Here is a 57,671-nt window from a genome sequence, read left to right as displayed (position 1 = left end):
ATTGTCGGGAACTTTGGCATCGTAGAGCCTAAAGACGGTTTCCTGCAGCAGGTGAATGACCTGACTCATGAAAAAGGGGCTCTAGTCATCTATGATGAAGTCATTACAGCTTTCCGCTTTATGTATGGTGGTGCACAGGACTTGCTTCAAGTAAAACCTGACCTCACTGCATTAGGTAAAATTATCGGCGGCGGTCTTCCAATCGGCGCTTACGGCGGCAAAAAAGAAATTATGGAGCAAGTCGCCCCGCTTGGACCAGCCTACCAAGCTGGTACGATGGCAGGTAATCCCGCCTCCATCCTTTCTGGTATTGCATGCTTGGAAGTGTTAAAACAAGACGGGGTGTACGAACGTCTTGATCAACTCGGGGCCATGTTAGAAGAGGGAATTTTAGCCCACGCAAAAAAACATCAAGTAGATATTACAGTGAATCGCTTAAAAGGTGCTCTCACCATTTATTTTACAAAAGAAACGATTGTGAACTACGAGCAGGCTGAAAATACGGATGGTGAAATGTTCGCCCGTTTCTTTAAATTCATGCTCGCACAAGGTATTAACCTCGCTCCTTCTAAATATGAAGCTTGGTTCTTAACCATTGCGCATACTGAAAATGATATTTCCGAAACGCTCAAAGCAGTAGATCATGCGTTTGAACAACTGAAACAATCATAATGAAGAGAAAAACAGACGTAAATTCATGCGTCTGTTTTTTTATTTACCAGCTCTTGATTGTCAAAAGCGAGTGAATCTGTTACATTTTTTCTCAATACCTTCTTTTGATGTTTTCATGAACTTTCAAAAATCACTTGAATATTTCGGAAGACCGCTGTATATTACTTAGTTGTTTCATCAAAATATTTATGATATATGACAAGTGGTCATCTATTATCGAAAAGAAAGGAATGCAGGGACAAAACCAATGAAACTTGGAGCCCGTATTTTAAAAACTGGTATTGCCATTGTACTCGCGCTTTACCTGGCAACATGGCTTGGATTGCCGACACCCGTCTTCGCGGGAATTGCAGCTGTATTTGCTATCCAGCCATCTATTTATCGATCATTTTTAACGATTGTTGATCAAGTGCAAGCCAATATTATTGGAGCAGCACTTGCCATTACGTTCGGTCTGCTTTTTGGCACAGGACCAGTCATCATCGGCTTAACTGCCGTCATGGTCATTGCGATTAATTTAAAGCTGAAGATTGAACACACGATTCCGATTGCACTCGTAACCGTCATCGCGATTTTAGAAAGTGCAGGGGATCATTTCCTTTCCTTTGCCTTAATTCGAACAGCAACTGTGGTGTTAGGCGTACTTTCTTCATTTTTAGTGAATTTGATTTTCCTGCCGCCAAAGTATGAAACAAAGCTTGTTCATCACATTATGGAAAATACGGAGGAGATTTTAAAATGGATCCGTCTGAGCTCCAGACAGTCTACTGATCATTCCACTTTAAAGGATGACATCGATCAAATAAAAGAACGCATGATCAAATTAGATCACATTTACTTGTTATACAAAGAAGAACGAAGCTATTTAAAGAAAACAACTTATGTCAAATCTAGAAAGCTTGTTTTATTCAGACAGGCAATCATGACGTCTAATCGAGCGCTGTACTTGCTGAAAAAGCTTCATAAGTTAGAAAATGAAATTCATTTGATGCCAGAGCATTTCAGAGAGAGCTTAACAGATGAGATTGATTATTTACTGTACTGGCATGAACGTACCTTGATGAAGTTTGTTGGAAAAATGAAACCGCAGGACGATGATTTTCAGAATGAATGCTCTCTTCGTCTTGAAGCATTAACGAAATCATTTATTCAGCACCAGCAAAATCAAGAAAACGACTTGCTGGATTACAATATGCTGAATGTGATGTCGAGCATTATTGAATACCGTGATGAATTGGAGCATCTAGATACTTTGATTACAAGCTTCCAAACGTATCACCCAAAAGATAGTGAGATTGAGACAGAAGAAAAAGAAGCTTAAATAGAAAAGACCGATTCTTAGAATCGGGCTTACATTTTTGACAAAGGGCTAAAATGATCTTTATTTTAGACATTTGTCTTCATTTCAGCGTAGTTGAAAACTCTTGCAGTCTAGGAAGGACGAGTACCGGAGCGGAGCGAATCTGACATTCGTGAGCACCGGCACGCAGGACTAACAACGAATGCGAGGGTTTGCCTACACGCTGAGACCGATTCTTAGAATCGGTCTTATTTTATTTTCTTCATTTTAGGATCAAGGGTGTCCCTTAATCCATCTCCCATCAAGTTAAAACCAAGAACCGTCAGCATGATCGCAATCCCCGGGAAAAATAAAGTCCACGGCGCTTGTACGAGATAAGGTCTCGCATCGGCAAGCATTTTCCCCCACTCTGGACTTGGCGCTTGTGCACCTAATCCTAAAAATCCTAAAGCCGCCGCTTCGATAATGGCTGTACCAATCGCAAGCGTCGCCTGAACGATCACCGGCACCATACTATTTGGCAGAATGTGACGAAGAACGATGCGGCGGTGTGACATCCCGACTGCCTTTGCTGCTAAAACATATTCTTCTTGCTTAATGCTCAGCACCTTTGAACGAACCAGCCGCCCAAAAGTCGGGACGTTAATAATCGCTATGGCAATAAGGGCATTTTGTAAGGAAGGGCCTAAGATGGAAACGATCGCAATCGCTAATAGAATGCTAGGAAAAGCGAGTAAAATATCAAATAGTCTTGAGATGACAGCATCCAGCAATCTGCCGCCGTAACCTGCCATCAATCCAAGCAATGTCCCTAAAATAACCGACCCGAGAACGGAGAAGAAACCCACCCATAATGAAATCCGAGCTCCATGCACGACTCTAGAAAATATGTCTCTCCCGAAATCATCCGTACCAAACCAATGTGCAGCCGAAGGGGCACTAAATCGTTCGCCTAGTGACTGCTCGTTGATTCCATAAGGAGCAATGAGCGGTGCAAAGATTGCTAGGATCAGAAATAAAAAGACAATCACAGTGCCAATGACCGCCAGCTTGTGCTGAAAGAACAGTTTCATCGATTCAAGAATCAGTGATTGAGAGCGTTCTTCCTTTTGTTCAGGTGCTTGAAGCTCTTTTTGCGCTTCCATGTCGTCACTCTCCCTTCTCTAGTATTTAATCCTCGGATCAATGACTGCATACAAGATATCCACAATGAAATTGATCAGCACAAATATGAGCGCAACAACAAGAATGCCAGTTTGAATGACAGGATAATCACGATAGCTAATGGCATCGTAAATATACCGCCCAATTCCCGGCCAAGCAAAGATCGTTTCTGTTAAAATGGCTCCGCCTAGCAAGAGACCTGTTTGAAGACCAATAATCGTTAAAATCGGAATGAGCGCATTTTTCAGCCCATGCTGGTAAATGATGAAAAATGAACGTACCCCTTTTGCTTTTGCTGTTCGTATAAAATCTGAATGAAGAACTTCCAGCATACTTGCCCTCGTAATCCTTGCAATAATCGCAGCAGGAATCGTTGCGAGAGCGGTACTTGGTAAAATTAAATGCTTGATGCTGTCAAAAAATTGATCAAATCGTCCTTGCAAAATCGTGTCCAGCGTATGGATATAGGTGATCGACTCTACCGGATTTCTGACGTTTTCTCGTCCTGTAGTCGGCAAAATACCTAATTCAATCGAGAATAGCCACTGTCCCATTAAGCCTAACCAGAAAATCGGCATGGACACCCCAATGAGCGCAATAAACATGGCCACATAATCAAAGAAAGAATGTTTAAACCACGCACTAATGATTCCGGCATTCACACCGACAATAATCGCCAGCAACATAGCGAAGAAAGTCAATTCTAATGTAGCGAATAAGTAAGGCTTCATTTCCTGGGCAATAGCCGCTCCTGTTCGTATGGAAGTCCCTAGATCACCTTTTAAAAGCCCCAGCATGTAGTGACCATATTGTACGTACCACGGCTGATCTAAACCAAGCTGAATCGTCAATTGCTCTACTGCTTCTTTCGTTGCCCGCTGTCCTAAGATGACCTGCGCCGGATTTCCAGGGATAAACCGAATAATAGAAAATACAACTAAGGTCATTCCGATCAGTACTGGAATGAGCATTCCTGCTCGCTTCATACAATAAGCAAACAAACAGCTTTCACCGCCTTTTCATTGTTTGGATAAGGGAGATCGAACGATCTCCCTTATTTGCTTATTCGAAATATACGTCAGTCAATGCTTCGGAACCAGTCGGATGCGGCTGGTAGCCTTTTAAATCTTTAGATGCGGCGAGCATTGGAATTGAATGGACTAATGGGATCCAAGGCGCTTCATCATGAATGATTTCTTGAGCTTCTTGATATAATTCATTTCGCTTCTTTTGATCCGTATTGGTCTGCGCTTCAATGAGGATGTCATGCATTTTATCGTTTTGGAAGAATGTATAGTTGTTACCGCCAATACTGTCTTTATCTAATAATGTGTAGATGAAATTATCAGGATCGCCATTGTCCCCTGTCCATCCTAATAAGAACACATCTGCTTCGCCTTTACTTGCTTTATCTAAATAAGTCGCCCAATCATATGTGACGATTTCGGCTTTGACACCAACTTTTTCAAAGTTTGACTGAATGACTTCAGCTACCTTCATCCCGTCTGGCATATATGGACGCGGCACAGGCATTGCCCAAAGCTTGATGCGAAAACCGTCAGGGAAGCCTGCCTCTTTCAATAGTTCTTTTGCTTTTTCCGGATCATATGGATATGGCTCAATCTCGTCATTGTAGCCTTCTAATGACGGAGGAAGTGGATTTTTTGCTGGTTCAGCAAGCCCTCCATAAAACGACTCGATGATTGATTCTTTATCAACTGCATAATTGAGTGCCTGACGAACCAACTTGTTATCAAGCGGCTTTCTAGTCACTGTCAGCCCGATATAACCTACGTTCATGGATGGTCTTTCAATCAGCTGGAGCGCTTTGTCTGTTTTAATGCCATCTAAATCGGACGGATTGACGCCATCCATTAAGTCGATTTCGCCTGTTTTAAGCGCATTTAAACGAGCAGAGTTTTCAGGAATAGAGCGGAAGATGATTTGTTTCAGTTTTGGTTTATCTTTTTGCCAGTAATTTTCGTTCTTTTCTAAGACAATACGGTCGTTTTGCTTCCATTCTTTAAACTTAAATGGTCCTGTGCCAACTGGGTTTTCTCTAAATGAATCACCGCTTTTTTCAACTGCTGCAGGACTAGCGATACCAAATGGTGACATGGCGATGTTTTTCAGAAATGTTGCTTGCTGGCGTTTGAGTTGAAATTCAATTTCATGCTCTCCTTTGACGATGATGTCTTTAATGACATGCCCTTTATCTTTTTTATAGCCGCCAAACATGCCGTAGTAAGGAAATTTTTCGGCATCTCCATTCATCCAGCGGTCAAAGTTGAATTTCACTGCTTCTGCATTAAAATCTGTGCCATCGTGAAATTTCACACCTTCTCTTAAGTAGAACGTGTACGATTTTCCGTCCTTTGCAACATCCCATTCTGTTGCTAGGCCCGGATGGATGGTCGTGTCTTTTTCACCGTAATTCAAAAGCTTTTCAAACATATTCTCTGTGACCTTGAAGGTTTCGCCTTCTGTTGTTGTAATCGGATCAAGTGACGTAGAGTCTCCTCCTCTACCGAATACGAGAGTGTCTTTTGTGGCTTTTTCTTCTGATGTTGATGAAGATGAACAGCCCCCTAAAAATAACGCAAGTGCCAGCACAAAAATGAAACTACTGAATAACCATGTCTTCTTCATTGTGTTCCTCCTTTTGATATAAATAGCACGCAGCTGCATGGCCTGTTTCCTCCTCATACAAAGGCGGAACAGCTTGCAAGCATTGCGCCCACCTCTTTGGACATCTTTTATAGAAAGGACAGCCATCTTCTGACACCAGAGTGGATTCTTCCGCTGACACATCTTGCGTTTCCAGCACGTGATCCATATGTGGAATGGATGTCAGAAGAAGCGATGTATAAGGATGAAGCGGCTTGTGAAATACGGCCTCCGCAGGACCCATTTCTACAATACGGCCAGCGTACATCACTGCAATTCGGTCGCTCATATACTTGACAACGCCTAGATCGTGAGAAATAAACAAGTACGTCAGAGAAAGCGTCTTTTGCAATTCGAGCATTAAATTCAAAATTTGCGCTTGAACCGATACATCTAAAGCGGAAACTGGCTCATCGGCAATCACAAGACTTGGATGAGTAATTAGCGCCCTAGCAATTCCAATACGCTGCCTCTGACCGCCGCTGAATTGGTGCGCATAACGGTCTCCATAAGATGGGTCAAACCCAACAATGTGCAGCATCTCTTTTACCCGCTTTTGTCTTTCTGCTTTTGTTCCATGTTTATGAACAATGAGCGGCTCTTCTAAAATGTCTTTGATTTTCATTCGTGGATTTAAGGAAGCGTATGGATCTTGGAAGATCATTTGAATGTCTTTTCTGAAGGAACGCATGTCTCGTTCTTTCAGAAGCATCACTTCTTTTCCTTTCATTTGGATTGAACCAGAAGTCGGTTCAATTAATCTCATTAAGCTTTTGCCAAGGGTTGATTTCCCGCAGCCAGATTCGCCCACAATGCCGAGCGTCTCTCCTTCTTTCACGTGAAAGGACACTTGATTTAAAGCCAAAGTCGTCTGTTTGTGTTTAGAAAAAAATGCCGATGTGTCATAACGCTTCGTCAGTTGATTCACTTGCAAGAGTGGGTGATTCAGTGTCTTCTCCTCCTTCCATTAGAAAACATGCGACGCGGTGATTGTGTGAAATGGATTGTAAAGATGGGTCTTTTTCAAGACATTGCGTCATTTGATATGGACAGCGTGGTGCAAATTGACAGCCGGACCGAATAGCTCCTGGCTTAGGTACATGACCCGCAATAGACATGAGTTTTTCTTTTTTCTCTTTAAATGATGGAACAGAGGCGAAAAGACCTTTCGTGTAGGGATGGAGAGGTTTTTGGAAAATACGGTCAACGGTTCCTTCTTCTACGATTCGACCGGCATACATAATCATGACACGCTGGCATATTTGCCGCACGACGCCTAAATCATGAGTAATAAATAAAATAGCGGTGTCCATCTCTTCATTTAACTTTTTGAGCAAACGAAGAATTTGTGCTTGGATGGTGACATCAAGTGCAGTCGTTGGTTCATCTGCAATCATGAGCTTTGGGTGACACAGCATCGCCATCGCAATCATCACACGCTGACGCATGCCGCCCGATAGTTCATGTGGATATTTTTTGAGTAATGACGCTGCTTGTTTCAGGCCTACCGTTTGAAGCAAATCTACCGCCTTCACTTTTGCTTCTTTTTGGCTGATAGTCTGATGTGTGAAAAGGGCTTCTGTCATTTGCTTGCCGATGGTCATGAGTGGATTGAGAGAAGTCATGGGTTCCTGGAAAATCATTGAGATGTCATTCCCTCTGACCTCTCGCCATTGTTTCTCCGACAGTGACAGCAGGTTTTGACCTTCAAATTGTATGTGACCTGTTGTTTCTGTTTGGTGATTCAGCCCCATTAAAGACATCGATGTGATGCTTTTCCCGCAGCCAGATTCGCCCACAATACCTAAGGTTTCTCCTTTTTGAATAGAGAATGAGATGTCATGGACGATCGGTACTCTCTGCTTTTTTTGCTGAAAGGCAATGGACAGCTGTTTGACATCTAGCAATACTTCTTGTTCTTTCACATCTTCACCACCCCGTCATACTTTTTAAAATTGTATTGAGACAAGCTGGGAAATATGTCATGTTTTTGACAAGCATAAAAAAGCCTATCCGCTAGAATCGGATAGGCTTCTACTAATTTAATGTTTGAATGGTAAATAGATGGCGATAGTGGCTGTCTCGGTTCATTAATTCTTCATGTGTTCCTTTTTCCACAATCTCGCCTTGTTCCATGACCACAATGAGGTCCGCATGTGTGATCGTTGATAAACGGTGCGCAACAATAAAAGTTGTGCGATCTTTTGCCAGCTTTTGCATCGCTTCTTGAATGTAATGTTCACTTTCTAAATCAAGTGCAGACGTCGCTTCGTCTAATATAAGCAGCGGTGGATTTTTAAGAAATACCCTCGCAATTGAAATTCGTTGTTTTTGACCGCCTGATAGCTTTACGCCACGTTCTCCTACTTTCGTGTCATATCCTTCAGGAAGAGACATGATGAACTCATGGGCATTAGCCGCTTTGGCCGCCGACACAATTTTCTCAAAGGATGCTTCCGGGTCTCCCACAGCGATATTTTCTTTAATGGTGTCACTGAATAAGAATGTATCTTGGAGGACCATCCCGACTTGATTCCGGAGGCTTCTTGCCTTGTACTCTTTAATATCAATGCCGTCAATTTCGAGTGATCCGCTTGTGACATCATAAAATCTTGGAATTAAGCTGACGAGTGTCGACTTCCCTCCGCCGCTCATTCCTACAAGCGCAACGGTTTGACCTTTTTCTACTTTCAAGGAGATATTGTGTAAAATCTCTTCCTGTGTATGTTCGTAACGGAACGACACATCTTTAAATTCTACCTCACCTTTTAAGTGATTGGCTTCTTTTGCATTCGGCTTGTCTGTTACTTCATACGGTTCATCAATAAACTCAAAAATACGATCCATTGATGCTACTGACTGAGTTAACGTCGTCGATGAGTTAATGAGACGACGAATCGGGTTGTACATCCGGTCAATGTAGCCGACAAAGGCAATCATTGTCCCGATTGAAAGCGACCCGTTAATGACGGTATAGCCAGCAAAAGCAATGATGAGCAGCGGCGCAATGTCTGTGATCGTATTGACGACGGCGAATGTTTTGGCATTCCAATTCGTATGATTGATCGCTTTGTTTAAGAAATTTTTATTTTCATCGTGAAAATTCTCTTGTTCGTATTCTTCAATCGCAAAGCTGCGAATGACAGGCATTCCTTGTACTCGCTCATGCAGGTGCCCTTGCACCTCAGCCAGTGCCTGCGACCGCTCTTTTGTCAGCTTGCGAAGCCGTCCGTAAAAATACTTCACTGCTAACGCATACAGCGGAAAAATAATGACAGACACAATGGTGAGTTTAAGATCCAGTGTACACATAATGGCTATCACAATCAGGACGGTCATCAAATCAAGCCAAATGTTCATAAGCCCTGTGATGACAAATTCCTTTGTTTGCTCCACATCGTTGATGACCCTTGAAATAATTTCCCCTGTTCTCGTATTGGCGTAATAACGAAGGCTTAGCTTTTGAATGTGCGAGAACAGTTTTTCCCGAATATCAAATAATACTTTACTGCCTGTCCACTGCGCATAGTATTGTCTGTAGTACTCAACAGGCGGTCTCATCACTAAAAATAATACAAGCATGATTCCCATAATAATAAAGAGAGTGGATGTTTTTTCTTCAGCCGATCCAGAGCCTTGAATGACATCATCAATGACATACTTTAAAAGCAGAGGCAATGTTAAGGGAATCGAGAACTTAATCATTCCGATCACCATTGTCAATGCAATTTGTTTTTTATACGGTGTTACAAAAGCCATGTAACGTTTTATGACCCCCATGTAAATCTCCTTCCCAATCTATCAGTGCCTCTTATCCGTACGCAATCAAAAACCTGTTGGCTTTGAAAAGCCAAACAGGTTTTAGCTGCTGTTACTTATTTTGTATAACGCAAAAAACGTTCATACCACATATCCACAAATTCTGGAGCAAACGGTCCCTTCCGCTGGTGAATCCAATGCAGTAATGTATTTAGATGCTCTCGTAAGATACTATCGATTTCTTTTGGATAATTCATCTGCCTCTTATGATCTGCATATTCATCCTCATCCAAAATATTATACGTCATGTCCGGAAAGACTTTGACATCTAAGTCGTAATCAATATACTTAATCGCCTCTTCATCTGTCGCAAAAGGAGAGCTGATGTTGCAGTAATAATACACCCCATCATCTCGAAGCATCCCAATGACATTAAACCATTGTTTTGCATGAAAATAGCAAATAGCCGGTTCTCTTGTCATCCATGTTCGGCCATCGGATTCAGTCACCATTGTTCGATCGTTTGCACCAATGATACACAATTCCGTTGCTTTCAGAATGGTGGTTTCATTCCAAATCCTGTGGATCAAGCCATTATGTTTATAGCTTTGAATTTGGATGGTTTCTCCTTCCTTGGGATAGCCCATATTTTCTCCCCTACTTTCTATAACAAACAAACCTAACAGTCCAAAGACCTAATTTCCCAACTAAACATGTCTCTATTATATTATACCGTTACATCATTAAAAAATGAAATGAAAAAGCCATTCAACCCAATTGAACGGCACACTCTTTTACATCACGGTTGAGCTCTTCTCCATTTGTTTATACGAATTGATGACTTGTTCAGTCTGTTTTGTAAATAGTGTCTGGACTTTTTGCAGTTCCTCTCGTTTCTGTTTGATTTGATCATGAAGCTTATGCCGCTCTTCCTTTTTTTCACCTTGCAGCAATCGTTTTTCTGTCTCTAAGTACAGATCGAGTTCTCCTTGTACATCGAGCAGCTGATCCATAAGCTGCATTTGTTCTCTGACAAGCTGATCGAAATCAGACATCTAACTCCTCCCTTTCATTCGTATCGACTTTTTGTATCTATACCATTTCTTGAAAGAAGGAAGAAGTCCTTTGACTGTTTATGTAGAGGTTTTATAGGTTTTGTCGGATAGTGGTGACAGGCAAAAAGAAAAGCACTTCATTCGTAGATGAAGTGCTTCCCTTTGTTTCAGTGATTAGCTGTTTTGTTGTTTGTTTTGCTCAGCTTTTTGGTTGTATTTTTTTACGTGCTGTGCGTCAGTCTCGCTAGCAAATTCAGTGCCATATTGACCGCCTTGTGCAGCAGCTTGGTTTTGTTTTTTCACTTGTTGTGCGTTTGTTTTGTTTTGTTGTTTATCCATCATTATCACCTCCACGCACATTAATTTGTGCAGAAGGTGTACATCTTATTCATGATTTTTTTAAACAAGTAAAGAACGTCCGCCATCGACGATAATCGTCTGTCCTCTAATCATATCTGCTTTGCCTGATACAAGGAATTCTACACTGTCGACCATGTCTTTAATTTCCACCATGCGGCCTGCTGGTGTATTTTTCTTAGCGTCTTCTAATAGCTCTTCACGATTTGGGAAGTGCTTGAGTGCATCTGTATCGATGGCGCCGCCTGATACGGCATTTACGACGATATTTTTTTGTGACAGCTCAACGGATAAGTAGCGTGTCAAAGCTTCTAGTGCTGCTTTAGATACACCGACCACCGTGTAGTTTTCAAGGTAGCGGATGGAGCCTAGTGAGCTAATGCTGACGATATGTCCGCCGCCGTTTTTCTCCATTAATTTGGCTGCTTCTTGTCCGCAGAATAACAAGGCTTTCGCATTGATATTCATGGTCCAGTCCCAATGATTTTCTTCAAGATCCATGATTGGACGCTGAACGCCAGATGCCGCATTGTTCACAAATACGTCTAAACGGCCAAACGTTTCGTCAATTTGCTGGAACATGTCTTTGATTTTCTCTGGCTGACCAACGTTGGCTTTGACAACTAATGTTTTAACACCCATCGCTTCAATTTCTTCAGCTGTTTCAAGTGCTGCTTTTTTGCTTCTTGCATAGTTAATGACAATGTCATATCCTTTTTCAGCCAGGCGAAGGGCTACTTCTTTCCCGACACCTCTACTGCTGCCTGTAATTAGTGCACATTTACGCTTGTTCATTATGGTTCATCTCCTGATTTGAATAGTTTTCGTCCATTCGCTTCACACTAATAGGAAAGTTCCTATTAGGAGGTTACATTCATGTATGTCGGACGCGATTTAAGCCAGCTTGGCATGATGTCAAAGGATCAATGGAAAGATACTGAGCTTGCATTTTTTCATCATGCTTTCCAACAAATTTTACCTTATTTAAACGAAGAAGGGCAATCTAAGTATCGAGAAATCATTTCTGAAATTGAAAACCGCGGGGGTCTGCACAGAAATGAAGCCGATTATACCCATGGTACAACGGTTAAATATGACTAGGCTGTTCAAGTGCCATCTTCCATATTTTTTGATGTGAGACTGGCAAAGCATATGCCTCAAATTCTTCTGTTGTGACTTTTTTCAGCATCGTGTCATCAGATACAGAGGTCACACGTCCAAAGAAAACAGAAATATTCCAGATGAGGTGGGTAAATACATGTTGAATGGTGCCTTCTAAATCACCAAGTTCTGCTTGTACACCCGCTTCCCCTTTTAAGAAATCAATCAGCTGCTCTTTTTCCGTTTTTCTTCCCTTCATTGTTTCCATGTTTGGGAACTCCCATAAATTCGCAAGCAGACCTGTACTTGGACGCTTATGAATATAGAGGTGGCCTGCATCATCAAATAACACCACCGCTGCCATTGATTTCGCAGTCGGCTTTTTCTTTTTACTTTTCACCGGCAGCTCATGCTGAATGCCTTCCTCAAGTGCCGAGCAATGCATGTTTACAGGACAAATGAGGCAGGCTGGCGATGTTGGAGTGCAAATGAGCGCACCAAGCTCCATCAGCCCTTGATTGAATTCCGACGGCTTTTCCCGGGAAATGAGCTGATCAACCGCAAATTCGAAAATGTTTCTCGTTTTTGGTTTTGCAATATCATCCCATATGGACAAGATACGGGAAATGACCCTCATCACGTTGCCGTCTACCGCAGGGTATGGCTTGTTATAGGCGATACTAAGCACTGCGCCGCTCGTATACGGACCTACACCTTTCAGCTTTGAAAATTGTTCTTTCGTATCAGGGACAACGCCCCCGTAGGATTCATAGACTTCTTTCACAGCTGCCTGTAAATTACGCACTCGTGAGTAGTAGCCAAGACCTTCCCATGCTTTCATGACCTTTTCTTCATCAGCTAAAGCAAGATCTTTCACCGTCGGGAATTGCTCCATAAACCGATTGAAGTACGGAATGACCGTATCCACTCTCGTTTGCTGGAGCATCACTTCTGATACCCAGACGCGGTATGGATCTTGATTTTCACGCCATGGAAGTGTCCGTTGTTCTTTTTCATACCAATCGATTAAATCATGCTGAAAACCCGCAATATCTTTGCGGTCCAGCTTTTCTTGAATGTCTTTCATCTCTATACTCCTTCTTATCGAACCGAGAGCTAACGTTCTGAAAAGAACCTTATTTGTTGTATACTGTTTGTAGATACGTTAACATGTTACATTAAATCGGGATAAAGCAAAAGTGATTTTGCACATAGTCTTGATGAGAGACGTATACTTTGTATGATTGTTCCTAAGCATGACAACTAGGAGGTAATCAATTGGACACTGGTACTCATGTAGTAATGGGCATTTCTCTTGGGGGACTTGCGCTTTTAGATCCAGCCGTCAGCGCAGATCCACACATGGCACACGCCGTAATGATCGCGACCATCGCCGGCTCCCAAGCACCAGACATTGATACTGTGCTAAAACTAAAAAATAATGCAGTTTATATAAGAAATCACCGAGGATTTACTCATTCCATTCCGGCTGTACTGTTCTGGTCATTGCTGATTCCGGCTGTGATTTTCCCATTTGTGCCGGGGGCGGATTTACTCCATCTTTGGTTATGGACACTATTAGCCGTCGTGCTTCATGTGTTTGTCGATATTTTCAATGCTTACGGAACGCAGGCCATTCGTCCATTTTCAAAAAAATGGGTAGCGCTTGGGATCATTAATACGTTTGATCCGTTTATCTTTTTTACACATCTTGTCGCCATTGTCGGTTGGGCGATTGGCGGGCATCCCGGCTATACGTTTATTACGCTGTATGCCGTGATTTTCTGTTATTATATCGTCAGGGTCATCATGCAGCTTCAGATTAAACGCCAGCTGCGTGCACGATTCAATGAAATTGAGGACATTATTATTTCGCCTACGATGAAGTTCAGACAATGGCGCATTGCCGTGAAATGTAAATCCTCTTTCCATGTTGGACGCAGTATGAATGGTGAGATCATCATTTTAGACACCTTTAACCGTGTGCCGGTCCCTGATACAGAGATTATGAAAATTGCCAAGCAAGACGAAAACATTTCAGCCTTTCTCTCCTTCTCCCCTGTCTACCGGTGGGAAGTGGATAAATACAAGGACCATTATGAGGTACGGTTCATTGATTTGCGCTACCGCAGCAAAGGTCACTATCCTTTCGTCGCGATCTGCCATATCGACATGGACCACCAAATCAAAAATTCCTATACCGGCTGGATTTTCAGTGAAGAAAAACTGCAAAAAAAATTAAGACTCGGCTCTGTGTGAGCGAGTCTTTTTTTGTTGTATAGGGCTTGAATTATTCATATGTGTAGATTTTGAACTGGATAGTACTTGAATTTGTATAAAACGCAGAAACTGTGATCTATGCACTCATGGAGAGTGCGACTACTTCTGTTGATTCAGATACAATGGAATACGTTTGATTTCAATCCACACACTCATGTAGAGTGCGACCCAAGCGTGGCAGATTACACAGCATTTCTTGAAATTTCAATCCACGCACTCATATAGAGTGCGACTGCGATTTCTGCCCTAATTGTAACATTTTTTAGGAAATGATAGGTAAAATCCTCAACTTTCAATAAAGAATTTTGTTTTCTCCTTCATGAAATATACATTTTTACCCAATTTTGTCGAATAAAAAGGTGCGAATGTTCCAGGGATTTTATGTTCACCTGACATTCGCACCATCAGTTCCTCTTACAACTTCGTCATATATTCCACAATAAACTCCCAAAAGCCAGGTCCTTCTTGGTAAATCAGCCAGTCTACTTTTTCGATGAGTTTGATATAAAGTTCTTGTTCGAGGTCTTCTCTTTCTTGATATGCCGTGTTTTGTAGTTTCTTTTTGATCATGGGTGTGAAGGTTTCAATGAGTTCTTCCATTTCTCCATTGGTCATTTTGTCTTCGGGCACGGACATCTCCCCCTGTTTCTTCTTTTAGTTTGTTGAGCGCTTTTTTGTGAATGTTTGAGATGTTTTGTCTTGTTTCGCCTAACTGATCGGCTATTTCTTTCATCGTTAGGCCTTCGACATAGATTTGGGTTAAGACCATTTTTTGTTTGTCTGTGAGCTGCTGGTAGGCCTTGTACAATCTTTTGTCTTGCAGGTGCTCCCCTAAGTCTTGTTGGTTAAAGAGCACAGCTTCATACGTATCTGTTTGAACAGGGTCTTTCACTTCTTGCGTATCAGGATGATCGAGTATGAGCGGAAAACGCTGCTGCTTTTTTTTCACTCGTTTGTCAAAGTCGACTGAAAAGATGCGGATCATTGTGGAAATATACTTGATGATGCGGATTTTTTGATAAAACTGCTTGAACTCGGAATCTAGTTTTTTCGCATTTTCTTCGTTTGGCTCTTCCATGACTTGCCTAAGCAGCTGCTGGTTTTTAGGATTGCTTAAAAACTGCTGAATGAGCGGGTGGTCAACGATTTCCTTCCATTTTGCTTTCAATAACAGCCGATAATCCATGTGCATCCTCCCCTTTGTTCTCTCTACTTGCATTAAGTGGACAAAAGTTAAAAAAAGTAAACTTTGTGAAACGGGTCTAATGGTTCATTTTCTCCCCCTTTGATTTCCTATTTCTTCTTTCATACCACTTATAGAGAAGACGAGCATCCGCTGGGAGGTGAGACAAATGGAGACCTTTTTTTCGGAGGAATGGCTGAAGCAGCTCGGTCAGGCTGGCTTCCCTGCCATTTTGACGGTTTATTTGCTGACACGTTTTGAACGAAAGTTTGATGAATTAAGCAAACTCATCCAACGATTGGTCGCTGTTCAAAAAAATGATGAATCAGATTGACTTCTTCTTGATTCGTTTCACCTTATGAAAGCGAGGGCGAAATGAAAGGCCTTTTGTCACCTCACACAATACGATGTTGAAAGGGGATTTTATCATGAGTGAAAAGCAAAATGGTGTACCGCAGCCGATTCGAGGAGAAAAAGGAGCAACGGTCAAAATTCCACGTAATCTCGAGCGAGACAGACAAAACCCAGATATGCTCACGCCACCAGAAACCGATCATGGAACGGTTCCCAACATGAAATATTCTTTTTCTGATACGCACAACCGTTTAGAAAAAGGCGGCTATGCCCGCGAGGTAACGGTGCGTGAACTGCCAATCTCTAAAAGTCTTGCCTCTGTGAACATGCGGCTAAAGCCTGGTGCGATTCGCGAGCTTCACTGGCATAAGGAAGCGGAATGGGCGTACATGATTTATGGGGAAGCCCGAATTACATCGGTTGATGCAGAGGGGCGCAATTTTACAGAGGATGTGACTGAGGGAGATTTATGGTACTTCCCTTCTGGCTTGCCGCACTCTATTCAAGCACTTGAACCAGGAGCTGAATTCTTACTTGTGTTTGATGATGGTTCCTTCTCTGAAAATAGTACGTTCCAAGTGACTGATTGGCTTGCGCATACGCCAGAGGAAATCGTTCTCCAAAACTTTGGAATGACAAAAGAACAATTTAACAAGCTGCCAGAGAAAGAAAAGTATATTTTCCAAAAAGGAATTCCTGGTTCCCTTGAGTGTGACAAGGTGCAAACAGAGCAAGGAGAGGTCCCGAATTCCTTTAAATATGAGCTGTTAAAACAGGAGCCAATTACGTCAAGCGGCGGACAAGTGTGGATTGCGGACTCTACCAATTTTAAAGCGTCTAAAACGATTGCATCCGCTCTTGTGAAAGTTGATCCAGGTGCCATCCGTGAGCTGCACTGGCATCCAAATACGGATGAATGGCAATATTTCATTTCTGGAAAAGCTCGAATGACGGTATTTGCTTCTGATGGACATGCAAGAACCTTTAACTATCAGGCGGGAGATGTTGGCTATGTGCCATTTGCGATGGGGCATTATGTAGAAAATACAGGTGACGAACCGCTTTATTTCTTAGAAATCTTCAAGAGCGACCATTATGCAGATATCTCGCTCAATCAGTGGCTTGCGGTCACACCGAAACAGCTTGTTTTGGATCATTTAGATCAAGGCGAAGAATTCTTGAAATTGCTTGATACAGAAAAACACCCTGTCATCGCTGCACCTAAAAAAGAGGATTAATTCCACCTTCCTGCAAAAAGGCTGTCCTTTTTGCAGGTATCTTCATGTAAGGGAGTGTTGTTTATCCATGCAGCAATCTATTCACGCTTTATGGCAAGGGGTGAAATGCCTGATAGCGCTATCAGCTGTCTGTTACATATTTTTGTTGTTTTGTGTACTGTTCTTTCATTTGACGGGTGCTTTTTATCAATCGGTTTTATCGTTGCTTCTGTTTATGGGCATCTACGTTGTACTCGGGATCTCTTTTGAACATCTGGAACACGTGCTCATGTGTTTTGTTCGTAAGTGTCGGTCCAAAAAACGATCCATTGTTTTCTATACCGTTTTATTTCACCTTTTGTTTATTTGGGGTGCTGTCTACTTATCAGATGAATTAGTTGACGGCATTTTGCTGACTACTTCTGAAGAAATTCTCTTTGCGCTAAGTCTTTGGTTATTTCATTTTTTGTTTGATTATGCGACGTTTCCATTTGAGAAAGAAGCTTCGTGACGCTCTATCGTCTTTCTGTAGAGAGTACTTTTTTAATCTGCTCCATATGATGGAGATCATGTTTAATTAAACCTTGAAAATAACTTAATAACGTCAGCTCGGTTTGACCGATCAGAAAGGGTGTAGTCCAGCGAGATGTTTCGATTTTCTTCATTTCTTGAAGCAATTCTGTTCTAACAGCAATAAACCGCCCGATCGTCTCGCTTCTCTCTTCCTTTCTTGCTCTTTAGGCGATCGTGTAAAATAAATTCATCCCACGGAACGAAATGTGCGATGATCTCAGCAATGCTCCATTTTCCCTCAGCGATGGCGCTGCGCCACTCTTTGTCTGTTAATTCCGTTAGCGACTGTACCCATTCAATGGAGTGTTGATAGTGTTTTATCACGGTGTCTTTATTCATGTTTTATTATCCCCTTCATGTTTGTTTTATCAGAAATTGGTTTGTTTCATCCTTGCGAAATCATTTATAACATATTATCATATACTTTAATTTCCAAATGAAAAGGGGGAATTGTGATACGCTGTCCTATATGAAAAAGCTTATTTTTTTGCACTAAAATAAACCGACCGGTCTGTTTATAAAAGGGGAGGAAAAATGATGAAATCTCAAAATGTAATCATTATCGGCAGTGGTGTAGCAGGATTGGCTACTGCTTTATTTTTAAAAAAGGCTGGAATGGAAAGTACGATTTATGAAAGCAGGTCAGATGAAGAATTAGAAACAGGAGCAGGTTTTTTACTGTCTCCGAATGGGGTAAAGATTTTGGATGGAATCGGGTGTAAAAATGAAGTGATAGCAAATGCAACCGTGATAAAGAAGATCCAGCAAATAAACAGTGAAAATGAAGTAGAAGCGATCTTTCACAATTATAGTGAAAAATATTATGATGCTCCTTTACTGAACGTCATGAGAGACCAAATCATCAAATCACTTTTAAAAGAAGTTCACCGTCAAGGAATAGAAGTGAAATACAACAAAAAATTAATCTCAATCAAACAGCAGCCTCATTCCGTTCAGGTTCTTTTTGATGATGAAACTGTGATAACAGGTGATATTGTAATAGGAGCAGATGGAACCTTTTCGAAAACAAGAGAGGCTATTGCGTTTAATGCTAAATTAGACTATAGCGGTTTTTGGGGACTACAAGGAGTATCGTTTGTGAAGGATTTTGTATTGGATGAGGCAACAAGTTATTTTTACAATGACGGAAACTTTCAATTCATTTTTGGGAAAGCGCATCCAACAAATAAAATGAATATTTTATGGCAAGCTTTCTCTCAGTGTCCTGAGAAGTTACCTACAAAACATTTTGAGAAAGCCAATAAAGAAACCATCCGACAGTTATTATATAAACAAATGGAACATTGGAACATTCCTAAACACCTTTCTGACATCATCGATCATACTAACATGTTCTTTCCAAGAAGTATCTATGAAATAAAGGATTTTCCTGTGTGGTCAAAAGGACGTGTTGTTCTTGTAGGTGATGCGGTACATACGGCGAACCCTTTTGTTGGTCAAGGAGCATCGTATAGTCTAGAAGATGCCATGCTCATAGCAAAGATGCTAAGGGATCATGATTATCGAGATGCGTTCTATTATTATGAAAATGATCGAAGAAAGAGGACAGAAGAATTGAATGCGCTATTTCAGCACATGAGTATTCAAAACGATATTGATAAAAAAATGAACGAATACACGATTGAATGGGATGAAGAAACTTACGTATGAGATGAAAGATAAAAAAACACCACTTATGCTGAAAAGTGGTGTTTCTTGTGTTTTCTCCGTGCATAGAGGATCGCACCGATCAAACTGATCAATGAAATCAATGCGAGAATTCTGATATAAGGCGGATAGTAGGTTAGCACGATCTCGTTTTTTCCTTTTTCTATTGGAAAACCGATAAACGCATAATTGGCTTGTTCAATATCGGTTTGATGGCCGTTCACCGTGAGCTCCCAGCCTTTTTCATATGGAACAGGCAGAATCATATAATCATCGCCGCGCTTGTTCTCATAAGAAATCGTAAAGCGGTTATTTTTAAGCTTCACCTGCTGGCTGCCATCATCCTGTTTTTCTTTTTCATATGCCCGCGCAAGGGTGTGGTAAGGCTCATGATACAGCTTTAATTGACTCAGCTCATACGTCCCTTTTGGCACTCGTATGGAAAGAATTTTTTCCGCAGGGACTCGGATCGTCACGTCATTAACGCCTGTTTTGTAGATAGACGTATTGCTTTTGCGTGATGTGACGTAGTCATCCACAGATAACTGAAATCCCTCGTTACGGTCGGTCCGCTTCACATAAAAGCTCACATACACATCCCCCACGCGAGCGATATCATCTGGAAGGGTGATATTCAGCCCGCCCGTTTTCCCGTATACATCAAGCACGCCATTTTCGTATACAGCTTGTTCAGTATGAATGTTTGTATCCTTTATTCGATCAGGCGATTGGTCGATTTCAGCATTTCCTTTTTTGTTTAAGATCACACCTTGCAACATTGCGTGTTCTTTATCAAGTGCTGACGCATGCTCTAGTGACTTTTCTGAATAGACAGTACTCGTTGTTCTTGCAAATGGGAGCGGGCGTGTATTTTCATACACTTCATAATGTTCGCTTTCCAATATTGGCTTAAAATAAACCGGCGGTGAGAAAGACATCGATTTGTCTCTCATATAATACTTCCCGTAGGTCAGACTGTATAAATTCGCCCTGTCCCCCATTGTTGCATACCGGCTGACACTTTCCCGTCCCATATCAATTTGCAGGTCATTCCAGTAGAAATGGAGCAGATGCTGATTCAATATACTTGAATATGCACTCATGCCTTGAAAGCCTTCAAATAATGGGGTGTTGTTGCGCACGCCGTTCATCCAATCAATCCGGGCAAGCGGATCTTCTTTTGAGCGGCTTTGAATCTGCTGAATGAGCTTCATTTGCTCATGTCCAGCATACGCCTCACTATTCAGATACGTATCTGATACGCTCTTAATATTGCTTCTTTCAAATAAGTAGCCCTGCTGATACACACCTGCTGTCAGTAAGCTCACAACGATGAGCACAGCTGAAAAGAGACGAAGGTGCAGACGTTTTCCCGCATGTATCGAGAGGAAGAACAAACTGATCACAAGCAGTCCTATTCCGGTAAATACAACAACATCCATATTTCCCTTTGCTCGTTCTGAAAGGGCGACTGCGAAAAGGAATACAATCCAAGCGCCTAAAACCGCACGCTTTTTCCACTTCCACTCCATTTGCGAGAAATGCTTGATGGTGATGGCTACGGCTGCTCCAACTGTAAAAGCAAGAATGTATTCAAATCTGTACTGCGGTGCAGAAAAACCATTAAACACGCTCGCCATCTTTGGACTGTAGTGAAAAATGATCAGCAGAACACTGATCGATGTGAACATGAAAAACCATCTGTTCCGGTATAGCGGAACGAGAAACAGACAAATCAGAAAGATGACCGGCAATAAATACACCCTGCTTGTAAACAGCAGATGATCATGCAGCTCGAACCAAGGAATTGCCTGTTCATACGGCGGTCTTACATTATTGAGAAAGCCGTAAACAGACGGGATAAAAAAGGCAGCACTGATCCCAAACGATAACAACGTAGAGATCGCAAGGGTCCAGAACACCTTCCAGCCTCGCTCCTCGCTTTGGAGCTTAATCATATATCTGAAGACGAGATAAATGGCTAAAAAGATAAAGTGAATGTAAGCAAAGTAAAAGTTATTGATCAGCATGAGACTGCAAGCCGCAATAAACCAAGCCGGCTTGCCTGTTTTAAAAATCCGTTCAACCCCGAGCACAAGCAGCGGAAGCCACATCATGCTGTCGGTGAAAAACTCCCAAAACGTTTGATGCCGAAAGTACACAATAGACAGTCCGTAAATACCGGCACCTGTCAGCGCCCCCAGCCTATGCTGCACAATCGAAAGGAGCACACGATATGCGATGAACAGAATGACTGTCAGCTTGATCACACTCAGCCAAATAACAGCATTTGCCCAAAAGTGAATGTCTGTTGACTGTATAAGGTGAAGCGCATTCAACAGCCAGACGACAGCGACTGTGACCATAAAGACCATCGACGTTGTAAAATAATAACCTAATTGCGTATATGTACCGCCGCCTAGACCAAATTGATAGGAATAAAAGAAGTTTCCTTTGACGTATTCATCATACAGTAGCTTTTTAAACGGGAGCATTTGCGAAATGCCATCCCCATCTCCCGTCATATATCGGCCTTGCGTATATTCATATAAGAAAAAGGAGTGTCCTAATAAAGCAAGAATGAGGCACATTCCAATGAGTATCCATCTACGTTTCATCATCTAAATCCTTTCTCCAAAAGATCCACTGTTCTTTGAAACAAAACAACCCAGCAAGCGATTCGTGCTTGCCGGTTATTTGACTCCACGTTATTTAAATAACTGCGTTAACACTCGGTCTTGTTTTTTTGAGCTTGTCTCTTGTTCCATGACATTTGATTCTTGAATTAAGTAATGCGGCCTCTTTTTCGTTTCATAGTAAATTCGGCCAATGTATTCTCCGATCACACCTAGACTCAAGAGCTGGACACCACCGAGGAAAAGCACAGCTGAGATTAAAGTGAAATAACCCGGTACCATGATGCCCGTTCTGACGATTTGAATAAAGGTCGCCACGATGTAAATCAAAGAGAGAAATAAGATCAAAATACCCGTATAAAAACAAATACGCAGCGGGCGGTTGTTAAAGGAAATGACACCATCAATCCCGTAGTTAAATAATTTCTTCAGTGACCATTTTGTATCACCATGCTGTCTTTCCACATTTTCATAATAGATGACCTTTTCTTCAAAGCCAATCCAGCAAAAAAGGCCTTTTGAAAAACGATTTCCCTCTTTCAGCTGAAGCAATGCGTCGATCGCTTGACGGGAAATTAAACGGAAATCTCCTACACCATCACGCAAGTCCACTTCGACCACCTTGTTCATCACTTTATAATACATCGATGATAGGTAAGAACGAAGCTTGCTGTCCCCTTTACGGTTTCGTTTGGCAATGACTTGATGATAACCTTCTTCGTAGCCTCTAACAAAATCCTGAATCAAATACGTTGGGTGCTGCAGGTCGGCGTCCATAATGATCGCAGCTTCCCCTTTTGCATGCTCAAGACCTGCTAAAATTGCAGCTTCTTTCCCAAAGTTACGAGAAAAGGAAATGTATTTGACTTTTGCACTTTTGTGAGAGAGCTCTCTCATGTATTGAAGCGTATTGTCTTTGCTTCCATCATTCACAAAGATGATTTCAAAGTCATAATGAAAATCGCGAAACTCTTCCTCGAGTGCCTCAAAGATTCGTCTGATGTTTTCACCTTCATTGTAAGAAGGAATTATAACAGAGAGCAGTTCCCGTTCCATATCGCACCTTCTCTTCACTTTTTTCACATAGTCTGTTATGTTCATTATTCCTTTTTTGTCAGAAAACGAAACCCTTTTTTATTATCCATAAATTTCATGTATCCTTAATCGTTACATTATATCAGAGTTTTATTTCCAGTGATTTTCACCAACATGAATTTAATGTAATTTTAAGTTTATCCATTGTAAAAAGCCTGTAATTTTGATCACAGACTGGGTATTGTTTCATAAAATTGTTTAGTTATTTATATATTTTCCTGTTTATTGAAAAAGATGAGTAGAAGTGAAAAGGGCAACCCTTTTAATGAAGCAGCCCTTTGTCGTTTTGTTGCAAATGCTCATTTGCCTTCGATTGTTTATTTTGAAATAAATGCAGCTGAGCGCCGTAGCTTTCGATCCATTCTCGGACAATCCGTTCAGTCGTTTCCTGTCCTTTATACTTGCGGCCAGCCTTTGCATAGGTTGTTTCAAAATCACTCCAAAGGAGCTCTACCCATGTACGTGCTTCTTCATATGTGAGCATATTGTTTTTTTCCATTAGTTGTTCGGTTAATCGCTCAAAATATTGTTCCATACTGGTTCCTCCTTCATCTAGCAGAAAGTGCCTTTTTAAAAAAATCTCTTTTTTCATATACTACCCTTACGTCTTCAAAAGACGCAAATGATTTGTATTGTTTGGAGGGAATCAGTATGCGTAATAAAGCAAAGGGCTTTCCAAATCAAGTGAATCACAAGTTTGAAGGCGAACCAGGGGCCACAGATGCTTATGCGTCTAAAAGGCCGAACGGTGAGACGAATACACGTCCACAGGAACGTATGAGGGCATCAGGGAAACGCTAATTTTTCCAAAGGGAGTGCTTGAGATATGAGTTCAAATGGGAAATCGTATATGGAAGACTTTGTTCAATTAAGAACAACCGCTTACCCTCAACCATGGGCGAATGCTAAACATTCTGCCTCTCAGGTCAACGGAGAAACGCAGCAAACGCAGCACGACATCGTACTTCAGAACAACGTCCGTAAACAACGTTCGAAGTAAAGAAAAGGACTGATCTCTAGGGATCAGTCCTTTTGCGTAAGCATTGAAATCGGCAGAGCATCTTCTTTATTTGGCACTGAAACTCTGTAGCCCCAAGCAAAAACACCATTTAAATACTCCACATAAAACTGCTCGTCTGTATCTTTGATGTGATAAGTCGTTTTGGTCTGAATAGCAGCTGGATCTAATAAATAGGCTTTCGCCATGTCAATTTTCCGCTCCAACACGGCATATTCATTCACAATGCCTAGCTGCTCAGCCTTTCTTGCTTTTTCAGAAAGAGCGGCAATCTCCTGCTTTAATTCGTATTCTGTCATTTCACTATAGCGTTTTTCCATCTGTCATTCCCCTTTGTCTAAAACGTGATCAATTGTATCAAGATCAAATCCTTTTCGGTAAAGGAATTGCTTCACTTTCATTTTTTTCTCAAATGATCCGTCATATCCTACCTTGCGTTTTGCCTTCTCAAGCATATAGTGAAGGGCTTCTTCTTCCTTTTCCTCTTCTTGTCCATCATAGGCTTCTTGAAGGGCTTTATCAATGATATCAAATGAAAATCCTTTTCGCTGAAGCTGCAATTTGATACGCTGTTCAATTTCTTTTGCGGACCGGTTTTTCTCTTTCTTAACCATCTTCAGCACTTGTTTCACTGCTTCCTCTAGCTGCAAATCATTCGGATATTGCGATAGTGCTTGTTCGATGGTGTCATCGTCTATGCCTTTCAGCTTTAATTCTTTTTTTAGCACTGACGGGCCTTTGCTATTCGTTTTTCGGTGGGTGCTTACATACGCTTCTGCAAATTCAAGATCATTTACATACTTATAATGCTTTAATTTGTGTATAATTTCACTAATAGCAGGTGCTGGTATTTCTTTTTTCGTCAAATAATCGGTGACTTCTTTCACTGATCTCATCCGATACGATAAATAATCGACGGCCTGCTGAAATCCTTTTTTTACTGCATCACCGAATTGAATCTCTATGATATCGGCTTCGTCCAGCTCTTTTCCCTTTTTCAAATCATGCTGGACGAGCACATCTAGATCAACGCTAAAAGCGTACTTTTCATCAAGAAAGATGTTCACGCGTTCTGTATTGTTTTTCTGAGCAGAGATTTTCGTAATATAGGGCATCCTGTGATCACTCCTTTTTTCCAACAGTCAGGATGTTTCTTCTGATTCAAAATCGTGAAAGATATAGGTATGTATATGAGAGGAGAAGATGTCAATTGAATATCGCCATTACCGGAGGAACCGGGTTTATCGGCCAGCACGTCACAAAGGTGCTCGCAGCTGAAGGACATCATCTATATATTTTAACAAGAAATCCAAAGGAATCCGAACAAAATCATTTACACTATGTGCAGTGGCTGACAGAAGGTGCTAAGCCTGAACATGAATTGCCTGCGATTGATGTATGGATTAACCTTGCTGGAAAATCCATTTTCACACGCTGGACGGACAAAGCAAAAAAAGGCATTCTCTCCAGCCGTATTCAATCCACACAAGAAGTGAGACGCATTATAGAAGCGAAGGAATCGAAACCATCTGTGCTCATTCAAGCAAGTGCTGTCGGTATCTACGGCACTTCCAAGACAGAGGATTTTACGGAGGAGGCCCCTCCAGCCGATACAGATTTCTTAAGTTATACGTCAAAACTTTGGGAAGCTGAAGGTCAAAAAATTGAGGCGCTCGGTATTCGCACGGTTTATACACGCTTTGGGGTAGTGCTAGGAGAAAAAGGCACACTTCCTCTTATGACCTTGCCATACAAGCTGCTTGCCGGTGGAACGATTGGCTCTGGCTCGCAATGGGTATCTTGGGTTCACGTGGAGGATGTAGCACATCTCATTGCGTATGCCATTCTACATGATCACATATCAGGTCCACTCAATGTCACGTCTCCAAATCCTGTTCAAATGAAGCAGCTGGGGCAAACCATTGCATCTGTCCTTCATCGCCCTCACTGGCTGAAGGTGCCGTCCTTTGTCATCAAAACCGCACTTGGCGACATGTCATTGCTTGTTCTAGAAGGCCAGCGCGCCCTGCCGAAAAAGGCACTGCTGTCTTCTTATGAGTTTTTACACCCTGAGCTAAAAGAAGCGATTTTGCATTCAGAGGAATAATTTTTGTCAAAAACACCCATCCTATTAAAAATGAGATGAGGGGGCGATTTTGATGAAGAAAAAAGAACACCAGCCGACTTCAAAACTGAAGAAAACCCAGGAAGTTCTGTATCAGCAGGAATTCAAAAAAGCGGAAAGAGCAGCAGAAAAAAGAAACAAATAAAACGGATATTCCTCTTTTACAAGCACATAACTAAAGTGATCTTGTAAAGGAGGGAAAAGCTTTGAAAAAAGACCAACTCAAAAAATCCAACCACCAGCTTGCGGCACAAGAGACGGATGGCGAATATGTTGAATTTTCCAAAGAACTTGCAGATCCGAATGACGTAAAAGCGATGGCACGTATGAAAGCAGCCGATCAGCGTGCCAAAAAACAATAAGTAAAAAGAAACAGACCTTATCAAAAGGTCTGTTTTTATTTGATTTCAGTTAGCAGGCTTGATGCCTTCTGACGTGACTTTTCCTCAGGCACCTCTTCTGGATAACCAATGTGAAGAATTGCGGCAAAGCGCTCGTTTTCCTTTAATCCCATATCCTGTTGAAACCCTTTGTCGTATAAAATACGGCCGCTCTTCCATACCATACCGATTCCTTGATCCCAAGCCAACAACTGGAAGTTTTGAATGAGCGCACTCACAGCGGCAAAATCATCGTTTCTCACAACTGGGTTTTCGTCTTCTTTTAGAACAACAAGTAAAAGTGCTGGTACTTTAGAAAAATAATCTCTGTACTGATTGATCTTTTCTTCTTTTGCGTCTGGGTTGTTGCGTTTAAAGAAAGCAATGAACCGCTCAACAAATACCTCTTTTGCTTCATCCGTCACTGCATATAAAAAACGCCACGGTTCCGTGATTTTATGATTAGGTGCATAGACTGCATCCTCTAATAATGGCTGAAGCTGCTCAATGCTCACCGGTGTTTCTTTGAATTTTCGAATCGATCGTCTATATCTGACAGCGTCTCGAACCGTTAACGCTTCTGTTTGTTGTTTTGTTTCTGGCATATATGTCATCCTTTCAATCAACCTTAATTGAAATTGATTCTCATTCACATTATAAACATGATCATGTGTTGTTTGCAAATAGGACCTCGCCTCTCTGCTAAAAAGTTGTTTGACTTTTTCAAGTAATGTTACAATCATATTACGTTTTAAACAAATTTTGAGAAAAAAGCCAAGATGATGAAATGATTTCAGGTATTTCCACTTTGTCTCATGCGGCTATTTTTTCAAAAAGCTTTCAACCCATGATTGGAAGGGAGGCTTCTGGATGGAATGAAAATCAATATTGGGCAAATCATCAAACTCTATCGTTACAAACAAAATATGACCCAATCGGAGTTGGCAGAAGGAATTTGTTCTGTCTCTCATTTAAGTAAAATTGAAAATGGCTCAAAAGAGGCCAATCAAGATACGATCAATCTTTTGCTTGAACGGCTTGGAATTAGTCAAGAAACGCTGTCGCAAAAGGCGCGTCACCTGCTGTCATTGCTCGATGAGTTTCAAATGAACATGTATTTCTATGCACTCGATCAAGCAGAGCAAAATGCAGAAATGATCATTCATCACGAGGAACAATTCTTTTCGCTAGATTTAGGGATTCAGTATCATTTGTCCTTATTTCAATTTTATTTATTAACAGAAAAACAGCAGCTTGCCTTAAAAACACACCGCGTGCTTAAGAAGTTTGAAAAAACCTTTATTGACACAGAAAAAGAAACGTTTGAATATCTAGATGGCATCCACCAGATTAAAATCGGTCAGCTCGAAGAAGGATTGAAAAGACTTGAAAGCTGCTTTTCTTACGCTTCTGTTGAACAGAGCGACCTGTATTATCACTATGCAAAAGCACTTGGAGCTATGGGGCATCTCGGTGATGCGCTTGAGGCCACACATCAAGCAATGGATTTGTATAGACAAAAAAATAATTTCAAGCGGGTCATTCATTGTACACTCATTCATGGGGTCATCTCACTGGAATTAAAGGCCTTTCAAACAGCTAAAAGATATTTAAAAGAAGTGATTTTACACACATCGCTTCACCCTGATGCTTATATTAAGATGACAGCTTATTTTTATTATGGGGTTCTCTTAAAACGCCAAGGAGATTTCTCATCCGCTGTGCCTTATTTACTAGATTCACTCAATTATTTTAATCAAGAACAGATAGAAGATCGTTACTGTGAAACGCTTTATGAAATCGCAACATTGTATGCGGAATATGATCGCAAAAAGGCGCTTCCATACATACACGAGCTGCTCAAACAGCCTCGTATTCAACCAAACTGTTTATATATGATTAAAATCTATAAATTGATGATTGAAGAGAATCCTCATGATTTGAAAACTTATTTAGTAGAAGCAGCGATTCCTTACTTTGAACACAATCAGCTCCACAATGAGTACTTGTTTGCTCTTAGAACCTTGCTTTCCTATGCGGCTTCTGAGCTTGATAAGCGTGCATATATGTCTTACACAACGAAGCTGCTTGATCACTTAGCATCATTTATCCCATATTACAAAAAAGCATGACCTTCTGCCGATCGAAGGTCATGCTTTTTCTATGATTAGATGGTTTTTTGTTGATCTGTATCGGGACGGGTGACTTGTTCGACAGAATGAATGTACCGTTTTCTCGCAAAATAATCGTAAGCATGCTGCCCAAAGCCAAGCCAAATGCTGAGTACAATGAATGGGACCGTTCCCCATAATGCAGGGATGTGACAAGCCATTCTCAGCCACGTATAAATCCCTGAGTTTTTTTGATTTTTTGCTAAGGAAATAGACACGATTCGTTTCTCTGCCTTCTCTTCACTAATTTTATTCAGTCTCAGCAGCTGTGAGTGTCTAAATGATTCAAAGTGAATTCGGTTTTTCCAATCGAGTGATTTCAACAGGTCAATTGCTTTTGCACATGAAGGACTTTGTCCGTCATAAAACACAAGCAGTCTGAGTGATTTGATGGAACGCTGTTCTCTTTTCTTTGATTCAGCGAGCTTCTTTTTTTCTTGATCGAGATAGATGATTTTTTTCATAAATTGATCGCCAGCCCTTTTCCTTCATTTATTTTTTTTAGTTCGTTCAAAGGAGATTACAACTAGATTACTATAGTTGCTGGGCCTCTTGTATTGGGAAAAAGCCATCCGACGTGCGTTATATGAGCCTTTAGATAAGGGCAAAATAGCTGATTTCATGGCATATATGAGGTTTTTCAACTAAAAGTGGTTGGGAAAATCGTGATGCTTTGCGGTTTTCTGCGGTATTTGATAGAATTCTGCGGTTTTTCTACATCTTTATGCGGTGTTTTGTAGGTGAAACGCAAAAACAAGATAAAAAAAGACTACTTCCCATTGCGGCGAAGTAGTCTTTTGGTTTATATTTTTGCCAAAACTTCTACTATTTCTTTCTCAATATCTTTCCATAAGTAACGATCTGTCGTATAGTGATGTGCGGCTTCTTTCGCAAACACTTTAAATGCTTCCTCAAAATCGGGTGCATCTTTATCCGGCTTTTTCTCGTCGACAAAGCGCTGAGCTTCTGCTGAGCGAGGTCCCCATTTCCCCACTTCTTTCCCTTCCTGATCAATGATGACGATAATCGGAATTGATCTTGCGGTCCCGTTCGTTAAATACTGATCCATCAGGTCTAGGTGCTCGTCCCGAATGAAATAGCGCGCATCAATCAGTGCTTCATTTGCAATACGCATGAAAATAGGTACATTAACCATCGCATCGCCGCACCAATCTGCCGTGATCACAAGCGCTCTGAGCTTTTTCTTTTGAAGTTTTTGAAGCAGCTCTTTTTCCTTTTGATGAATTGCGTACTGGTTGTACACCGTGAGTAAGTTTTCACGGTTTTTCTCCATGTTGTGTACATATGTACGTTCAGCTAATCCCTTTGTAAACCATTCATTTAGTGTCATGTGAACATCCCCCTTACCCTTCAACTTTACCACTTTTGCTATTCTTTTGTCTAAAAAAACCTTCACCTAGTGAAAGGTAAAGGTTCTTTGGACTTATGGACGCCGTTTTCGATTTGGGTCCATTCCTATCAGCTTAGTGACGAGCACCATTGTGACAGGCAGTGATGTATTCTTTTTATACGCTAAATATTTTCCGCGCCATTCTGGTTTATATTTCTGTTTAAACGACCGTAAGCCGCTAAAACTATACATATATCTGACGTTATTGAAGATGACACTCGCCAAACGTTCTGTCAGAAAGGACTGGTGGAACGTGCCTACATTCGATAATGGCGCCATTCCCATGTTAAAGGATGTGTAGCCTTTTTCTTTCGCCCATTGAAAAAGGTGGATAAAGAGTGCATCCATCATCCCGTTCGGTGCATCATGCATATGACGCATGAGGTCGATGGATATCTCTCCTTTTTGGTACATCGGCATTAAGGACACAAAAGATATGATCTGCCCTTGTTCATCCTTTAAAATCGCAATCGGTGCTTTTTGAAGGTAGTCTTCATGGAAATAGCCTAATGAAAATCCTTTTTCTTTTTTCTTGCCCATCCAGCTGTCAGAGATTTGTTTTAAGGTTGAAATCAATTCCTCTGAAAAGGGCGGCTCCAGCATTTCAAACGTATAGCCTTCTCGTTCAAATTTATTTGCGACAGCCCGTAAGTTTGATTTTTTCTTTCCTGACAAAGAGAACGTTTCTAAATCGACCATGGCTTCTTCCCCAAGCTTAAAGAAGTGAAAACCTAGGTCATGATAAAGCGCCATTCCTTCACGTTCTACTTGATAAAAAGCGACACGATAGCCTGCTTTTTCTGTCTGCTCCAAAAATTCTTCTAGTACAAGCGGATAAGAGGCTTTACGGCCAGAAGGATCTCCAAGCACAATAACGCAGCGGCCAATCCGGCCAAACTGAAGCATCGCCTCTCCATCACTTGAGAAAAACAGTTTTTTGTCTCCCAAAAAACCTAGATGACTAAGAGCATTTCCTCCCTTTTCTTCGAGAAAAGTTTTTAACTTTTCTTCATCGGCTTCTTCGCCGATTGGAACTGCTTTTTTATTAAAAATCAATTTGCTAATGAAAAAGAAAAGTGGGACGCCAATTAAAGCAATCATACTGGTCATCGTGATATGCCGTTCATTATGAACCAAATAGTCCTTGCTTAGGAAATGACCAATTTTCATCCAAATGAAGTTCCCAATGACATTATAGTTAAACAACACGAGTAAATATCCGGCGGCGGCCGCCACAAACTGATTCAAAGAATAAGGGGCCTGCTGTTTCACAAATTGATTTCGAAGCGAGAAAAATACCACCATGATGACCGGCAATATAAAGATCAAACTCAGGTTAAACCCTTTTAGTAAAGTAAACACAAAGCCGCCTGCTAGGGCAATCATTGTCAATAGATAAGACCGTTTTGTTCTTTTATACACTTCAATGGACAAAATCATTAAAATGATCCCGAACATTAAAGAAAGACCATTAAATCCTGATAACAAAAAGCGTGGAATGGTTGTGATCACACCTAAACGATCAACAGGAAGCACAACGGAAGCCATAATGAGCAAACCGCTTCCAAACGTTAAAATGGACAAAGATCCGTACAATAAACGGATGAGCAGCGCTCGGTGCAAAACAATTAAGACGTTTGTTGTTTCAATAGCAGGCGCCATTCTCGGATTGCCTTCAAGACGCCTGAGTGTTGTTCCAGTTAAATCGTATGCCGCTAGACAAAGTCCAAGAATAAACGGGAAAATGGAGTAAACGAAGCGGTACAAGACAAGCGCTGTCAGCACCATCTCTTTATCAAACCCAATGTATTGCATACTGAGTAAAAAGATCAGATCAAACGAACCAAACCCGCCCGGAACCATACTGATTAAACCGCCGATTGATGCAATCGCAAAGACGCCTAATACAATACGGACATCAACGTTCATCCCCATAGAGACAACAGCCATGTACATGACAAGACCAGCTGCCAGCCACTCTAAAAACGATGCACCAATATAAGCATAGATCGGGTGCTTCAGTCCGTTTTCACCGCTCTCAATCGAACTTTTTCGAATGGACGCCATGATGATGTAAATGGGCACAATACAAGCAAAAATAATGACAAATGCCCATAACCACGGCTCCTGACTAATAATACTTTCAACTGGCAGGACCCTAACTAAAATCAAATCACTGAAAATAGATAAGCCTAGCAGAACAGAGGATGTTAAAAGGGCTATGCCTTTCAGCAGTTTTTTCGTATCGGTTATGTATTCCTTGTATAGAAGCGTTCTAAGCCCTGCTCCTGATAAACCACCGAATCCAAGTACACTGTTAAAGGAGTTGGCGATCCAAGAAATTCGGATCGTTTTCCAGCCGCTGATGGGCATATCAAGGCTTTTTCTTAAAATAAAATCATATAAGGACATGGATAAAACAGCGACAAGTCCAAGAAAGACAAGAATAAACAAGTCCATTCGATTCAAGCTGTCAATAATATAAAACGTCTTTTTAATGGAAAGGCCGCTCAGCTCCTGCTTGGCGACAAAAATTAAGACAAGGATGATCACGATCGGAAAGAGCATTTTTAAGATCGTCATACCCGTTTTTTTGTTCCACATGTTTTTCCCAACTTTCTAAGTTGCTTCATTAATTTCAACTGACCATTATTATACAACAAATACCACTTAATTCATGCAGTTTAACATTCAAAAGCTTCATGATACTTTCAATTAGAAGTAAAAATCAGTAATATAAAGAAAAGAGCCGCTTAAAGGAAGTGAACAAGCGTGGAATATAATATTCATGACACCACCGTACTAAAAGAGGAAATCCTATCTCCTGAGGAAAAAAAGACATGGGTGCTGTATATGAAAGTGCTCACTGCTGCAGGACTTGGAGATGTTTCTGAATGGATGAAGCTTGATATGAGTATGCCTCAAATGAAAGTGCTCATGCTGCTCAATAACCATGGCTCTCTTAAGGTGTCCGAAATTGCTGAAAAAATGGGGGCTTCTTTGTCCAATATGACAGGGCTGCTTGATCGGTTAGAACAATCGAACTTTGTGGAACGAAAGCATTCTGAGCGTGACCGTCGAATCATTGTCGTAGAATTGACAGAGGAAGCGAAAAATATTTTCAGAAGTATTTATCAAAAAGGGCATGAAAAAATTAAAAATTCCCTGCAACGGCTCAATGACGAAGAAAAAGAAAAAGTTAATGAAGGTCTAGCTATTTTAGAAAAAGCACTTCGTCCCGAACGTGGCTAAAAAAGAAAAAAAGACGGTCACTTGAGGTCCGTCTTTTTTATTTCTTCTTTTACTTGTTTATCTGGGTTCAAAAGAAACTGACGAATGACTTCCCTGTCATCCCACAAGAGATAACCTAAACCGATAATGAGAAAAATGATGCTGATCCACGTACCACCTGGGAGTATATCTTCCAGTTCCTCGATTGTTCTTTCTGCACCTACATTTCCACCATAACGAATCTCAAATAAAACGAATTTTGCTATATAAAACAATGCCGCCATGCAGATAAACATAGCGCCGACAATTCTTCTACTAAACATGTGTTGACTCCTTTACTTCCACTGACTTCTTTTGATTAATTCCGTGATATGGGCGAGATGATGCTGTGAATGCCAGACGTACATTCCTGTTGCATCATATAAGGACACCGTTTGTTGATCGGCTGGATGGTAATATGCAGCGTTGAAATCTTCCTCTGTCATCTCGCGAAGTAATGTGACCCACCGGCGATGTAGACTGCTGATTAACGGCAGCGATAGGCTGATAGACGCCTTACTGTCAGGAAGTGAAGCAAATGCCTCCTGATCATATGGACGTATGTGCGGTGTTTCTTCTGTCAGCGCAAGTTTAAATCGCAAGTAGGCGTTCAGATGGCTGTCCGCTACATGGTGAATGAGCTGACGAACGGTCCATCCTCCTGGCCGATATGGGGTATCCAGCTGATCATTTGTCAATGGGACAACTGCCTCTTCATACTTTTGAGGAATGAGTGCCAGCTCATCAATCCATGCCTCCAGCTGCTTTTTCGTTTGTTGGTCCACCGGTTCATATAAGCCAATCGGATATTGTAATGATGTCATCTGCTGCCCCTCCTTAAAATCCTTCTAGAACAAATTTACCTATCATCTTCCCTTGCTCAAGTGTTTGATGTGCCTGCTTCAAATTGGCGGCATTGATGGGGCTGAGCACCTTTGTTAATGTATGTTTTAACTTCTTCTCTTCAAATAATGTACTCGCTTCTTTTAAAAGCTCGTGCTGCTTCATCATATCCGAGGTTTTGTACATCGGCCGTGTGAACATGAATTCCCATACAAATGCAGCACTTTTATTTTTGAGTAATTGAATGTCTAAATGCTGCTGATTTTCAACAATGGTACAGATCGTCCCTTGAGGTTTAATCGCTTCTGCCATCCCTTTGAAATGGCCATCTGTATCATTTAAGCATAAAATGTAATCCACTTCGCCAATCCCTTTTTCCTGAAGCTGCGCTAAGAGCGGCTCGTGATGGTCAATGATATGATCAGCCCCTAATGAGAGACACCATTCATTTGTTTCAGGTCTTGAAGCAGTGGCGATCACAGTTGCTTTCGCTAATTTGGCGAGTTGAATGGCGATAGAGCCCACTCCGCCTGCTCCACCGATGATCAGCAAGGTCGAGCCTTCTGCATTCCGCTTCATATGCATTCGGTCGAATAGCGCTTCATATGCCGTAATTGTTGTAAGAGGCATGGCAGCTGCTTCGGCAAAAGAGAGATTTGCAGGCTTTTTCGCCACAATTCTCTCATCCACAAGCTGGTATTCACTATTTGAGCCTTGTCGCGTGATATCTCCTGCGTAATAGACGTGGTCACCCGGCTGAAACAACGTACACGCTTCGCCCACTTCCACCACCGTACCGCTTGCATCGTAGCCAAGAATTTTCAGTTCTTCTTCTTTCTGATTCTTCGGTGACCTCACCTTTGTATCCACTGGATTCACCGACACAGCCTCTACTTTCACCAAAATATCCCTGCCAGCTGCTTTGGGCTTTGCCACCTCCTGATCGATCAAGCTTTGTTCATGCTCAATTGGCAAATACTCAAATAATCCAACTGCTTTCACTCGCTCGCACTCCCTTTCTCCATGCTTCTTTTCCACATTTTATCATACATTTCTGATGCTGATGGATCAGTCAGCAAGCGATTGCACATTTAGGAGTTCTTCAAAGCCCTTCGTTCCCTCACGATGTAAGAAGGTCGAGCCTTTTGTAAAGAGAGGACATAGGTGAACCAGCCGCTCGATTTAAAAAAGTACTGAACATAATAAAACTGAATGTGCTGCAAGAAAACGACGATGAACAGAAAAATTGTGAATGATAGCGTCACAATGTCTCCCTGCATCCATCCACTGATCAATAACATCACAAAACCGAGCATCATGAGCTGTTCGAGCCTCTGCACGATCTGGACAACGAGATGTCCCCGTTTGGTTAGGTCACCTGATTGACGCTTTCGAATGTTTCTTGATTTATAAAACCATACGATACTTGTCACTAGATGATGAATGATAAAAAGAGCGATCATGACCATCAATAAAGGAGTTGATTCAAAAAGATCTTTTATAATGAATGGGATCACCAAAAAATAAAATGCGGTAAATGTGTGTCTAGCTGATAAGAGAAATAGTTGTTTTTCTATGTATCGCTGCATGTGTCTCACCTCTATATGTAGTACGTCTCATTTGTCATAAGGTTCCTTCTGCCTATCAAAAAAGGATGCCCTCAAAAAGGCATCCTTCATGAATCAAGCTTAAAATGCAGCACTCAGTACGACAGGACCTTGCGGAAGCTTGTTATCCTTTTTTGGTTCAAGGGTGACAGCCACAGTATCCCATGATTCGTTTGCTTCTTTTTCAGATAATGCATAGGTGACGGTGCCCTCTCCTTTGCTATCTGTTTTAAAGGCACCGGCCGGAACGGGCTGATCTCCTTTAATGAGCCATACTTGATAAACAGCTGATGAATCAAGCTGGCCTTTTAATCCGTCGGCACTCACGACAAGCTCTTTTTTGCCGTGATGCTCAATCACTGAAAAAGCACCCGTTGTTTTTGCCGATTCAGCAGATGCCAGTGGTTTTGTCGCAACAACTTTGGCAGGTTGTTCTGCTTGATCTGTTCCATTTGTTAAGAAATACACGTTCCCAGCTGCAGAAATGAGAAGTAGTGCGGCAACGAGAGGCAAAAGCCATTGATTTTTCTTCTTCATTGGCGGTTTCGTCTCATTTGCATCACGCACTATTTTGAGATCTTCAGGCGGGTTCGATTTTGTAGCGATTGTTGTCTCTCGTATCTCTTCTTCAAATACTCTTGATAAAATGCGGTCTTTCATCCCTGCCGGAGGCGTTTCGTCCTCTGCTAGAAACGGAATATCAGACATGAGCGATGTCAGTTCTTCAAGCTCTTCTTTGCAATCCGAGCAATGTTTAATGTGTTCTTCAAACTGCGCCTTTTCTTCTCCTTGTAAATGCCCGTTAAAGTAATCAATGACTTGATGTTTACACTGAGTCATGCCTCTTCCTCCTCCTTTCCTCCGCGAGACAGTTTCGTTCGTAAATGCTTCAATGACAATCGAACTCTTCCCTTCACTGTTCCAATAGGGATGCCTAGTTTTTCCGCAATGCTCTTTTGTGTCATTCCTTTAAAATAGACATCTTCGATGATGGTTTGCTGTTCTTTCGACAATGTTGATACTGCTTCACGTATGATTTGTTTTTCTTCGTTCCATTCTACTTCTTTTGACACATCTTCTTGATGATCTGCCAAGTATTCAATATGCTCATCTTCAAGAGCTGTTTCATTTCGGTGTTTCCTTAATAGATCGATGGCCGTGTTTCGTGACATCATAAATAACCATGAGGAAAATTTCCCTTTATCTGTATTGTATTCTCCTATGCCGCGCCAGAGCTTGATAAAGACTTCTTGAAGCACTTCCTCCGCCAGCTCACGGTTTCCAGTCATTTTATAAATAAACGAATATAACACACGTTCATAGCGATCGTACAATAATTCAAGCGAGGGCTTATGTCGATCATGTTTGATCTTGTGATACAGCTCAAAATCCTTCAGTGTGTCCATGGTCATCTCCTTCCTTTTTCATGAGAAAGAGCATTATGCATTCATCATGAAATCTTCACGTATGGCTTATCACTCAAATTGCTGAGATAAGCCTCCTTTGTACTTTACTCTTTTTTCAAGGAGAAAAAAAGAGCACTGAAAAAGGAAATGTGTTCCTCATGAGAATGTACTTACTAAACGGAGGGATTGACCATTTGGATCACCCACCTCAAGGAAAGTCAAGAATGCATGTGTTTCATTCACTGTTCAGTTGATTTTAGCAAACTCTCATTCGTCTCTCAATTTACATCAGGTAGAACGCATCCTTTCATCATGTCATAATAGAACGAAACAGGAGAACTGGAGTGTCCGAAAATGATTGTAACGATTGTTCTTTTTTTATTAGCTGGTCTGGCTGAAATAGGCGGTGGTTATCTTGTCTGGCTGTGGCTGCGTGAAGCAAAACCCGTCAGCTACGGAATCGCAGGTAGCCTCATCTTGGTCGCTTACGGCGTCATCCCTACATTCCAGCAGTTCCCGACCTTTGGGCGGGTTTATGCGGCCTATGGCGGTGTTTTTGTCGTTCTCGCTGTGTTTTGGGGCTGGTGGGTCGATCGCAAAACCCCTGATTTCTATGACTGGTTGGGTGCTTTGATCTGTTTAGCTGGTGTCAGTGTGATGTTATTTGCCCCCCGCAGTTAATGGTCGGATGATGATTACACGCTAAAAAGCCGGCAATATGCCGGCTTCAGATTGTTGAAAAAGGGCTAAAATGAACTTGATTTTAGCCCTTTGTCTTCTTTTCAGCGTGATAGAAAACCTTTGCAGCCCTAGGAAGGACGAGCATCGGCGCGGAGCGAATTTGACATTCGTGAGCACCGAAGCGCAGGACTGACACCGAATGCGAGGGTTTGTCTACACGCTGAGCCGGCAATATGCCGGCTTTTCCTCTTTTACATTCTAAACTGTGTTTCATACAAACGCCGGTACATCCCGTCCATTTCCAGCAGGTCTTCATGCCTGCCTTGCTCCTTGATGCCCTCTTTTGTCAAAACCACAATCCGGTCAGCATGCTGGATGGTCGCTAGGCGATGCGCAATAATAAACGTGGTTCGTCCTTCAGATAGTTCTTCAAGTGAGCCCTGAATAAAGGATTCTGTCTCCGTATCCAGAGAAGATGTGGCTTCATCTAAAATAAAAATTGGCGGATTTTTAAGAAAGATACGTGCAATGGAGATACGCTGTTTTTGTCCGCCAGATAACATCATTCCGCGTTCACCGATGATCGTATCAAGCCCATTTGGCAAGCTATTTACAAGATCCTTCAGTTGGGCTTTCTCCACTGCCTGCCACACTTCTTCATCAGATGCATCGAGTTTTCCGTATAAAATGTTTTCTCGGATGGTCCCATGGAATAAATAAATATCTTGCTGGACGACACCAATTTGTCTACGCAGCGAAGGCAGTGTCATCTTTCTTGTCTCTATGCCATCAATTGTAATGGTTCCCTCCTGCCATTCGTAAAAGCGTGGCAGTAAACTGCAAAGCGTCGATTTTCCAGCACCAGAGGGACCTACGACCGCAATGGTCTCTCCTTGTTTCACCTCAAGATTGATGTCATGAAGAACCGGTTTGTCTGATTCATATTGAAAAGACACGTGCTCAAAAACGATATCCCCTTTTAACTGATCAACTTCAATGGCATCATCCGCGTCCTTTTCATCAGGTGATTGATCGATGAGTGATGCAAATCGTTTAAAGCCCGCTGCACCTTTTGGATACATTTCAATGACTGCATTGATTTGTTGAATGGGGCCTAAGAAGATGCCTGTTAATAGTACAAATGACACAAATTCCCCATACGTCATATTTTTTTGCAGCACAAACCATGCGCCGCATACAAGGCCAAACACTGTCACACTCTTAATAAGAAAATGACTAACAGCGGTATGCACAGCCATCATTTGATATGTGGTTAGCTTTGTCTTTCTAAATTGCTCGTTATGTTCAATAAATCGGTCCATTTCATGTGATTCATTTCCGAATGCTTTCACAACCCGTATGCCACTAATATTGTTTTCCACACGTGAATGGAATTGACCAATACTCGAGAACATTTTATCAAAAGCAGCAGACATTTTTTTCGTAAAGTAGACGGATAATCCGATCAAGAATGGAACGACAATAAATGTGAGAACCGCCAGCTGCCAATTAATCGACAGCATCAAGCCAAAGGCACCTGTGAGTGTCATCACAGCGATAAATAAATCCTCCGGGCCATGATGCGCGATTTCTCCAATATCCATTAAATCATTTGTCATACGGGACACGAGTTTTCCCGTTTTCTTTTTGTCAAAGAAGCGAAAGGACATTCTTTGTACATGAGAAAATAGCTGATTCCTCATATCCGTTTCTATATTAATGCCTAATTTGTGCCCAAAATAGGTCACGACATAATGCATCGTAGAACTGATCACGTATAAAACGAGGAGCAGAATGCCCCAAAACCAAATGGCATCCCAATCACCATTTGGCAGTAAATCGTCCATCACTTTACTGATGGCAAGGGGAAAGGATAATTCGAGTAAGGCTGCCAGTACTGCACAGGAAAAATCTAATATAAACAGCCCCATATATGGTTTGTAGTATGAGAAGAAACGCTTTAACAATTGACAGACCTCCTACCGATCAGACATTTCTGTCAATATGTCAGCAAACTCTTCCGCTTGATTGGCTACTGCAATCGGATCGTAAGGCCAGAAGAACTCTGTATCCATTTGATAGGTCTGCTCTTTTTTGACAGATTCTAGACTCTTCCAAATAGAATTGTTTTTATCAAATGTTCCGCCGTTGCTTTCATCGATGAAAATGTAGTCTCCTGCATATTCAGGAAGGGTTTCATACGAAATGACTTCATACCCTGTCTTACTTTTTAAAATTGTATCTCTGACCTGTTTTGGCGGGTTTACCTGTAATTGCTGATATAATGCCTGCCCGCCTCGATAAATTCCGTTACCATATACATAGACATCATTTTTAAAAGCACCCATGATCGAGACCGTTTCATTCTCTTTTAAAGCAGACTTCACTTTTTTTCTAGCAGCCTCAATTCGTTGATCGAAGGCGGTGAGGAATGCTTTTCCTTCCTCTTCTTTATTTAAAATTTTTGCCAGCGTCGTTAATTCTTCATGTGCATCTTTGAAAGAACCGTAAGGATACACGATGGTAGGGGCTATTTTTTTGTACACATCATAGACTTTTTCATCCTGTACTGCTGTGATAATCAGATCAGGCTTTAAGCTAAGTGCTTTTTCAGCTGAACGCTCGTCACTGATGTCCTCTATTCCTTTTATCTTGCCCTTTAAGTGTACGTTCTTTAAATCCTGCGTGGTCGATCCAACAGGCTGAACGTCAAGTGCAATCACACTCCCTAAATATCCATCTACAAGAATTCGTTTAGGTTCAGCTGGAATCTCTATCTTTCCTTTCACTGTTTCAACCGTTTTCGTTTCTTGCTTTGATTCTGCTGTTTTGGCTTGTTCTTTATTGCCACAGGCCGTCAATATCATTAGAAGAATGACAGCACATATCCAATACGTCTTTTTCATCTCCATATTCCTCCTTCATTTTCGCCACTACAAATGAGAATAGTTATCAATTACTAGTCTCATGTATTCTATCAACCTCATCTGTCGTGGTCTATGGAGGATTCTCGCAACTTACATATGGACAATTGTTGGATAGGCTGGCTGTGTCAATTGAGAGACAAACCGGTCCATCAAAAGAAGTGCACGCTCTCCTTCATCAAATCGAAACTCCTCCAGTTTTACTGGATAAAAGGTACCATTTTTCACAGCCGATAATTGACGAAGAACATCACTTTCTTCCATTCGCTTGTCCATTTGCTTATACCACCCATATTGATCAGAGACAATAAAAAACATATGATCCGCCTCGTATTCTCCAAGTCTCTCTAAAGGAATGACTGTATGTTGATTAGGAAGAAGAACTTCTTCTAGAATGGCTTTTGGAGGTTTTAAGCCAAGCGTTTCATAAAGATAGAAGGCGCCTCTTGCCTCATAGGACCACATATACACTTTGTCATGTCCTCTCATTTCATAGATCGCAACGGTCTCGCCTTTTTCTCTAAAGGAAGACAGGGTGTTTCTTGCCTGTTGACTAAGCTGTTCAAATCGTTTCACCCAATCGTTTGCCTCATTTTCTCTTCCTAAAAGGCGTCCTATAGACAGTACATCTTGTACAGCATGATGACCGGCGTATGGCAGAACAAGAACTGGTGCGATTTGCTCCAATCGCTTGATCAATGCAGGTTTTGAATAATAATAGTTAGGGACGATGATGACATCTAATTGAAGTGATTTAAAGACGTCATCAGGCGTGTGTTCATTTATGACGAGCGAACTAGCCAGATGTTCTTTGAGTATATCTGAATGGAGATCGGTTTCTTCGTCAATACAAACAGGCTCAATGCCTATTGCAACCAATGACCCGACAAATTGAAAAGCAGCAATCCGCTCTGGTCTTCGGTTCATTCGAAACTGACTGGGCGTTCTTCCTGTTTTTTGACGGAACTTCCTGCTGAAATATAAACTGTCTGCATACCCGACTTGCCGTGCTATGATTTGAATTTGATCGTCTGTTTGCAGAAGACGTTTTTTGGCTTCGTCTATTCGAATTTGTGCAATGTATTCTGTCACACTCATCCCCATACTTTGTTTGAAAAAGGTAGAAAAGTAACTCTCATGAAACCCCATCTTATGAGCTAAGTCTTTTCTTGTTAGTTTTTGATCATAATGCTCAGCCATATACTGCAAGATCATGTTAATCGAATAATGCACTTTTTCGTTGTATGGCTTGGATTGTTTGCGGAAAATGAACATGATTTCTTCCAGCCATTTCGCCTGTTCTTGTATGATTTGGCTCGTCTGTATTTGTTTGATGTAAGAAAAAAGGACGGCAGAGCCTTTCACAACTTCCCCGTTATCAGGGAGATGATCGTGATTCACCTTATAGACCAATTCATTTTGTGCATCATGTGCCAGAGTGAATTGGTCAAATGTGACCGTATAGATCACTACTTGCTCGCTGGATAAAGATTCAACCATGACATCTATTCCTGAGCGGATCAACACACTGTCTTTTGCATTTAGCTCATATCGAATTCCTTCCATGTCAACTCTCACCGCACCGTCCGTAGTCAAGAACATCAGTGAAGATGTTTGCCATGAGTCCGTTTGTTTCACAGAAAGAGATCGTTTACTGCTTTCTTTCATGCGAAGAATTGTATGATTATAGGCGGTCATTTTCTCTTTCTCCTTCCATATAAAAAAGTGCTAAAATAAACCATTTTAGCACTTCAATGTCTGACTGAATGGTGATTATCGCGCTCCAGCCGTTTGTAATTCTTTGTTTTTCTCTTTAAAGCGTTCATTATGTGAAGACACGTACGCTACTTTTTCTGCTTCTGGTTCGATGTATAGCTTTGCGCTATTGAGTGCATTGACTCCATCAACAAACGTACCGGCAATTAAACGCACTTTACTTTTATGTGTGCATAAGTCGCCAACTGCATAGACGCCAGGTAAATTGGTTTCCATCTTTTCATTGACCTCGATGAGTCCCCACTCACCTTGCTTGAGTCCCCATTCTGATAGAACGCTTAAATCACCTTTCATGCCATGGTTGACGATGACAGCATCGGTTTCGATTCGTTCGATGTCGCCTGTTTCTAAGTGCTGAATGGTGACGGCTTCAATTTTGTCACCTTGACCATGAAGCTCTGTGAGTTCATGCGGTGTGAGAATGCGAGCACTAGATGCTTTCATGTTGGCGACGTTTTTTTCATGTCCACCAAACATATCACGACGATGCACAACGGTCACACTTTCAGCAATTGGAACGAGGGCATTGGCCCAATCAACAGCTGAATCTCCGCCTCCAGAGATGACCACCCGCTTTCCTGCAAACGTCTTTAGCTCCTGCACAGTGTAATAAAGGTTTGTTACTTCATAACGGTCTGCATGCTCGATTTCAAGTTTTCGCTGAACTGGAATTCCGTGACCCATCGCTAAGATGAGGGTCTTTGTCAAATGACGATCGCCATTTTCAGCCGTCAGCAGGATATGACCATTCTCATCCCGCTCGAATTGCGTGATTTTTTGATTCAACGCAATCTCTGGTTCAAATGTTTTCGCCTGCGTTTCTAGCTGCTGGATCAGCTGTTCACCTCTTGTTGGTGGCAAACCACCCACATCCCATATGACTTTTTCAGGATATAAGAGGATTTTTCCGCCAAGGCTTTCGTTATACTCCAGTACCTTCGTCTTTAAATCCCGCATCCCACTATAAAAGGCGGTGTACATTCCTGCTGGACCGCCGCCAATAATGGTAACGTCAAACAATTCAAGTTGTTCTGTCATTTGAGTCCCTCCAGTTTTTCATCGATTGATCTATTTATAAGTGATATTGATTCTCATTATCATATGTACCTATTGTAGTCTACTCTGGTGAAGGGAATCAATAGCTTTCTGCAAAAAAAGAACAGGACGAGCGCTTTCTCGTCCTGTCAGCCATCACACAATCGTTAATCCAAGGTCCTTTAATTCCAGCGAAACAAGTCTTGCAATCGCATCTGCCCCTTCTTTTGTAAAGTGCGTGCGATCCTCTATACCTGTTGACAGCATAAAGTAAGAAGTCGTTTTCTCTATGCCGGAAATTTGATAAAACTGGAGACTAACTGTATTTAAATCAACGAGAAGAACTTCTTCTTCATCGGCTAGTTCTTTCATCGCGGCACAGTAGTCAGGGAAATCATTGATATATTCTCCGTCTTTTTCATGAAAGCGGCCGACTGGCGTTAATAAAAGCGGTGTAGCTCCTTTCGCTCTTGCTCCGTGAATATATTGAGACAAATAGCTTTTATACGTTGTGAAAGGATCTGTATGCCGTTCCGGCTTCTCCGTTGAAGCATCATTGTGCCCCATTTGTGTAAACAGCCAGTCCCCAGGCTGAATGTCAGCTAATATTTTATCAAGCCGTCCTTCTTCAATGAATGTTTTTGAGCTTCTTCCACCGATTGCGCGGTTGTCGACGCTCACACCCTGCGCTGTGTAGCGATGTAAAAACTCTCCCCACCCTCCTTGAACAGGACGATCTGGGTAAGATGAAACGGTTGAATCACCAGCTAAATAGATGGTTGTCATGTTCATACGCCTCCTTTTTCATCTAGCCACTCTAATAAGCGATGCGGACATCCAAGTGGCTGCTGAAAAGATATGAAACAATCAGCATCGCTACTTCATTCATTCTCTTTTTAATGATCAAAACCCTGCTTACCGGTAGATGTGAATACGTTAAATATGCGGCGGAAGTTCTACTTTTGTCTCAACGGCTTGCTTTAACGCCTGAAGCATATAGCCAATTCCTTTATATGGAGCCAGCGGATAAATCGCTGTCTGATGAGGAAGTAATAACGGATCGATCACCTTTCGATATTTCTTTCCACCTAGTATCACTAATTCATCATATGCAGTGAGATGTTTTTCATGAAATTGCTGACTTAGTGCTTCTCTTGTTATCTGATCAGTATGCGGTGTACCAAAAGCCACATCATAATTTTCATGAATAATATCATCTGCCTTTAAGAATCCATGCTTCGCTGAAATAATTAGGTAGTCTGAAAAGAACGTTCGGGCATAGCTTTTCGTACGCTGATGCAGCGGACTTAAATAAACGAGGTTCGCCGGCTGGCTCCCTGCCTCTGGATGGACGTCCCATATTTTCTTGGCGCCACATGGAATGATACAAACTCGCTTCACTTGATTTTCTCCTTCCTTCGTTGATACATCCGATACAACATACAACCTAGCGCTGTGCCAAGTGTATTTAAGAGAATATCATCTATATCGCTGCTTCTTGTAATCATACCAGATTGTGAGAATATCCATTGAAGGATTTCGATGATCGCTGACAAGATCAACCCAGCCAGCACCGCCTTTTGAAAGCGACATGTCCGAAAGGCTTGATATAGAAAAAAACCAAGCGGCACAAATAAGAGAATGTTCCCTGCCAAATTTAAAAAGACAAGGTTTGGATAGCCATGCTGAAAGGCGTGTAGGTTTTGTTGAATGGAGTGGAAGGGAATCAGATTGACGCTCACTTGATCTTTTGGTGCCGAAAAGCGATTCGGAAAGACCGTTAAATAAAAGAGAACATTCGTATATACAAATAGAAAAGCAAGGACCATTTCTGTTCGTAAATAGATAAAACGTTGCTGTTTTTTTGCCAGTCTATATCTCATATTTAGATAGAACGGGACGAGCAGAAGAAAATAAGCCATTGAAAACATAGCACTGGATGTCATACAAATAGCTGCCCCTTTCTCACGTCATGCTTGACCATATTACAGGTTATTCAAGCTTTTCTGTATCTATTCATCACTTATTCTCACAATCCATGCGATATTGACAAATCGTCATTTTCTCGGTATACTGACTGACATTCAGTCATTTTAAGGTCGGTGATCCTGTGTCAAAACGAGAAAAAATTATGCTTGCTGCGATTGATGCCTTTAAAGAGAAGGGAATTGAAAAGACGACTATATCGGATATTGTGAAAACAGCAGGAGTAGCGCAAGGAACTTTTTATTTATATTTTCCTTCAAAGCTTTCTGTCATGCCTGCCATCGCTGAACATCTAATCGCACAGATGGTCCCTGCCATTGAAAAGGAACTCACTCAGCATGCGGATGTACTTGATCAAGCAGATGCGCTAGTTGAATTTATTTTCTCTTTTACAAGACAATACCGTGATGTCCTTGCCCTGACCTACTCAGGCTTAGCTGCCACCGAGCATCTAAAGGAATGGGAAGATATTTATGAGCCGATTTACAAATGGGTCGCTGCTTTTTTAGAAAAAGCTAAGCGGGACAAAAGAGTCCGTGCGAATCTGAACTGTCAATATGCTGCGAAATTCATTATCGGTTTACTTGAATCATCAGCTGAGCAAATGTACTTATTTACAGAAACAGATACAGAAGAGGTTCTAATTCAAAAGCGAGAGGTCAAGCAATTTCTCCTTTACGCACTTGGCATAGAGACACCTTAACTTAGTACAGCACTTGCTGTACGCTCTTTTTTGGTTTCAAAATGACGAATCGTCAGTTTTCAGTTTTAGGAGGAAATACGATGAAAAAAAGCTGGATGTATGTTGCACTCACGTGTTTATTTGAATTACTTTGGGTGTTTGGTTTAAATAGAGCTGATGCTGTGTGGGAGTGGGCGATCATAATCTGCCTGATCCCGGTTGATTTTTATTTTTTAATGAAAGCCTGCGAGAAGCTGCCGACAGGGACTGTGTACGCCGTGTTTGCAGGAGTTGGAACGATTGGTACATCTTTGATGGATTATGCGCTGTTCGGCGGTTCGTTTTCATTAGAAAAGCTTTTATTTATGGGCATTTTAATTCTCGGAATTATTGGACTGAAAGTGTCTGATGGAGATGCACATGAGCAGAAAGGAGAAGCGATATAAATGGGCTGGTTTTTTGTACTGTTGGCCTCTGCCTGTGAAATTGGCGGAACCATTGGTCTCAATATGTTTAGTAAGAAAAAGCAACTCACGACAGGCATTATATTTGTCGGCGGATTTGCCTTATCCTTTTTGTTTTTGTACGCCTCGTTCTCTTCCGTTCAAGTCTCCGTTGCCTATACGGTTTGGATTGGACTTGGAACAGCGGGTTCTGTCTTGTTTAATATGATTCTATTTAAAGAGCCGAAAAACATGATTCGTATCCTTAGCTTGCTGCTGATTGTGATTGGCGTCGTTGGGCTGAAGTTGTTTGCGTAATAGAAAAAGCAATGGAATAGATTATCCATTGCTTTTTAAGTTAATTTTTATACTTTTCTTGGTACGCTTTAAATTGTTTTTCGTATTTTTTCAACTTTTCCCCATCGACTTTTGAATTTAATTTCGGTTTCCGCTTTCCAATTACCATTACATCTTTATCTACAATAGGACTTGATAAAAAGATGTATGGTGCAAAACGATCACACTTCGTATTTGGAAGGGTGACGGATAATCTAGCGTATTCTTCTGTCGGGAATTGGTTTGAAATGTCAAGTTCCTTGAGTCCCTCTAATGCCGATATTGGCTCTAAAGACTCGTCCTTCACTTTTATATTTGATAAGCACAGATATTTTAAATTCTTAAGGTATCTTAAAGGTTGAAGCGTATTTAAATTTAATGTGTTCCAAATCCCACCTGACAATTGTAACCATTCTAAACCAGTGTTTTTTTGCAAAGGGACTATGTCATTTAACTTTGAAAAATCTGTTAAGGATAAAGATTTTAAAAAAGTGTTTTTTGATAGATCCCATAAACTTTGTGCCTTTGTATTCCATTCAAGTGACAATACCTCAACATCTTGAAGAGAACTGATGATTGATAAATCTTCTACTCTCAGTTCACGCATATAGAGCATTTTGGGATTAACTAAGCTCAAGATCGTATTGAATTCCTTTTGGCTCACTTTGTAAATCCACAATTTCGTCAGGTTAGAAAAAGAGTTCAACCTTTCAATATTTTTAATTTTACCTGTGATTACTAACTCAGTGGCATTTTCATCTACATCGGCTAAATCATGAACAGCTTCTGGTCGTGCATCATGACGAAAAATATATTCAGGGTCTTCTTTTAACATTCTTTTACCTCCACACCTACAAATGATGGATATCTAAATGAATTTTATCAGAGTTTTTCCGAAGAAACAGGGAAAGGGATAAAATCTAGATGGTCTTCTTTGGTCCGTTTAACCACAATCCGCCGATGATTACGTCTGTTTTCAATTCATTTTATAAAATCTTTATCATCTAAAATATGGAGCAACAACATATCAACGACTTCGCTTTCACTATACTCCATATATTCTGCACAGGTCTTGACGATAGCTTGTACTCTTTCATATAAACAAATAAAAGAACTCCAATTCATATACGAATTAGAGTCCTCATTATATGACTAATACAATTTTCCCACCTTAAAACCGAACCCGTTCATTAAAGATCTTGCTTTTTTATTTCTCGTTTAATGTGGATCATGCTGCTCAAGCAAGAAATCCATTGCGTAAATCGATTCGCCTTTTTCATCCAATAAAAAGTACACAATCAAAGGCTCTCCAAAGGACCCTGTCTGCTGCGTGAACAAAACACATGTGAATTTTTCAATACCTATCGGAATCTTCCTTCTTAATAAAGGATGAAGAATAGGCGAAGTCCGAATTGTATCTATATCCACATCCCAACGTTCGTTTTTTAAAGTGGGATAATGTTCTACTAACAATTGGTGTAACATGTCGGTCGTGAGCGTTGCTTTTCCATCAAACTCATCATCTATTATGTTGGTGTTATACATCCGACGGTTGCTTATCCTTTGAAGCATTGATTCGTATTCCTTTTAAGACAAATCGTTTCTGGCCATCAAGAGTACAAGTGATCAATGTCAGTTCATTTTTCCCGCGATCCTTTAGTACATCAACATCCGTCGGTTCTATCGTAGCTGAGCTGACAATTTTGTATTCGTATGTTTCTGCTTGATGATGTAAGACGACTTTTTCTCCTTTAGGCACCTCTGGCAGCTGCCGGAAAAGCCGGTTGCCTCTATACCCTCTATGGCCTGCAATCGTGAAATTTCCTTCCCCTGGCATTTGATGAGATTTAATTTGAGTCAGTGCAATACTTAAATTTTCTTTTGATGTAACAGGTAGCACTTTTTCGTTTAAATCAATTGACGGGATCTCAAGCTCCATCGTATCTCGCAGGTCTTCTTCTGACACAGTTAAATGTGGAATAGAAGAAAGGGCATCACTGTCATTTTCTTCAATCATTTTCAATGCCTCTTCCATGGCTGCTGCCTCTTGAGACGTTCGCCACTCATATAGAAAAGGAACGGAGATAAGCATTAGTCCTGCGACCACCAAAAAGCTGCCTAATAAGGTTCTTTTTTTCATCAATACACTCGTTCCTTCCTTTTACTGAATGGTCCTTCTTCTGACTACAAGAAGAACAGTTCCAGACACTACTAGTAAAATCCCTGCATACATCAAATAACGTAGCCATTCTTCCCCAGTCTTTGGCAATTCACCGTTTGAGTCATGAGGCGGATGTTGATCCCCTTGATCTGAAGCTGGAGGATTTGTGTGGTCCACTTCATTCTTCATTGGAGCATTTTTCACAATCAATGTCTTGATCTCCACTTCGCCCATTTGAATTGTAAAAGCGAGTGGTTTTTTTAACGCTACATAACCATTTGGAGCTTTCGTCTCTGTGAGTGTATATTCACCAGGTTTAAGCCCTTTGACAATGGCTTCTCCGTCTTTTCCTGTTGTCACAGATTTGATGATTTTCCCAGCTTTTGTACGAATGTCAAAGGCTGCACCTTTTAAGGTTCTATCAGTCTGCTGGTCTACCTTTATGATACGCAGACTTCCTAAAATCAAGTGATTCTTCGCTGTTAATTGAAGAGGCTTCTGCTGATTTTTCTCAATCGTAAACCGGATCGGCTGATCATCTAATTCATAGCCGTGAGGCGCTTTCGTTTCAACGAATTGATATTCTCCCGGTTTTAGATCGTTGATGTGAAGCTTTCCTTTTTGATCCGTTACAAGTGATTTCTTCAGCGTTTTCCCGTCTTTACTCTGAAGAGCAAACTCTGCGTTTTCCAGCGTGTGTCCTTCAGCATCCACTTTGGTCAGTTCCACTGCTCCCGGCGTCAGTTTGTTGATCATTTCTACTTTTGCTGGTTTGTCTTGCCCTAATCGAATCGTAAATGAGACAGGTGTCTGATCCAATTCATAGCCGGCAATGCTTGCTGTTTCGACAAATTGGTAGGTTCCTGGCTTCAGTTGATCGACTGTCAGTTGACCGTTTTTGTCTGTCTTCAAATCTTTCTTCACACGCTGATCATGCGCATCAATCAGGTCAAAGGTCACGCCAGCGAGCAACTGACCATCCTCCCCTTTTTTCTGAAGCTTCACAGCACTTGTCGTGCGAATATTTTCTTTTGTCACTTTCACCAGTTGATTTGGGTTGAAATCAATCTGAAAGTCTACTGGTTCTGCATCAAGTTGATGTCCAAAAGGAGCCTTCGTTTCAACCAATTGGTAAGCACCTGGTTTCAAATCGTTGACAGTGATGATGCCTTTTTCGTTGGTTGTCAAACCTGACAGCAATTCTTTACCATTGTCATTGAAAAGTGTAAATTCTGCGCCTTTCAATCTTTCTTTTTCTTCCCCTATTTTTGTGAGTTCTACAGAACCTTTCTTGAGCTGATTGATTGCCTCCACTTGAATCAAGTCTTTTTGACCTAATTCAACTTCAAAAACAAGTGGTTTCGCACTCAATTCATAGCCTTCAAGACTCTTTCTTTCAACAAATTGATATTCCCCAGGTTTTAAACCTGTGAAGGTAATCTTTCCATCCTGATTGGTTGTAATTCCTTCTCCTCCTGCCACTATCTTTCCTTTGGCATCAGATAGATCAAAGACAACCCCTTCTAATGATTTCCCATCTTCACCTTTTTTGTGTAACAACACTCCGCCAGTTGTACGACTATTTTCTTTTGTCACACTGACCAGCTTCTGAGGGTTAAATGGCATAGCGAAAGTGACAGGTGTTTCGTCAAGCTCATGACCGAATGGCGCCTTCGTTTCAACAAACTGATAGGTTCCAGGTTTCAGATCGTTGACGATGATCTTCCCGTTCTCATCTGTGACAAGACCTGTTTTTATCTCTTTTCCATTTGCATCTACTAGCTTGAATTCTGCTCCTTCAAGCACATCATTCTTTTCACCGAGCTTCGTGAGCTGGACAGCTCCAGTTTTGAGATCATTGATCACTTTGATCTCTGCCGGTTTTTTTTGTGCGATTTCGATGGTAAACGGATAAGGTTTATTTTTCTTTTGGTAACCATCAATACTCTCTGTCTCCACAAGCTGATATTTGCCCGGTTTGAGGTCATCGACCAACAGCTTCCCATCTTCATCTGTTGTCAAATCTTTACGCACGACTTTGTCATTTTGATCCAAGACTTCAAATCGAACACCTTGAAGCTTCTTGCCATCTTCCCCTTCTTTTATCACTTCTAGTGCACTTGTTTCATAGAGGTTCTTTTGTGAAATGATGACTGGTTCTTTTGGATCGAGTGGTACTTCAAATGTGATGGGTGTTTCATCTAATACATAACCGTCTGGTGCGTTTGTTTCAATGAGCTGATACGTACCCGGTCTTAGTTCGTTGATCGTGATCTTGCCATTTTCTCCTGTGACAAGCGCACCATTTAGCTCATGCCCATCTTGATCTAAGAGCTTGAACTGTGCACCTTCTAGTCTCTCTCCACCTTCACCTATTTTGTTCAATTCAGCGGAGCCTTTGATGATGTCATTTACAGCGGTGACAACCGTTGTTTCTGTTTGATTTTCTTTAATGGTGAACGGCCATTTTTGCTGATTTAATTGATAGCCTTTCGGTGCGTTTGTTTCAACAAAATAATAGGAACCTGGCTCAAGATGTTTGAATAGGATTTCTCCTTTTTCATCCGTTTTCAAATGGGTTTGGACGGTATCTCCAGATTCATTTTTCAGTTCAAATTCTGCATTTTCTAATGCCGCACCCGTTTCTTTGTCTTTTTTCGTGAGCTTCACATGCTGGCGGATTTCTTGGTTTTGCACCGTCATGCTGTTTCCTATTTTCGTTTGATCTCCTGATTCGTAAGGCTGATCAATCGTGACATTGATCGGTTCCTTCGTTTTCAAATAACCATCAGGTGCTTTCTCTTCTGTCACGATATAGTCACCATACAGAAGACGATCAAATCGAAGAGCTCCTTCTTCATCTGTTGTCTTTGTTCCAATGACGATACCGCTCGCAGCATCAGTCAGAGAAAAGGTTGCTCCTTTTAGCGCTTTTCCACTACTCGCATCTACCTTATGAATGGTTAAAGCGCCAATCGCTCCTGTGCCATCTCCCATGCCAGCGGTACGTTTGACCACAATTGAGGCTTCGGATTCCTTTTTGATTTCTTTTACATTTTCACCTCTAAACGTTACTTCGTTTTGAAGTGTACTTCCCACCTTATCTAAAATGAGAGATTGGTATTCTAAAATATAGGGTCTCGTGATTTCTTCTTTAAATTTGATTTGAAAAGAATCTGGATCGAATTCAAGGTCTAGTTCATAATCCTTCCCTTTTTCCAGCTCATCCTTTTTAGTCACTTGCCCCTTTTCATCTATTGTTGTCGAATACAGATGAAATGAGTTTTCTATTATGGCTTGGTTACTGCTCGGATGGTCTATAATCGTCGCATCTTGGACTGTTGATTGACCAAAGTTGATATTCAGTTTCCAATCAATGACTTTCCCTTGTTGATTTCCTGATTTGCTCGTGTATTTCCCTCCATTTGGAATGGACACCACAGCATTCACGTCTGATTCTTTCGTCTTCCCATCATAAAGGGTCGCTTTATTTTCGTAGGTTTTCTGTACTAAATCCATTCCTTCAACACTTGTTTGATACGTGATTTTGTATGGGGAATCAATGGCATGTTTGAAAATGACTTCGAAGCCTGATTCTCCCTTTTCATTTTCAAGGAATTTGATGTCATAATGTTCTTTTGCTAATACCTCTTTTTCTTCCGCACCATTTTCCCCGCCTTGTAAATCAAGCGAGTAGACGATGATTGACTCTTTAAGCAAACGCTGATTTCCTTGAATGAAATCCTCGATTTTCGCCTCTTCTAGATGTTTCAAATTATAGTTCACACCGATATTCCATGTGATCTCTTTTTTCTTTGCATCATATGTTCCATTCTTGAACCCATTTGACTGCGTGTATGTGTCAGGCGTAAAGACAGATTGGTTTTCCTTCGTCAAATCCTTGCCATCTTCATTTACCCATTCAAGTTTTACATGGTTACGCAGGTTCTTTTGATCTTTATCTGCTCTTTTTTCATAATCAAAAGACGTTGTATATGTGATGGTATGTTCTGTCTTGATTTCTTTCGTAAATTGAATATCAAATCCATTTGCATGTTCAACGATTTGATAATCTGTGCCTTCTTCAAGCACTGTATTACCTGTCGTCACTTTTAAACTATCTTTTTGCAGCGTCAATCCTTCGTTTGTAAACGTATCTTTTAATATTACGTTGTTCATGGTTTGTTGATCTTTGTTGAAGATGATACGCCATGGAATGGTCTTGTTCTTGTAATCCGGTGTTCCGTGGTCTTTCGTTAGGATTTGCTGATCAATTCTTTGCTTCCCTTGTTCGCTCTCTTTGCCAGCTGTTACAGTATTGATAATGTCTTCAGCTTCGAAAATTCGCTCGGTTGCTTTTGTTTGATATGTGATCAGGTAAGCCAATTGGATATCTTGATTGAATTGCAAGGTAAACCCGTTTTGTTCATCCTTTTTTTGAGGTTGAACCACATAATCTTCAAACGCTTTTGTTCCTGATTCTTTGCCATTCTCATCAATTGTGACTTCTTTGACTTGAATTGAATCAGATATTAGCGCCTGTGTACCGTTAAAGAAGTCTTCTATTAAAGCATCCTTTTGAGCCAGCTTTTTTTCGTTATAGTTATACCGAATTTCCCAAGTAATCGTTTGAGTGACTGGATCGTAGTGGGCGGCTTTTTTATTTAAAGGACTGCCTCTTGTCACATTCACTGTTCCTTCTGCTGAACTAATCTCTTTATCAGCAGAGACAAGGGACGCTTTATTACGAAACACAGACTGATCTTGATTCGTAATGTCCGTTTCATACATTAAACGGTAAGCGAGATGCACGTCATCTTTAAATTCGATCGTGAAATCTTGACCATCTGCAGTTTGGCCGATGGTGTAGTGGTTTTCGTCAAGCAGCTGACCAATCGATGTTTCACCATTTAGCTTTGTATCTACACGATAAAGCTTGATTGAATCTTTTTTTAACGCTTGACCTTCTTGAATCGGATCTAACAGTTTCGCTTGTTTCACATCATCTAAGTCCATATTAAAATCGACTGTCCATTGAATGGTTTCAGCATTGTAAGAACGATTGGGTTCTCCCTTTTTAGAGACATTTGGACCATTTGGAATGTATTGAATCGGAATCGATATCGTATCTTTGCCTTCAATCGGGGTAATCACCACTTCTTTTTCTTCAGTGATCACTGTTTTTTTATCTAATTGTGTCCATACTTGAAGTGTTCCTTGGATATTTGAATATTGTTTAATAAAATCTGTGAACTCGATGGAGGCATTTCCGCTTTCATCTACAGAAAAATAACCAATGATCGATTGATTAAATTTCATCTCGAGACGATCGATTTTTTCGTAAATCACTAATTCCTCTGGAACCTTGAAATGGAATTCATCCCCGCCATTATAGTTATGACCATTTGGGATGGCCCACTTATAGTTAATGGAAATCAGTGAGTTGACGTCAGGCTTATCAACTGAATTACCTTCCTGATCTTCAAAAATTAATATGGCATCAGTAAGGAGGTTTTCTTGTATCTGCATTTGTTTTGAAACACTTTGCAGCCCTACACGATTAGACACGTTCACTTTGTTTTTTAGTAACTCATCTTCATCGCTTTGTGTCTTTTGAACAGTTTCTTGATTGTTAGCAGCTTTGTCTTTCTCCGATGAGGTTGAATCATCTTTTGAAAGATTTTCTTTATGCTCATTTTGCTTTGTTTTCTCTTTCTTCTCAGCTATACTGGTGACGTCAATATCTATAGATCCTTCTAAATTCGGATCAAGCTCAATATCCTTATTGAATGTGACCGTCACTTCATTTTGTTTTGAAACGGTATACTCACCAACAGGGATGTCATCGACAGTAATGAGTTCTTTCTGCTCTTTCTCTACCTGAATGACTGAAGGAAGAGAGAGAATATACGGATATTGCTTTTTGAGATCAATTCCTTTGATAGACCAATGCACAATGGCCTTTCTAACTTGCTGATCTTCTATGTTTGATAACTTGTTGCCTTCGCTATCAGCAAATTCAATATTCCCATAGATATTCTCTTGAATGTCTTTAGCTTGTGCCCCTGCTAAAGGCAAGATTCCTAATATACTAGACTGTATAACTAACACGGTCATCAGTGCCACCGATAATATTCTTTTCAATACATCCACCCTTTTCTACAATTATTTTTCAACAACGATTAAAAAATCATTTGTATACTGTCTGATCAATCACTCCGCTTCTGATCAAATTTTTCTAAAAATTGCATCTTAAGACCCTATGAATAAAATGAGTTGATCAACCATGAGTTTGAAAGGTCATCATGAGTAGTAGATATAGTAGCTGGATAGGGGTCTATAGCAATGGGGAATAGTGAGAGGGAACATGAAAAGAATAAATGTGAATTTTTCTATTTATACTGGAACGAACAACAAATGATTAGTACATGCATATATAAGCATATATTCACATATAGAACGTTCATATAAAACAAGCATGACTCATATGGTATGTATGGTGAGATAGTTCAGCATCATATAGATCGCATTCCTTCTACTCCCTTCCATATGGTAATCAAAAAGCCGATGCTTTTTATTCTTACATTTACCGTTTGAGCAGCAAAAAAATAAACAAAATATCTAAAATGATCCATTTTTATAGGATTCTTGGCATATTTATCACCTTTCAATAGAAAAATATGGAGAATCAGGGCATAACATTTGTTTTCGTCTAATTTTTTTCTCTTTTATCATGAAAAGTGAAGACAAAACGATTTAGCCTAAACATTACAATCATTTCATGCCTATTTTGAGAATCAAATGTTCTTTAAGTGAACTTCATAATATAGAGGCAAGCTAAAGGAAGGAGTTAGTTGTTTGATGGAGCTCATTGATAATAAATCAAAGAGATGGATAAACATTTTAAAATTGCTTGTATCCAAAAATAAGTGGTGGAGCCTTCAAGAGATATCGAATGAACGTATCGGCTCGGTTCGTGCGATTCAAAGCGATTTAGAACAAATGAAGTCGTTCCAAACAGAGAACGGTGAGCCGTTAATCCGCATAAAGCCAAGACAAGGCATATCCATTTGTTATACACAGACGATACGAGTCGACTACTATATCAAAGAAATTCTAAAAGATACGATTGAAATTCGATTGATTGACGGCGTTTTCTTTGAACAAAACAGGTCTTTCTATGAATGGATGGACACGCTGAATATCAGTAGATCCACATTGTATAACACCATACATAAAATCAATTCGCTTCTTACCTCGTATGACATTGAGTTACGACCAGATAGTATGCAGTTCCATGGAAATGAGAAGGAGATTCGTCAATTTTTTGTGGAATTTTTGTTTGAAGTCTATGGAAACAGGCTTTGGCCATTCGATGATATTCAAAAGCAAGAAGCAGTTGATTTTTTACAAAAGCTATTTCAGGTGCTCGAAGTCAATCTACCTGATGTGGCTTTAGATAAATTTTGCCTATGGCTCGCCGTTTCCATACACCGATTGAGGAAAAATTTTACCATACGACGCAATTATAGGTACTCAATGGATAAGGAAAAACAAACATCTACAGCTAAAGGTATCTATAAACAAATCAAAAACTTGGAAGAACACGTTTGCCAAATGACAAAGGACACTTTTGGTGTTACATTGGATCGTCACGAATTTGTCTTTTTATTATTGATTGAACCAGCTATTGGCCATTATAAATCAATTGAAACGGTCGAAGAAAAATTGACGTTCTTTCAATCGCATACACCACAGCTCTTTGAAGCCATTCATTCCTTTATCAATCAATTGGAGTTGATTTTTCATCAAGAGGTGGCTAATCGCAAGGCGATGACACTGATTCTTCTACAATATTATGTGTATTCTAGGGAAATTACCGTAAGAGATGGATTCCTTTTCAAAAAGAAATCGAGTTATTTATCAGAGGTAAAAAAACAGCTTCCTTACTTCTATTCGAGGATTACTCATATCATCCAAGAGTTAAAAACAGACGATATACTCGCTTCTTTTGTGAAAAATGAACGAGAATTGATTCGTATCATTACTTCTAACTGGAGAGGGCTTGTTCATTTGGAAATGGATCGGAGAAACGTGTTGAACATTTTTGTCATTTCAACATTAGGTTATAATCATAGTTTGTTTATTGCTGATTTAATTAAATTAAGTGTGCCTCCTCTCATTCACATTTTCACAAGTCCAGAAAATACGTTAAATGATGTCACGATGGATCAACTTGGGATTGATATGATTGTGACCGATACTGAGCTTCCTCTTCAGTTCGGGCGATCTACGCTGCTGATCAGCTCTTTTCCAACAAAAAAAGAATTGGACA

General features: G+C 40.9%; 58 protein-coding genes and 2 pseudogenes (2 of these 60 cut by a window edge). 20 read left to right on the top strand and 40 right to left on the bottom strand.

Annotation, left to right across the window (positions count from 1 at the left end; translation table 11 throughout):
- A protein-coding gene (locus BA79_RS15495) for a glutamate-1-semialdehyde 2,1-aminomutase (RefSeq protein ID WP_007496744.1) crosses the window boundary here: on the top strand, window positions 1-672 show its 3' portion. Its footprint begins 624 nt before the window's first position; 672 of the gene's 1,296 nt are visible here — the last part of the coding sequence; its start codon lies beyond the left edge, outside the window; its stop codon occupies window positions 670-672.
- Window positions 673-919: 247 nt separating this feature from the next.
- Window positions 920-1,993: an FUSC family protein gene (locus BA79_RS15490; protein WP_025206980.1), complete on the top strand. Its 1,074-nt coding sequence runs from the start codon at window positions 920-922 to the stop codon at window positions 1,991-1,993.
- Between the two features lie 227 nt (window positions 1,994-2,220).
- On the opposite strand, the gene BA79_RS15485 is transcribed toward BA79_RS15490, so the two are convergent.
- The 10 genes and pseudogenes from BA79_RS15485 to fabL all read right to left on the bottom strand — a co-directional run bounded on the left by BA79_RS15485 (window position 2,221) and on the right by fabL (window position 11,769).
- The gene (locus tag BA79_RS15485; protein ID WP_008341942.1) at window positions 2,221-3,117 is read right to left on the bottom strand and encodes an ABC transporter permease; all 897 of its coding nucleotides are present in this window, start codon (window positions 3,115-3,117) and stop codon (window positions 2,221-2,223) included.
- 18 nt (window positions 3,118-3,135) lie between these two features.
- Window positions 3,136-4,137, bottom strand: a complete 1,002-nt coding sequence (locus tag BA79_RS15480; RefSeq protein WP_017358852.1) for an ABC transporter permease — start codon at window positions 4,135-4,137, stop codon at window positions 3,136-3,138.
- A gap of 61 nt (window positions 4,138-4,198) precedes the next feature.
- Window positions 4,199-5,785, bottom strand: a complete 1,587-nt coding sequence (locus BA79_RS15475) for an ABC transporter substrate-binding protein (RefSeq protein WP_035703771.1) — start codon at window positions 5,783-5,785, stop codon at window positions 4,199-4,201.
- Entirely contained in the window at window positions 5,760-6,737 is a 978-nt protein-coding gene (locus tag BA79_RS15470) for an ABC transporter ATP-binding protein (protein WP_081298143.1), read from the bottom strand. Before BA79_RS15470 ends, BA79_RS15475 begins: the two co-directional genes overlap by 26 nt.
- Window positions 6,706-7,728, bottom strand: coding sequence for an ABC transporter ATP-binding protein (locus BA79_RS15465; protein WP_035703768.1), 1,023 nt, complete (start codon window positions 7,726-7,728; stop codon window positions 6,706-6,708). Before BA79_RS15465 ends, BA79_RS15470 begins: the two co-directional genes overlap by 32 nt.
- A 112-nt stretch (window positions 7,729-7,840) precedes the next feature.
- On the bottom strand, window positions 7,841-9,583 hold the full coding sequence (locus BA79_RS15460) for an ABC transporter ATP-binding protein (RefSeq protein WP_008341950.1): 1,743 nt from the start codon (window positions 9,581-9,583) through the stop codon (window positions 7,841-7,843).
- Between the two features lie 95 nt (window positions 9,584-9,678).
- Window positions 9,679-10,209, bottom strand: coding sequence for a nucleoside tri-diphosphate phosphatase (ntdP, locus tag BA79_RS15455; protein ID WP_008341956.1), 531 nt, complete (start codon window positions 10,207-10,209; stop codon window positions 9,679-9,681).
- A gap of 147 nt (window positions 10,210-10,356) precedes the next feature.
- The gene (locus tag BA79_RS15450; protein ID WP_017366881.1) at window positions 10,357-10,617 is read right to left on the bottom strand and encodes a YgaB family protein; all 261 of its coding nucleotides are present in this window, start codon (window positions 10,615-10,617) and stop codon (window positions 10,357-10,359) included.
- A gap of 174 nt (window positions 10,618-10,791) precedes the next feature.
- Window positions 10,792-10,941 (bottom strand): annotated as a pseudogene (locus BA79_RS15445) (gamma-type small acid-soluble spore protein); the annotation flags it as partial.
- Between the two features lie 75 nt (window positions 10,942-11,016).
- The gene (gene fabL / locus BA79_RS15440) at window positions 11,017-11,769 is read right to left on the bottom strand and encodes an enoyl-[acyl-carrier-protein] reductase FabL (protein WP_007496726.1); all 753 of its coding nucleotides are present in this window, start codon (window positions 11,767-11,769) and stop codon (window positions 11,017-11,019) included.
- An 81-nt stretch (window positions 11,770-11,850) separates the two neighbouring features.
- Here fabL and BA79_RS15435 point away from each other — a divergent pair, with 81 nt between their 5' ends.
- Window positions 11,851-12,075 (top strand): hypothetical protein, encoded by a 225-nt coding sequence (locus tag BA79_RS15435; protein WP_008341962.1) that lies wholly within the window; start codon window positions 11,851-11,853, stop codon window positions 12,073-12,075.
- On the opposite strand, the gene mutY is transcribed toward BA79_RS15435, so the two are convergent.
- Window positions 12,062-13,162 (bottom strand): A/G-specific adenine glycosylase, encoded by a 1,101-nt coding sequence (mutY, locus tag BA79_RS15430; protein ID WP_035703766.1) that lies wholly within the window; start codon window positions 13,160-13,162, stop codon window positions 12,062-12,064. The genes BA79_RS15435 and mutY overlap by 14 nt on opposite strands.
- A gap of 191 nt (window positions 13,163-13,353) precedes the next feature.
- Here mutY and BA79_RS15425 point away from each other — a divergent pair, with 191 nt between their 5' ends.
- Window positions 13,354-14,334 carry a metal-dependent hydrolase gene (locus BA79_RS15425; protein WP_035703764.1) on the top strand — a complete coding sequence of 327 codons (981 nt, stop codon included), beginning with the start codon at window positions 13,354-13,356 and terminating at the stop codon, window positions 14,332-14,334.
- Window positions 14,335-14,769: 435 nt separating this feature from the next.
- Here BA79_RS15425 and rsoA read toward each other — a convergent pair whose 3' ends face one another.
- On the bottom strand, window positions 14,770-14,991 hold the full coding sequence (gene rsoA, locus BA79_RS15420) for a sigma-O factor regulator RsoA (RefSeq protein ID WP_035703762.1): 222 nt from the start codon (window positions 14,989-14,991) through the stop codon (window positions 14,770-14,772).
- Window positions 14,939-15,541: a sigma-70 family RNA polymerase sigma factor gene (locus BA79_RS15415; protein ID WP_035703760.1), complete on the bottom strand. Its 603-nt coding sequence runs from the start codon at window positions 15,539-15,541 to the stop codon at window positions 14,939-14,941. Before BA79_RS15415 ends, rsoA begins: the two co-directional genes overlap by 53 nt.
- Before the next feature lie 166 nt (window positions 15,542-15,707).
- Here BA79_RS15415 and BA79_RS19245 point away from each other — a divergent pair, with 166 nt between their 5' ends.
- The 3 genes from BA79_RS19245 (at window position 15,708) to BA79_RS15405 (ending at window position 17,620) form a co-directional block, all read left to right on the top strand.
- Window positions 15,708-15,872, top strand: a complete 165-nt coding sequence (locus tag BA79_RS19245) for a YvrJ family protein (protein ID WP_003217819.1) — start codon at window positions 15,708-15,710, stop codon at window positions 15,870-15,872.
- A gap of 94 nt (window positions 15,873-15,966) precedes the next feature.
- Entirely contained in the window at window positions 15,967-17,130 is a 1,164-nt protein-coding gene (locus tag BA79_RS15410) for an oxalate decarboxylase family bicupin (protein WP_035391265.1), read from the top strand.
- Between the two features lie 67 nt (window positions 17,131-17,197).
- Window positions 17,198-17,620 carry a regulatory YrvL family protein gene (locus BA79_RS15405; protein WP_035703758.1) on the top strand — a complete coding sequence of 141 codons (423 nt, stop codon included), beginning with the start codon at window positions 17,198-17,200 and terminating at the stop codon, window positions 17,618-17,620.
- Between the two features lie 4 nt (window positions 17,621-17,624).
- On the opposite strand, the pseudogene BA79_RS19990 reads toward BA79_RS15405, so the two are convergent.
- Window positions 17,625-18,021, bottom strand: a pseudogene (locus BA79_RS19990) (DinB family protein).
- Window positions 18,022-18,219: 198 nt separating this feature from the next.
- On the opposite strand from BA79_RS19990, the gene BA79_RS15395 reads away from it, so the two are divergent.
- On the top strand, window positions 18,220-19,353 hold the full coding sequence (locus BA79_RS15395) for an FAD-dependent oxidoreductase (protein ID WP_035703756.1): 1,134 nt from the start codon (window positions 18,220-18,222) through the stop codon (window positions 19,351-19,353).
- A 23-nt stretch (window positions 19,354-19,376) separates the two neighbouring features.
- Here the strand turns inward: BA79_RS15395 and BA79_RS15390 are convergent, their stop codons facing one another.
- The 3 genes from BA79_RS15390 to BA79_RS15380 all read right to left on the bottom strand — a co-directional run bounded on the left by BA79_RS15390 (window position 19,377) and on the right by BA79_RS15380 (window position 23,616).
- Window positions 19,377-21,971 (bottom strand): YfhO family protein, encoded by a 2,595-nt coding sequence (locus BA79_RS15390; protein ID WP_035703755.1) that lies wholly within the window; start codon window positions 21,969-21,971, stop codon window positions 19,377-19,379.
- Window positions 21,972-22,058: 87 nt separating this feature from the next.
- Window positions 22,059-23,042 carry a glycosyltransferase family 2 protein gene (locus BA79_RS15385; RefSeq protein WP_017366872.1) on the bottom strand — a complete coding sequence of 328 codons (984 nt, stop codon included), beginning with the start codon at window positions 23,040-23,042 and terminating at the stop codon, window positions 22,059-22,061.
- A 301-nt stretch (window positions 23,043-23,343) separates the two neighbouring features.
- On the bottom strand, window positions 23,344-23,616 hold the full coding sequence (locus tag BA79_RS15380; RefSeq protein WP_017366871.1) for a YfhJ family protein: 273 nt from the start codon (window positions 23,614-23,616) through the stop codon (window positions 23,344-23,346).
- A gap of 116 nt (window positions 23,617-23,732) precedes the next feature.
- On the opposite strand from BA79_RS15380, the gene BA79_RS15375 reads away from it, so the two are divergent.
- Both BA79_RS15375 and BA79_RS19240 read left to right on the top strand, forming a co-directional pair.
- Window positions 23,733-23,882 carry a small, acid-soluble spore protein K gene (locus BA79_RS15375; RefSeq protein WP_003217849.1) on the top strand — a complete coding sequence of 50 codons (150 nt, stop codon included), beginning with the start codon at window positions 23,733-23,735 and terminating at the stop codon, window positions 23,880-23,882.
- A gap of 25 nt (window positions 23,883-23,907) precedes the next feature.
- The gene (locus BA79_RS19240; protein WP_003217811.1) at window positions 23,908-24,081 is read left to right on the top strand and encodes a YpzG family protein; all 174 of its coding nucleotides are present in this window, start codon (window positions 23,908-23,910) and stop codon (window positions 24,079-24,081) included.
- A gap of 23 nt (window positions 24,082-24,104) precedes the next feature.
- Here the strand turns inward: BA79_RS19240 and BA79_RS15370 are convergent, their stop codons facing one another.
- Together BA79_RS15370 and recX are read right to left on the bottom strand one after the other, a co-directional pair.
- Window positions 24,105-24,419 carry a YfhH family protein gene (locus tag BA79_RS15370; protein WP_035703753.1) on the bottom strand — a complete coding sequence of 105 codons (315 nt, stop codon included), beginning with the start codon at window positions 24,417-24,419 and terminating at the stop codon, window positions 24,105-24,107.
- Window positions 24,420-24,422: 3 nt separating this feature from the next.
- Window positions 24,423-25,214 carry a recombination regulator RecX gene (recX, locus tag BA79_RS15365; RefSeq protein WP_035703751.1) on the bottom strand — a complete coding sequence of 264 codons (792 nt, stop codon included), beginning with the start codon at window positions 25,212-25,214 and terminating at the stop codon, window positions 24,423-24,425.
- Between the two features lie 95 nt (window positions 25,215-25,309).
- Here recX and BA79_RS15360 point away from each other — a divergent pair, with 95 nt between their 5' ends.
- The 3 genes from BA79_RS15360 to BA79_RS15355 all read left to right on the top strand — a co-directional run bounded on the left by BA79_RS15360 (window position 25,310) and on the right by BA79_RS15355 (window position 26,586).
- Window positions 25,310-26,206: a TIGR01777 family oxidoreductase gene (locus BA79_RS15360; protein WP_035703749.1), complete on the top strand. Its 897-nt coding sequence runs from the start codon at window positions 25,310-25,312 to the stop codon at window positions 26,204-26,206.
- A 52-nt stretch (window positions 26,207-26,258) separates the two neighbouring features.
- Window positions 26,259-26,369, top strand: a complete 111-nt coding sequence (locus tag BA79_RS19235; RefSeq protein ID WP_017358836.1) for a YfhE family protein — start codon at window positions 26,259-26,261, stop codon at window positions 26,367-26,369.
- 61 nt (window positions 26,370-26,430) lie between these two features.
- Window positions 26,431-26,586 (top strand): YfhD family protein, encoded by a 156-nt coding sequence (locus BA79_RS15355; RefSeq protein WP_035703748.1) that lies wholly within the window; start codon window positions 26,431-26,433, stop codon window positions 26,584-26,586.
- Between the two features lie 35 nt (window positions 26,587-26,621).
- Here BA79_RS15355 and BA79_RS15350 read toward each other — a convergent pair whose 3' ends face one another.
- Window positions 26,622-27,209: a nitroreductase family protein gene (locus tag BA79_RS15350; RefSeq protein ID WP_024720283.1), complete on the bottom strand. Its 588-nt coding sequence runs from the start codon at window positions 27,207-27,209 to the stop codon at window positions 26,622-26,624.
- A 270-nt stretch (window positions 27,210-27,479) separates the two neighbouring features.
- Here BA79_RS15350 and BA79_RS15345 point away from each other — a divergent pair, with 270 nt between their 5' ends.
- Window positions 27,480-28,736 carry a transcriptional regulator gene (locus tag BA79_RS15345; protein WP_035391280.1) on the top strand — a complete coding sequence of 419 codons (1,257 nt, stop codon included), beginning with the start codon at window positions 27,480-27,482 and terminating at the stop codon, window positions 28,734-28,736.
- A gap of 35 nt (window positions 28,737-28,771) precedes the next feature.
- Here BA79_RS15345 and BA79_RS15340 read toward each other — a convergent pair whose 3' ends face one another.
- The 3 genes from BA79_RS15340 to mprF form a co-directional block, all read right to left on the bottom strand.
- Complete coding sequence (locus BA79_RS15340) at window positions 28,772-29,239, bottom strand: thiol-disulfide oxidoreductase DCC family protein (protein WP_007496690.1); 468 nt, start codon at window positions 29,237-29,239, stop codon at window positions 28,772-28,774.
- Window positions 29,240-29,577: 338 nt separating this feature from the next.
- Window positions 29,578-30,126, bottom strand: coding sequence for a thioredoxin family protein (locus BA79_RS15335; protein WP_035703746.1), 549 nt, complete (start codon window positions 30,124-30,126; stop codon window positions 29,578-29,580).
- Window positions 30,127-30,219: 93 nt separating this feature from the next.
- Entirely contained in the window at window positions 30,220-32,790 is a 2,571-nt protein-coding gene (gene mprF / locus BA79_RS15330) for a bifunctional lysylphosphatidylglycerol flippase/synthetase MprF (protein WP_035703743.1), read from the bottom strand.
- 168 nt (window positions 32,791-32,958) lie between these two features.
- Here mprF and BA79_RS15325 point away from each other — a divergent pair, with 168 nt between their 5' ends.
- Window positions 32,959-33,438, top strand: coding sequence for a MarR family transcriptional regulator (locus BA79_RS15325; protein WP_008341672.1), 480 nt, complete (start codon window positions 32,959-32,961; stop codon window positions 33,436-33,438).
- Window positions 33,439-33,455: 17 nt separating this feature from the next.
- Here the strand turns inward: BA79_RS15325 and BA79_RS15320 are convergent, their stop codons facing one another.
- The 6 genes from BA79_RS15320 to BA79_RS15295 all read right to left on the bottom strand — a co-directional run bounded on the left by BA79_RS15320 (window position 33,456) and on the right by BA79_RS15295 (window position 37,312).
- Window positions 33,456-33,740, bottom strand: coding sequence for a hypothetical protein (locus BA79_RS15320; RefSeq protein WP_035703741.1), 285 nt, complete (start codon window positions 33,738-33,740; stop codon window positions 33,456-33,458).
- A 12-nt stretch (window positions 33,741-33,752) separates the two neighbouring features.
- Entirely contained in the window at window positions 33,753-34,280 is a 528-nt protein-coding gene (locus tag BA79_RS15315) for a YfiT family bacillithiol transferase (RefSeq protein WP_035703739.1), read from the bottom strand.
- 13 nt (window positions 34,281-34,293) lie between these two features.
- Window positions 34,294-35,301: a zinc-binding alcohol dehydrogenase family protein gene (locus BA79_RS15310; RefSeq protein ID WP_035703737.1), complete on the bottom strand. Its 1,008-nt coding sequence runs from the start codon at window positions 35,299-35,301 to the stop codon at window positions 34,294-34,296.
- 89 nt (window positions 35,302-35,390) lie between these two features.
- A complete protein-coding gene (locus BA79_RS15305) occupies window positions 35,391-35,888 on the bottom strand; it encodes a hypothetical protein (RefSeq protein WP_035703735.1) in 498 nt (165 codons plus the stop codon).
- 99 nt (window positions 35,889-35,987) lie between these two features.
- Window positions 35,988-36,746 carry an anti-sigma factor gene (locus BA79_RS15300; RefSeq protein ID WP_035703733.1) on the bottom strand — a complete coding sequence of 253 codons (759 nt, stop codon included), beginning with the start codon at window positions 36,744-36,746 and terminating at the stop codon, window positions 35,988-35,990.
- The gene (locus BA79_RS15295; RefSeq protein WP_035703732.1) at window positions 36,743-37,312 is read right to left on the bottom strand and encodes an RNA polymerase sigma factor; all 570 of its coding nucleotides are present in this window, start codon (window positions 37,310-37,312) and stop codon (window positions 36,743-36,745) included. Before BA79_RS15295 ends, BA79_RS15300 begins: the two co-directional genes overlap by 4 nt.
- Window positions 37,313-37,666: 354 nt before the next feature.
- On the opposite strand from BA79_RS15295, the gene BA79_RS15290 reads away from it, so the two are divergent.
- The gene (locus BA79_RS15290; RefSeq protein ID WP_035391293.1) at window positions 37,667-37,993 is read left to right on the top strand and encodes a YnfA family protein; all 327 of its coding nucleotides are present in this window, start codon (window positions 37,667-37,669) and stop codon (window positions 37,991-37,993) included.
- A gap of 251 nt (window positions 37,994-38,244) precedes the next feature.
- On the opposite strand, the gene BA79_RS15285 is transcribed toward BA79_RS15290, so the two are convergent.
- The 7 genes from BA79_RS15285 to BA79_RS15255 all read right to left on the bottom strand — a co-directional run bounded on the left by BA79_RS15285 (window position 38,245) and on the right by BA79_RS15255 (window position 45,674).
- Window positions 38,245-39,960, bottom strand: a complete 1,716-nt coding sequence (locus BA79_RS15285) for an ABC transporter ATP-binding protein (RefSeq protein WP_035703731.1) — start codon at window positions 39,958-39,960, stop codon at window positions 38,245-38,247.
- A 12-nt stretch (window positions 39,961-39,972) separates the two neighbouring features.
- Window positions 39,973-40,899 carry an ABC transporter substrate-binding protein gene (locus tag BA79_RS15280; protein WP_169476138.1) on the bottom strand — a complete coding sequence of 309 codons (927 nt, stop codon included), beginning with the start codon at window positions 40,897-40,899 and terminating at the stop codon, window positions 39,973-39,975.
- A 111-nt stretch (window positions 40,900-41,010) separates the two neighbouring features.
- Window positions 41,011-42,615 (bottom strand): helix-turn-helix domain-containing protein, encoded by a 1,605-nt coding sequence (locus tag BA79_RS15275; RefSeq protein WP_035703728.1) that lies wholly within the window; start codon window positions 42,613-42,615, stop codon window positions 41,011-41,013.
- 75 nt (window positions 42,616-42,690) lie between these two features.
- Entirely contained in the window at window positions 42,691-43,731 is a 1,041-nt protein-coding gene (locus BA79_RS15270; RefSeq protein WP_007496663.1) for an NAD(P)/FAD-dependent oxidoreductase, read from the bottom strand.
- A 153-nt stretch (window positions 43,732-43,884) separates the two neighbouring features.
- The gene (locus BA79_RS15265) at window positions 43,885-44,514 is read right to left on the bottom strand and encodes a rhamnogalacturonan acetylesterase (protein ID WP_017358823.1); all 630 of its coding nucleotides are present in this window, start codon (window positions 44,512-44,514) and stop codon (window positions 43,885-43,887) included.
- Between the two features lie 150 nt (window positions 44,515-44,664).
- Complete coding sequence (locus BA79_RS15260) at window positions 44,665-45,129, bottom strand: DUF6884 domain-containing protein (RefSeq protein ID WP_025206957.1); 465 nt, start codon at window positions 45,127-45,129, stop codon at window positions 44,665-44,667.
- Window positions 45,126-45,674, bottom strand: a complete 549-nt coding sequence (locus BA79_RS15255; RefSeq protein WP_035703726.1) for a VanZ family protein — start codon at window positions 45,672-45,674, stop codon at window positions 45,126-45,128. The genes BA79_RS15260 and BA79_RS15255 overlap by 4 nt, the downstream gene beginning before the upstream one ends.
- A gap of 164 nt (window positions 45,675-45,838) precedes the next feature.
- Between BA79_RS15255 and BA79_RS15250 the strand changes: the two genes are divergently transcribed.
- From BA79_RS15250 to BA79_RS15240, 3 genes are all read left to right on the top strand, one after another.
- Entirely contained in the window at window positions 45,839-46,417 is a 579-nt protein-coding gene (locus tag BA79_RS15250; protein WP_035703724.1) for a TetR/AcrR family transcriptional regulator, read from the top strand.
- 80 nt (window positions 46,418-46,497) lie between these two features.
- Complete coding sequence (locus tag BA79_RS15245; protein ID WP_035703722.1) at window positions 46,498-46,842, top strand: DMT family transporter; 345 nt, start codon at window positions 46,498-46,500, stop codon at window positions 46,840-46,842.
- On the top strand, window positions 46,843-47,157 hold the full coding sequence (locus BA79_RS15240) for a DMT family transporter (protein WP_017358818.1): 315 nt from the start codon (window positions 46,843-46,845) through the stop codon (window positions 47,155-47,157).
- A 40-nt stretch (window positions 47,158-47,197) separates the two neighbouring features.
- Here the strand turns inward: BA79_RS15240 and BA79_RS15235 are convergent, their stop codons facing one another.
- The 4 genes from BA79_RS15235 to BA79_RS15220 all read right to left on the bottom strand — a co-directional run bounded on the left by BA79_RS15235 (window position 47,198) and on the right by BA79_RS15220 (window position 55,489).
- Complete coding sequence (locus tag BA79_RS15235) at window positions 47,198-48,010, bottom strand: leucine-rich repeat domain-containing protein (protein WP_035703719.1); 813 nt, start codon at window positions 48,008-48,010, stop codon at window positions 47,198-47,200.
- 383 nt (window positions 48,011-48,393) lie between these two features.
- The gene (locus tag BA79_RS15230) at window positions 48,394-48,720 is read right to left on the bottom strand and encodes a hypothetical protein (protein ID WP_035703717.1); all 327 of its coding nucleotides are present in this window, start codon (window positions 48,718-48,720) and stop codon (window positions 48,394-48,396) included.
- Window positions 48,713-49,315 (bottom strand): class D sortase, encoded by a 603-nt coding sequence (locus tag BA79_RS15225; RefSeq protein WP_035703779.1) that lies wholly within the window; start codon window positions 49,313-49,315, stop codon window positions 48,713-48,715. The genes BA79_RS15230 and BA79_RS15225 overlap by 8 nt, the downstream gene beginning before the upstream one ends.
- Before the next feature lie 21 nt (window positions 49,316-49,336).
- A complete protein-coding gene (locus BA79_RS15220; protein WP_248596546.1) occupies window positions 49,337-55,489 on the bottom strand; it encodes a SpaA isopeptide-forming pilin-related protein in 6,153 nt (2,050 codons plus the stop codon).
- Window positions 55,490-56,197: 708 nt separating this feature from the next.
- Here BA79_RS15220 and BA79_RS15215 point away from each other — a divergent pair.
- On the top strand, window positions 56,198-57,671 hold the 5' portion of the coding sequence (locus BA79_RS15215) for an AcpB/EbpR/MafR family transcriptional regulator (RefSeq protein WP_035703713.1). 35 nt of this gene lie beyond the right edge of the window; only the first 1,474 of its 1,509 coding nucleotides appear in the window; the start codon lies at window positions 56,198-56,200; its stop codon lies beyond the right edge, outside the window.

Source organism: Bacillus altitudinis 41KF2b (assembly GCF_000691145.1).
GTDB lineage: Bacteria > Bacillota > Bacilli > Bacillales > Bacillaceae > Bacillus > Bacillus altitudinis.
This window is presented reverse-complemented; position numbering and strand designations above follow the sequence as displayed.

Coding starts and splice junctions, on each gene's coding strand:
- BA79_RS15490 (WP_025206980.1), top strand. CDS start 920: ATGAAACTTGGAGCCCGTATTTTAAAAACTGGTATTGCCATTGTACTC.
- BA79_RS15485 (WP_008341942.1), bottom strand. CDS start 3,117: ATGGAAGCGCAAAAAGAGCTTCAAGCACCTGAACAAAAGGAAGAACGC.
- BA79_RS15475 (WP_035703771.1), bottom strand. CDS start 5,785: ATGAAGAAGACATGGTTATTCAGTAGTTTCATTTTTGTGCTGGCACTT.
- BA79_RS15460 (WP_008341950.1), bottom strand. CDS start 9,583: ATGGGGGTCATAAAACGTTACATGGCTTTTGTAACACCGTATAAAAAA.
- ntdP (WP_008341956.1), bottom strand. CDS start 10,209: ATGGGCTATCCCAAGGAAGGAGAAACCATCCAAATTCAAAGCTATAAA.
- BA79_RS15450 (WP_017366881.1), bottom strand. CDS start 10,617: ATGTCTGATTTCGATCAGCTTGTCAGAGAACAAATGCAGCTTATGGAT.
- fabL (WP_007496726.1), bottom strand. CDS start 11,769: ATGAACAAGCGTAAATGTGCACTAATTACAGGCAGCAGTAGAGGTGTC.
- BA79_RS15435 (WP_008341962.1), top strand. CDS start 11,851: ATGTATGTCGGACGCGATTTAAGCCAGCTTGGCATGATGTCAAAGGAT.
- mutY (WP_035703766.1), bottom strand. CDS start 13,162: ATGAAAGACATTCAAGAAAAGCTGGACCGCAAAGATATTGCGGGTTTT.
- rsoA (WP_035703762.1), bottom strand. CDS start 14,991: ATGTCCGTGCCCGAAGACAAAATGACCAATGGAGAAATGGAAGAACTC.
- BA79_RS15415 (WP_035703760.1), bottom strand. CDS start 15,541: ATGGATTATCGGCTGTTATTGAAAGCAAAATGGAAGGAAATCGTTGAC.
- BA79_RS19245 (WP_003217819.1), top strand. CDS start 15,708: ATGGAGACCTTTTTTTCGGAGGAATGGCTGAAGCAGCTCGGTCAGGCT.
- BA79_RS15410 (WP_035391265.1), top strand. CDS start 15,967: ATGAGTGAAAAGCAAAATGGTGTACCGCAGCCGATTCGAGGAGAAAAA.
- BA79_RS15405 (WP_035703758.1), top strand. CDS start 17,198: ATGCAGCAATCTATTCACGCTTTATGGCAAGGGGTGAAATGCCTGATA.
- BA79_RS15395 (WP_035703756.1), top strand. CDS start 18,220: ATGAAATCTCAAAATGTAATCATTATCGGCAGTGGTGTAGCAGGATTG.
- BA79_RS15390 (WP_035703755.1), bottom strand. CDS start 21,971: ATGATGAAACGTAGATGGATACTCATTGGAATGTGCCTCATTCTTGCT.
- BA79_RS15385 (WP_017366872.1), bottom strand. CDS start 23,042: ATGGAACGGGAACTGCTCTCTGTTATAATTCCTTCTTACAATGAAGGT.
- BA79_RS15380 (WP_017366871.1), bottom strand. CDS start 23,616: ATGGAACAATATTTTGAGCGATTAACCGAACAACTAATGGAAAAAAAC.
- BA79_RS15375 (WP_003217849.1), top strand. CDS start 23,733: ATGCGTAATAAAGCAAAGGGCTTTCCAAATCAAGTGAATCACAAGTTT.
- BA79_RS19240 (WP_003217811.1), top strand. CDS start 23,908: ATGAGTTCAAATGGGAAATCGTATATGGAAGACTTTGTTCAATTAAGA.
- BA79_RS15370 (WP_035703753.1), bottom strand. CDS start 24,419: ATGGAAAAACGCTATAGTGAAATGACAGAATACGAATTAAAGCAGGAG.
- recX (WP_035703751.1), bottom strand. CDS start 25,214: ATGCCCTATATTACGAAAATCTCTGCTCAGAAAAACAATACAGAACGC.
- BA79_RS19235 (WP_017358836.1), top strand. CDS start 26,259: ATGAAGAAAAAAGAACACCAGCCGACTTCAAAACTGAAGAAAACCCAG.
- BA79_RS15350 (WP_024720283.1), bottom strand. CDS start 27,209: ATGCCAGAAACAAAACAACAAACAGAAGCGTTAACGGTTCGAGACGCT.
- BA79_RS15345 (WP_035391280.1), top strand. CDS start 27,480: ATGAAAATCAATATTGGGCAAATCATCAAACTCTATCGTTACAAACAA.
- BA79_RS15340 (WP_007496690.1), bottom strand. CDS start 29,239: ATGAAAAAAATCATCTATCTCGATCAAGAAAAAAAGAAGCTCGCTGAA.
- BA79_RS15335 (WP_035703746.1), bottom strand. CDS start 30,126: ATGACACTAAATGAATGGTTTACAAAGGGATTAGCTGAACGTACATAT.
- mprF (WP_035703743.1), bottom strand. CDS start 32,790: ATGTGGAACAAAAAAACGGGTATGACGATCTTAAAAATGCTCTTTCCG.
- BA79_RS15320 (WP_035703741.1), bottom strand. CDS start 33,740: ATGTTTAGTAGAAGAATTGTCGGCGCTATGTTTATCTGCATGGCGGCA.
- BA79_RS15315 (WP_035703739.1), bottom strand. CDS start 34,280: ATGACATCATTACAATATCCGATTGGCTTATATGAACCGGTGGACCAA.
- BA79_RS15305 (WP_035703735.1), bottom strand. CDS start 35,888: ATGCAGCGATACATAGAAAAACAACTATTTCTCTTATCAGCTAGACAC.
- BA79_RS15300 (WP_035703733.1), bottom strand. CDS start 36,746: ATGACTCAGTGTAAACATCAAGTCATTGATTACTTTAACGGGCATTTA.
- BA79_RS15295 (WP_035703732.1), bottom strand. CDS start 37,312: ATGGACACACTGAAGGATTTTGAGCTGTATCACAAGATCAAACATGAT.
- BA79_RS15290 (WP_035391293.1), top strand. CDS start 37,667: ATGATTGTAACGATTGTTCTTTTTTTATTAGCTGGTCTGGCTGAAATA.
- BA79_RS15280 (WP_169476138.1), bottom strand. CDS start 40,899: ATGAAAAAGACGTATTGGATATGTGCTGTCATTCTTCTAATGATATTG.
- BA79_RS15275 (WP_035703728.1), bottom strand. CDS start 42,615: ATGACCGCCTATAATCATACAATTCTTCGCATGAAAGAAAGCAGTAAA.
- BA79_RS15270 (WP_007496663.1), bottom strand. CDS start 43,731: ATGACAGAACAACTTGAATTGTTTGACGTTACCATTATTGGCGGCGGT.
- BA79_RS15265 (WP_017358823.1), bottom strand. CDS start 44,514: ATGACAACCATCTATTTAGCTGGTGATTCAACCGTTTCATCTTACCCA.
- BA79_RS15255 (WP_035703726.1), bottom strand. CDS start 45,674: ATGACATCCAGTGCTATGTTTTCAATGGCTTATTTTCTTCTGCTCGTC.
- BA79_RS15245 (WP_035703722.1), top strand. CDS start 46,498: ATGAAAAAAAGCTGGATGTATGTTGCACTCACGTGTTTATTTGAATTA.
- BA79_RS15240 (WP_017358818.1), top strand. CDS start 46,843: ATGGGCTGGTTTTTTGTACTGTTGGCCTCTGCCTGTGAAATTGGCGGA.
- BA79_RS15235 (WP_035703719.1), bottom strand. CDS start 48,010: ATGTTAAAAGAAGACCCTGAATATATTTTTCGTCATGATGCACGACCA.
- BA79_RS15230 (WP_035703717.1), bottom strand. CDS start 48,720: ATGTATAACACCAACATAATAGATGATGAGTTTGATGGAAAAGCAACG.
- BA79_RS15225 (WP_035703779.1), bottom strand. CDS start 49,315: ATGAAAAAAAGAACCTTATTAGGCAGCTTTTTGGTGGTCGCAGGACTA.